The 44,337-nt window shown below is 54.5% G+C and carries 39 protein-coding genes, 1 other RNA gene and 4 pseudogenes; 32 read left to right on the top strand and 12 right to left on the bottom strand.

From position 1 onward, the window contains the following. Positions 1–111: 111 nt before the first annotated feature. The 5 genes from BRO54_RS11560 (at position 112) to thiE (ending at position 5,287) form a co-directional block, all read left to right on the top strand. Positions 112–1,791, top strand: a complete 1,680-nt coding sequence (locus BRO54_RS11560; RefSeq protein ID WP_074044018.1) for a DUF6044 family protein — start codon at positions 112–114, stop codon at positions 1,789–1,791. Between the two features lies 1 nt (position 1,792). Next, positions 1,793–2,815, top strand: a complete 1,023-nt coding sequence (locus tag BRO54_RS11555) for a glycosyltransferase family 2 protein (RefSeq protein ID WP_074044017.1) — start codon at positions 1,793–1,795, stop codon at positions 2,813–2,815. Between the two features lie 172 nt (positions 2,816–2,987). Beyond that, the gene (thiM, locus tag BRO54_RS11550; protein WP_074044023.1) at positions 2,988–3,797 is read left to right on the top strand and encodes a hydroxyethylthiazole kinase; all 810 of its coding nucleotides are present in this window, start codon (positions 2,988–2,990) and stop codon (positions 3,795–3,797) included. An 18-nt stretch (positions 3,798–3,815) separates the two neighbouring features. Further along, positions 3,816–4,616 carry a bifunctional hydroxymethylpyrimidine kinase/phosphomethylpyrimidine kinase gene (gene thiD / locus BRO54_RS11545; RefSeq protein ID WP_074044016.1) on the top strand — a complete coding sequence of 267 codons (801 nt, stop codon included), beginning with the start codon at positions 3,816–3,818 and terminating at the stop codon, positions 4,614–4,616. A gap of 5 nt (positions 4,617–4,621) precedes the next feature. Beyond that, entirely contained in the window at positions 4,622–5,287 is a 666-nt protein-coding gene (gene thiE / locus BRO54_RS11540; RefSeq protein ID WP_074044015.1) for a thiamine phosphate synthase, read from the top strand. Positions 5,288–5,376: 89 nt separating this feature from the next. Here the strand turns inward: thiE and BRO54_RS11535 are convergent. The 4 genes and pseudogenes from BRO54_RS11535 to BRO54_RS11520 form a co-directional block, all read right to left on the bottom strand. Then, a pseudogene (locus tag BRO54_RS11535) lies at positions 5,377–5,577 on the bottom strand (acyltransferase family protein); the annotation flags it as partial. A 161-nt stretch (positions 5,578–5,738) separates the two neighbouring features. Further along, positions 5,739–6,794: an RNA-guided endonuclease TnpB family protein gene (locus tag BRO54_RS11530; protein WP_074044014.1), complete on the bottom strand. Its 1,056-nt coding sequence runs from the start codon at positions 6,792–6,794 to the stop codon at positions 5,739–5,741. A gap of 4 nt (positions 6,795–6,798) precedes the next feature. After that, positions 6,799–7,197 (bottom strand): IS200/IS605 family transposase, encoded by a 399-nt coding sequence (gene tnpA / locus BRO54_RS11525; RefSeq protein ID WP_074044013.1) that lies wholly within the window; start codon positions 7,195–7,197, stop codon positions 6,799–6,801. A 144-nt stretch (positions 7,198–7,341) separates the two neighbouring features. Continuing rightward, a pseudogene (locus tag BRO54_RS11520) lies at positions 7,342–7,533 on the bottom strand (acyltransferase family protein); the annotation flags it as partial. A 140-nt stretch (positions 7,534–7,673) separates the two neighbouring features. Between BRO54_RS11520 and BRO54_RS11515 the strand changes: the two are divergent. Beyond that, positions 7,674–7,844 (top strand): twin-arginine translocase TatA/TatE family subunit, encoded by a 171-nt coding sequence (locus BRO54_RS11515; protein WP_020959661.1) that lies wholly within the window; start codon positions 7,674–7,676, stop codon positions 7,842–7,844. Between the two features lie 156 nt (positions 7,845–8,000). Then, positions 8,001–8,576, top strand: a complete 576-nt coding sequence (locus BRO54_RS11510) for a YitT family protein (RefSeq protein WP_074044012.1) — start codon at positions 8,001–8,003, stop codon at positions 8,574–8,576. A 227-nt stretch (positions 8,577–8,803) separates the two neighbouring features. On the opposite strand, the gene BRO54_RS11505 is transcribed toward BRO54_RS11510, so the two are convergent. The 3 genes from BRO54_RS11505 to BRO54_RS11495 all read right to left on the bottom strand — a co-directional run bounded on the left by BRO54_RS11505 (position 8,804) and on the right by BRO54_RS11495 (position 10,757). Further along, positions 8,804–10,165 carry a S8 family peptidase gene (locus tag BRO54_RS11505; protein ID WP_074044011.1) on the bottom strand — a complete coding sequence of 454 codons (1,362 nt, stop codon included), beginning with the start codon at positions 10,163–10,165 and terminating at the stop codon, positions 8,804–8,806. Between the two features lie 95 nt (positions 10,166–10,260). Next, the gene (locus BRO54_RS11500; protein ID WP_074044010.1) at positions 10,261–10,551 is read right to left on the bottom strand and encodes a spore coat protein; all 291 of its coding nucleotides are present in this window, start codon (positions 10,549–10,551) and stop codon (positions 10,261–10,263) included. Positions 10,552–10,571: 20 nt separating this feature from the next. Further along, positions 10,572–10,757 carry a DUF892 family protein gene (locus tag BRO54_RS11495; RefSeq protein ID WP_074044009.1) on the bottom strand — a complete coding sequence of 62 codons (186 nt, stop codon included), beginning with the start codon at positions 10,755–10,757 and terminating at the stop codon, positions 10,572–10,574. A gap of 195 nt (positions 10,758–10,952) precedes the next feature. On the opposite strand from BRO54_RS11495, the gene BRO54_RS11490 reads away from it, so the two are divergent. After that, entirely contained in the window at positions 10,953–12,890 is a 1,938-nt protein-coding gene (locus BRO54_RS11490) for an electron transport protein (RefSeq protein WP_074044008.1), read from the top strand. Positions 12,891–12,993: 103 nt separating this feature from the next. Then, positions 12,994–13,134, top strand: coding sequence for a hypothetical protein (locus BRO54_RS20070; RefSeq protein ID WP_020278855.1), 141 nt, complete (start codon positions 12,994–12,996; stop codon positions 13,132–13,134). Positions 13,135–13,208: 74 nt separating this feature from the next. On the opposite strand, the gene BRO54_RS11485 is transcribed toward BRO54_RS20070, so the two are convergent. Continuing rightward, positions 13,209–13,565: a hypothetical protein gene (locus BRO54_RS11485; RefSeq protein ID WP_074044007.1), complete on the bottom strand. Its 357-nt coding sequence runs from the start codon at positions 13,563–13,565 to the stop codon at positions 13,209–13,211. A gap of 44 nt (positions 13,566–13,609) precedes the next feature. Beyond that, positions 13,610–14,713: a sensor histidine kinase gene (locus tag BRO54_RS11480; protein ID WP_074044022.1), complete on the bottom strand. Its 1,104-nt coding sequence runs from the start codon at positions 14,711–14,713 to the stop codon at positions 13,610–13,612. Positions 14,714–14,937: 224 nt separating this feature from the next. Between BRO54_RS11480 and cysK the strand changes: the two genes are divergently transcribed. The 20 genes from cysK (at position 14,938) to BRO54_RS11365 (ending at position 40,272) form a co-directional block, all read left to right on the top strand. Beyond that, a complete protein-coding gene (cysK, locus tag BRO54_RS11470; protein ID WP_074044021.1) occupies positions 14,938–15,861 on the top strand; it encodes a cysteine synthase A in 924 nt (307 codons plus the stop codon). A 361-nt stretch (positions 15,862–16,222) separates the two neighbouring features. Then, positions 16,223–17,377, top strand: a complete 1,155-nt coding sequence (locus BRO54_RS11465) for an AbrB family transcriptional regulator (RefSeq protein ID WP_079936586.1) — start codon at positions 16,223–16,225, stop codon at positions 17,375–17,377. Between the two features lie 48 nt (positions 17,378–17,425). After that, positions 17,426–18,064 carry a Bax inhibitor-1/YccA family protein gene (locus tag BRO54_RS11460; protein WP_074044006.1) on the top strand — a complete coding sequence of 213 codons (639 nt, stop codon included), beginning with the start codon at positions 17,426–17,428 and terminating at the stop codon, positions 18,062–18,064. A 183-nt stretch (positions 18,065–18,247) separates the two neighbouring features. Further along, entirely contained in the window at positions 18,248–19,045 is a 798-nt protein-coding gene (gene hyi, locus BRO54_RS11455) for a hydroxypyruvate isomerase (protein WP_079936585.1), read from the top strand. Continuing rightward, positions 19,042–19,938, top strand: a complete 897-nt coding sequence (locus BRO54_RS11450) for an NAD(P)-dependent oxidoreductase (RefSeq protein WP_074044004.1) — start codon at positions 19,042–19,044, stop codon at positions 19,936–19,938. Before hyi ends, BRO54_RS11450 begins: the two co-directional genes overlap by 4 nt. Positions 19,939–20,117: 179 nt before the next feature. Further along, complete coding sequence (locus tag BRO54_RS11445) at positions 20,118–21,440, top strand: FAD-binding oxidoreductase (protein WP_074044003.1); 1,323 nt, start codon at positions 20,118–20,120, stop codon at positions 21,438–21,440. Then, the gene (locus BRO54_RS11440) at positions 21,440–22,801 is read left to right on the top strand and encodes a (Fe-S)-binding protein (RefSeq protein ID WP_139268064.1); all 1,362 of its coding nucleotides are present in this window, start codon (positions 21,440–21,442) and stop codon (positions 22,799–22,801) included. Before BRO54_RS11445 ends, BRO54_RS11440 begins: the two co-directional genes overlap by 1 nt. Further along, positions 22,798–24,246, top strand: coding sequence for an FAD-linked oxidase C-terminal domain-containing protein (locus BRO54_RS11435; RefSeq protein ID WP_074044001.1), 1,449 nt, complete (start codon positions 22,798–22,800; stop codon positions 24,244–24,246). Before BRO54_RS11440 ends, BRO54_RS11435 begins: the two co-directional genes overlap by 4 nt. Positions 24,247–24,353: 107 nt before the next feature. Next, positions 24,354–26,537 (top strand): malate synthase G, encoded by a 2,184-nt coding sequence (locus BRO54_RS11430; protein ID WP_074044000.1) that lies wholly within the window; start codon positions 24,354–24,356, stop codon positions 26,535–26,537. 187 nt (positions 26,538–26,724) lie between these two features. Next, the gene (locus BRO54_RS11425; protein ID WP_074043999.1) at positions 26,725–27,942 is read left to right on the top strand and encodes an NAD(P)-dependent malic enzyme; all 1,218 of its coding nucleotides are present in this window, start codon (positions 26,725–26,727) and stop codon (positions 27,940–27,942) included. 6 nt (positions 27,943–27,948) lie between these two features. Next, a complete protein-coding gene (locus tag BRO54_RS11420) occupies positions 27,949–28,737 on the top strand; it encodes a fumarylacetoacetate hydrolase family protein (protein ID WP_074043998.1) in 789 nt (262 codons plus the stop codon). Between the two features lie 177 nt (positions 28,738–28,914). After that, a complete protein-coding gene (locus BRO54_RS11415) occupies positions 28,915–29,700 on the top strand; it encodes an IclR family transcriptional regulator (protein WP_074044019.1) in 786 nt (261 codons plus the stop codon). Positions 29,701–29,945: 245 nt separating this feature from the next. Further along, positions 29,946–32,222: a DEAD/DEAH box helicase gene (locus tag BRO54_RS11410; protein WP_074043997.1), complete on the top strand. Its 2,277-nt coding sequence runs from the start codon at positions 29,946–29,948 to the stop codon at positions 32,220–32,222. A gap of 83 nt (positions 32,223–32,305) precedes the next feature. Next, complete coding sequence (locus BRO54_RS11405) at positions 32,306–33,571, top strand: ribonuclease H-like domain-containing protein (protein ID WP_074043996.1); 1,266 nt, start codon at positions 32,306–32,308, stop codon at positions 33,569–33,571. Between the two features lie 439 nt (positions 33,572–34,010). Beyond that, complete coding sequence (locus BRO54_RS11395; RefSeq protein WP_074043995.1) at positions 34,011–34,268, top strand: CotD family spore coat protein; 258 nt, start codon at positions 34,011–34,013, stop codon at positions 34,266–34,268. 235 nt (positions 34,269–34,503) lie between these two features. Continuing rightward, on the top strand, positions 34,504–34,800 hold the full coding sequence (gene gpsB, locus BRO54_RS11385; RefSeq protein WP_011231037.1) for a cell division regulator GpsB: 297 nt from the start codon (positions 34,504–34,506) through the stop codon (positions 34,798–34,800). A 101-nt stretch (positions 34,801–34,901) separates the two neighbouring features. Next, an RNA gene (gene rnpB, locus BRO54_RS11380) (RNase P RNA component class B) lies at positions 34,902–35,298 on the top strand. 147 nt (positions 35,299–35,445) lie between these two features. Then, positions 35,446–36,588, top strand: coding sequence for a THUMP domain-containing class I SAM-dependent RNA methyltransferase (locus BRO54_RS11375; protein WP_074043994.1), 1,143 nt, complete (start codon positions 35,446–35,448; stop codon positions 36,586–36,588). A 122-nt stretch (positions 36,589–36,710) separates the two neighbouring features. After that, positions 36,711–38,648: an ATP-dependent DNA helicase gene (locus BRO54_RS11370; protein ID WP_074043993.1), complete on the top strand. Its 1,938-nt coding sequence runs from the start codon at positions 36,711–36,713 to the stop codon at positions 38,646–38,648. Between the two features lie 121 nt (positions 38,649–38,769). Continuing rightward, complete coding sequence (locus BRO54_RS11365) at positions 38,770–40,272, top strand: carboxypeptidase M32 (RefSeq protein WP_074043992.1); 1,503 nt, start codon at positions 38,770–38,772, stop codon at positions 40,270–40,272. Between the two features lie 132 nt (positions 40,273–40,404). Here BRO54_RS11365 and BRO54_RS11360 read toward each other — a convergent pair whose 3' ends face one another. The 3 genes from BRO54_RS11360 to BRO54_RS11350 are packed head-to-tail and all read right to left on the bottom strand — an operon-like array spanning position 40,405 to position 42,694. Then, the gene (locus BRO54_RS11360) at positions 40,405–42,054 is read right to left on the bottom strand and encodes a b(o/a)3-type cytochrome-c oxidase subunit 1 (RefSeq protein WP_074043991.1); all 1,650 of its coding nucleotides are present in this window, start codon (positions 42,052–42,054) and stop codon (positions 40,405–40,407) included. Between the two features lies 1 nt (position 42,055). After that, positions 42,056–42,526, bottom strand: coding sequence for a cytochrome c oxidase subunit II (locus BRO54_RS11355; RefSeq protein WP_011231043.1), 471 nt, complete (start codon positions 42,524–42,526; stop codon positions 42,056–42,058). Positions 42,527–42,547: 21 nt separating this feature from the next. Continuing rightward, positions 42,548–42,694 (bottom strand): cytochrome c oxidase subunit 2A, encoded by a 147-nt coding sequence (locus tag BRO54_RS11350; protein WP_074043990.1) that lies wholly within the window; start codon positions 42,692–42,694, stop codon positions 42,548–42,550. Between the two features lie 297 nt (positions 42,695–42,991). Between BRO54_RS11350 and BRO54_RS11345 the strand changes: the two are divergent. The 3 genes and pseudogenes from BRO54_RS11345 to BRO54_RS11335 all read left to right on the top strand — a co-directional run. After that, a pseudogene (locus tag BRO54_RS11345) lies at positions 42,992–43,216 on the top strand (type I phosphoribosyltransferase); the annotation flags it as partial. Next, on the top strand, positions 43,213–43,938 hold the full coding sequence (locus BRO54_RS11340; protein ID WP_074043989.1) for a solute carrier family 23 protein: 726 nt from the start codon (positions 43,213–43,215) through the stop codon (positions 43,936–43,938). The pseudogene BRO54_RS11345 and the gene BRO54_RS11340, both read left to right, overlap by 4 nt. Before the next feature lie 154 nt (positions 43,939–44,092). Next, positions 44,093–44,337: pseudogene (locus BRO54_RS11335) on the top strand (hypothetical protein); the annotation flags it as partial.

Here is a 44,337-nt window from a genome sequence, read left to right as displayed (position 1 = left end):
CGGCGGTTTTTTGTTTGGACGGGGGTCCGTTTTTTTCCATTCCTATGAATAATTTTCCTGTTTGGTTGAACAATAAAGAAAGACAAGAGCCGAGCGAAAGGAGGAGAAAAGGTGCCGGCCATCGAAAAGCGACTCCTGATCTTCTCTTTCGTTGTCATCGCCTTGTACGTGTCGCCGTATTTTGTGCTTGGCGAGGATGCGCATATGCGTGTTCATGACAATTTGGATTCGAACATCGCCTGGTATAAGGTGCTCACCCGAAGCGGTGAGCTATTCGGACCGGTCGATGGCGTCATTCCGCAAATCATCAACGGCCTGCCGCGCAACGCGTTCGGCACGGAATTCAGCGGCATCGTTTGGCTCCATGCTTTGTTTCCATCTATTTACGCCTATGGGATCAGCCAAGCCGCAACCCGCGTATTGGCGTTCATCGGCATGTATTTGCTGCTGAGAAAACATGTGCTGCCGGATGACCGATGGCGCTGGATTCGTGTCGGTGCCGCCTTGACGTTTGCCTTGACGCCGTTTTGGCCATCGGGGATGTTAAGTACGCTCGGGATGCCGCTTGCGCTTTGGGCGTTTTTAAACATCCGCAACGGCGAGCGTTCATGGGTGAACTGGGCGGTGTTGACGCTCTTGCCGCTCTATTCGAGCTTCGTGCTTGGATTTTTCTTTTTCTTGAGCGCGCTTGGGATTTGGTGGCTCGTTGATGTCATCCGCGGCAAGGGTTGGAATTGGCGGTTTTTGGCGGCCATCGCCTATATGACGATGCTTTATTTGGCGGTCGATTACCGGCTTGTCCATTCGCTGTTGTTTTCCAATGAGCCGACAAGCCGCGACGAATATTTCCACGCGCGCCTGCCGCTTTGGCGCGTCATCCGGCTGACGTTCAAAAACTATGTGCTCGGCCACACCCACGTCATGACCGTGCATGGGCTCGTCATTTTACCGGTGACGCTTATTGCCCTGTATTTCGTCTGGAAGCGGAAGCGCTGGCGGCAGGAAAAACTGTTTTTGCTTTTGCACGGGTTGAACTTCGCGTTGTCGACATGGTATGCGTTTTGGTTTTACAAAGGGTGGCTGCCGCTCACCGAACGGTTCGATTTGCTCGATAAGTTCAATTTCGCCCGCTATCACTTTTTGCGGCCGATGGTCATTTACATATTGTTTGCGCTGGCGTTGAAAATTTTTTGGCAGGAAGGCCGAAGGTGGCGGGCGGTCGGTGCGGCGGCCATTGTCTTGCAGCTTGTCGTGCTTGCTTTATGCAATGAGGAAATCGTCTACCGCGACAAGCCGTCGTTTCGCGAGTTTTACGCGGAAAAGCAGTTTGCCGCCATTCGCCGCTATATCGGCCGTCCGGTTCATACATACCGCGTCGCCAGCATTGGCATCCATCCGGCGATCGCTCAATACAACGGCTTTTACACGCTTGATACGTACAACAACTTTTATCCGCTCGAATACAAGCATCGGTTTCGCCGCATCATCGCCAAGGAGCTCGCGAAAAACAAAAAACTGCGCGAGTATTTCGATGAATGGGGCGGGCGCTGCTATTTGTTCGTCGATGAGCTGGGCAAGCGGTATATGTTTCAGAAAAACTCGAAGCGTACGATTCGCAACTTGGAATTGAACACGAACGTGTTTTATGACATGGGCGGGCGCTACGTTTTTTCGGCGCTGCCGATTGAAAACGCCGGCGAAAACGCCTTGCGCCTTGAGCGGGTGTTCCGTTCCAAAGAGTCCGCGTGGACCATCTATTTATACAAAGTCGTGCCGGAGGGAGGAAGGTGACATGTTCGAACCGACGTTGGCCATTGTTGTGCCGTGTTACAACGAAGAAGAGGTGCTGCCGGAGACGATCCGCCGCTTGCGGGAGCTGCGCGAACAATTGATTGAAGAGCAGCTCATTTCATCCAACAGCGCGCTTTTGTTCGTCGACGACGGCAGCCGTGACGATACATGGAAGATCATATACAAAGCGAGTTTGCGCCACCCGGAAGTGAAAGGGCTGAAACTGGCGCATAACGCCGGGCATCAAAACGCGCTGCTTGCTGGGCTGTTCGCCGCGAAAAGGCATGCCGATTGCCTCATTTCGATCGACGCCGATTTGCAAGATGATGTAGCGGCGATTCGGGAATTTGTGCAAAAGTTTCGCGAAGGTTATGACATCGTCTACGGCGTGCGCCGGCGGCGCGATGCCGATACATGGTTCAAGCGCCATACGGCGCAAGGGTTTTATCGGTTGATGAAGGCGTTTGGCGTCGATCTCGTTTACAATCACGCCGACTATCGCCTTATGAGCCGGCGCGCTGTGGACGCGCTTGAACAGTTCGGGGAAGTGAACTTGTTTTTGCGCGGCATCGTCCCGCTTTTGGGCTTTCGGTCGGCGACGGTTTATTATGACCGAAAAGAGCGGCTGGCCGGGAAAACGAAATATCCGCTGAAAAAAATGATCGCCTTTGCGCTTGACGGCGTGACGTCGTTTAGCGTCACCCCGATCCGTTTCATTTCGCTCGTTGGGTTTCTCTCGTTTGTCGTCAGCTTGATGTTTGGCACCTATTTTCTTTTTCTCAAATGGGCCGGGCATACGGAAACGGGTTGGACGTCGCTCATCACTTCCATTTGGTTGTTAGGGGGCTTGCAGCTGATGGCGCTCGGGCTGATCGGTGAATATATTGGGAAAATTTACAAAGAAGCCAAACGGCGGCCGCGCTATATCGTCGATTTGGATTTATGGAATTGGACGCTGCCGCAGCGGCTGTCGCCGGCGGCGCCGTCCGAAGAGGGAGGGGCGGCCGAATGGACGCGTTCGTAATGGAACAAAAAGGGAGGTGCGCTTTGGCGGCCGCCTTTTTTCTTTGTCTTGCAATTCAAAAAAAGAAAGAGTAGACTGATGGATGGGGAGAATGGATCATTCCATTGGCCGAAAATACGGCGAAAGTCAGTGTATGGCCGGCGAAAAGGCTTGGAAAGGGGAGAAACCGGAAATGGCCAATTGGCATGAATGGGCGGAAATGCTCGAGCGGGTGAGAGAGGAGAATCCGCTCGTCCATAATATCACGAATGTCGTTGTGACGAATTTTACGGCAAATGGGCTGCTTGCGCTTGGCGCTTCGCCGGTGATGGCGTATGCGAAAGAGGAAGTGGGCGAGATGGCGAAGCTCGCTGGCGCGCTTGTCCTCAATATTGGGACGTTGAATGCCGAAGAGGTAGAAGCGATGCTTGTCGCCGGCCGGGCGGCCAATGAAGCCGGCGTGCCGGTCATTTTCGACCCGGTCGGGGCCGGGGCCACGCGCTACCGGACGGAGACGGCGCGCCGCATCGCGGAACAAGTCAAGCTCGCCGTGATCCGTGGCAATGCGGCGGAGATCGCCAATATGATCGGTGAGGCGTGGGCGATTAAAGGGGTGGACGCCGGCGGAGGAAGCGGCGATCGAGTGGCGTTGGCCAAACGGGCGGCGGAGCAGCTCGGCGCCGTTGTCGCGATTACCGGCAAAGAGGACGTCGTTGCGGACGGACAGACGACGTATCTTATTCAGAACGGCCATCCGTTGCTGACGAAAGTGACCGGGGCGGGCTGCTTGCTGACATCGGTTGTCGGAGCGTTTGCGGCCGTTGAGCGCGATGCGGTGAAGGCGGCGGTGGCCGCGCTTGTGTATTACGGCGTCGCAGCGGAGCAGGCGGCGGCCAAAGCCGGGGAGCGCGGACCGGGCAGCTTCCAGACGGCGTTTTTGGACGCGTTGGCGTATACAAGCGTCGATGATGTCAAACGGCATGGCCGGGTGGAACAACGGTAAAAGGGGAGGAGAAACACGATGGTGTACAAAGCGTTGACGATTGCCGGGTCGGACAGCGGCGGCGGCGCCGGCATCCAAGCCGATCTCAAAACGTTCCAGGAGCTCGGCGTCTTTGGCATGTCAGCGATCACGGCGGTGACGGCGCAAAACACACTTGGCGTGCAAGGCGTCTACCCGCTGTCGGCGGAAGCAGTCGCCGCCCAGATCGAATCGGTGGCCGGCGATTTAGGCGCGGATGCGGTGAAAACCGGCATGCTCTTTAGTGCCGAGATCATTCGTACGGTTGCTGAACAAGTGAAAAAACATAAATGGGAGCGGCTGGTCGTCGACCCGGTGATGATCGCCAAAGGCGGCGCTCCGCTGTTGCAAGAGGAAGCGGCGGCCGCGCTGAAAGAAGAGCTGCTGCCGATGGCGCTTGTCATTACACCGAACATTCCAGAAGCGGAAGCGTTGACGGGCGTTGTCATCCGCACGATGGATGACCGTCGCGAAGCCGCGCGCCTCCTCCACCGGATGGGCGCCCGCTATGTCGTCGTGAAAGGCGGCCATGACGATGATGGCGAAGAAACCGTCGACTTGCTGTATAACGGCAGCGAATTTTCCTATTTTAAAAGCAAACGAATTGACACGCGCCATACGCATGGAACCGGCTGTACGTTTGCGGCGGCGATCGCCGCTGAGCTGGCGAAAGGGCGGCATCCTGTCGACGCTGTCGCGACGGCGAAGGCGTTTGTGCAATCGGCGATTGCTCACCCCCTTGGCATCGGTCAAGGCCACGGCCCGACGAACCATTGGGCGTACCGCCAATACGGGGAGTGAGAGCGATGGCGCGCATCGCGAGCGGCGAAATGAAGGAGAGACTGGCTGTTTACTTCATTATGGGAAGCCGAAACAGCGAACGTCCGGCCGCCGATGTGCTGAAAGAAGCACTTGACGGCGGTGTGACGTTGTTTCAATTCCGCGAAAAAGGGCCAGGCGCTTTAAAAGAGGCGGACAAAGAGGCGCTCGCCCGGCAGCTGCAGCGCCTTTGCCGCGCTTATGGGGTGCCGTTTATCGTCAACGATGACGTCGAGCTGGCCCTCGCCATTGATGCCGACGGCGTCCATGTCGGTCAAGACGATGAGGATGCGCGGTGCGTGCGGGAAAAAATCGGCGATAAAATTTTGGGCGTCTCAGCGCACAACGTCGAAGAAGCGATGGCGGCCGTTGATGCGGGCGCCGATTACCTCGGCGTCGGTCCGATTTACCCGACCAGCTCGAAAGAGGATGCAAAGGAAGCGCAAGGACTGGATGTTCTCCGCCGCCTGCGCGAAGCCGGGATCACAATCCCAATCGTCGCCATCGGCGGCATTACGGCTGCGAACGCCAAAACCGTTGTGGAAGCCGGGGCGGATGGGGTGTCCGTCATCAGCGCCATCGCTTCGGCTCCGTCGCCAAAGGCGGCGGCCGCCGCCTTGGCGGAAGCGGTGCGGGCAGCCCGCACGCGCTGAATGAAAAAGTCGGTTTCCATTTGTGGGCAAAGCGCCCTAATGGAAAAAGGTGTCCCGTTGATATTTCGGGACACCTTCTTTTTTGACTGCTAGGTCGTTGTCTGCCGCCAGTTCGGCCATCGCCATTCCAACAGCGGCCGTAGGAGCCGGACGACCGGCTTGCTTCCAAGGATGAGCATCATGGCAACCGACAGTGCAAACAGAAGCGGATAGCCGTGCACATCCATAATAAAGTCAGGGAACGGCGTCTCGTGCAAATATTTTAAAATAAACCCGTGCAAGATATAGATTTGACACTCCACACGGCTAAAGCCGTGGGATTCTTGGGTCGTTTGCGCCCTCATCCCTTTCGGGTTCGGACAACGCCCAAGTTCGGGGCTGTGTCATCAGCCCATCCCATCAGGTTAGGATGTACCCCGATGGGCGGCGCACCTGTGACCAGTGCGCTAGGTTAGGCGGCAAAGCCCGAAATCGCTTTGGCGATGTTGATGGCGCCATTCAAGTCGGCGTGGAGGGTGTATCCGCATTTTTTACACTGAAAGTGGATGCCATTACGATTTTCCTTTTCCCGATGTCCACATTGACACGTTTGGCTCGTATAAGTCGGATTCACCCACTCCACCCGAATGCCCGACATTTCGGCTTTATAGGCAATCATCGTTTGTAGTTGGTGAAATGCCCAAGAATGAAGGCTTCGTCCTGCTTCTTTGGCCGATGCTGCCCGCTTTCGAATCCCCGTCAACTCTTCCATTCGAATCACGCCAACACCGTTGGCGAGCGCAAAACGGACGATTTGACGGCTGATTTTATGGTTCATATCTTTCATCCATCGGGACTCTTTATCACCGATTTTGCGAATCATATGGAGTTTCTTAGCTTTTCCTAATCTCCTTCGCAAAGCCGCATATCGTCGGCGTACAAAGGCGCATTGGCTCCCTTTAAAAAACAATGATTTCGTTCCAACGCTGGCAACGGCGATATAGCGAAGCCCAAGGTCAACCCCCATCACCTTTGTTTCGTGTCGCGGCTCCACTTCAAAGGTGATGGTGATCGAAAAGTACCATTTCTTTCTCTTTTTGTAGAGCTTGGCTGCCCCTTGTTTGGCGGTTCCATTGATAAGCCGATTCAGCCACGCTTCTTGATAGGAACGCGTGACGACAGGCACGCCAATTCGTTTCTCCAGTGTGGGGAATGAAACCGTGTAGAACTCTCCTTTCTTTTCCACCTTTACGTTTTGGTTGTTAAAGCAACACCATAATGTTCGGAACTTCTTTGTTTTCTGGTTTTTCTTTTGAGACTTCACTTCTCGAATCGTCTGATTCACGACGGCAGAAGGAAACCGCTGCGACGAAAATTCTTTAAACATTTTGCTCGTCGCTTGATTCAGCTCGGGATGATTCAACAGCCAATTCGCAAACGCTGTATTCACTTCTGTCATCCGTTCATACATGTCTTGTTTGACTTTCGTTGGGTTGTGCAGCTCCAGCCTTAGGGTGATGGTGGGCATGGATTCACCCCCTTTTCTTTTGAGATTCCACATAGCGTTTTATTGTTTCACTTGATACATTCTCTGCTGCGCTAACGAAGAAAGAGCGTGTCCAAAGACTTGGCAAATGAGACAAGTGTTTAAATTCCTGTCTTAATCGTCTGGAAGTCACTCCTTTCACTCTTGCCATAATATCTGATGGAGAATCAGAAGGGAGGCAATTCAAGAACAAATGGCAATGATCAGGCATCACTTCCATAGCAAGGATGACCCAATCATTCTCTTGGCAAATTTCTTCTACTAACTGCTTGAATCGCTCTTCCACTCTGCCTACTAACACCTTTCTTCGATAACGCGGACAGAAAACAAAATGATAGTTAATTAAAGATACAGTTGTTTTCGTTCTTCGATATTCTTGTTCCATATTATGAATTATATCAGTTTAATGGTTATACTGCAACACCTAAAGATAAAAATGGTTGCTCTAAGCAATCCCATTAAGGGATTACCAAGCAACGCCGTCTTTCATCCCACGATTGAAACCGTGGGCTTTCAGACGGCTTTTTCTGTAAAACGTGCGCGCCCCAAGCATGGAAAAGGAGAAGCGCCGGCTCGGGATGAGCGACAGGAAGCCGAACATCATGAGCAGGCTCGCCCCATAAATGGCAAGGCGGCTCGCAACGCCGGCTGGTTCCGAGACGCCGAGCGTATCGTACGATTTTGAGCCGTACAGCCAATCTTGCGGCAAATCCGGAAACCCAAGCAAGGAATGCGTACATGCCGATGGAGGGAAAACGGTTTACCGGCTTGGGAAAATGAAAGGTGAAAGACAGTGGCAACCCTCGTTGCCATATGGTATAATGATCGAAGAAAACAACGTTTACCATTGGAGTGACCAACATGAACATCGGCTTTGGAGAAATTGCGCTCATCGTCTTTTTCGCTTTGCTCATTTTCGGGCCGAAAAAGCTGCCGGAGTTAGGACAAGCGGCTGGAAAAACGCTGCGCGAATTCAAAAACGCGACAAAAGGCATCATCGATGACGACGAGGCGACAAAAGCGCAAAAATAAGGGGTTGGGTCTAGAGGCCTAGCCTCTTATTTTTTGCTTTGTCGGCCATGTTCCTCCGCCGCAAAAAAGAGACAAGCTCTGCCGAAAGGCGCCATATACATATATATGGAGGCATGTTGGCTCGTTGGGATAAGCCGGTGGCGGAGGGGTTTCGTGATGATCAAAAAAATGGCGGCGATCATAGGAGGCAGTCTGCTTCTTGGCGTTGGCATCAACGTCTTTTTAGTCCCTCACCATTTGCTTGATGGAGGGATGATCGGGCTCGGGCTGATCGCCAAATACGTGTGGCACGTTCAGGCTGGGTTGACGATGATCGTCTTAAGCGTTCCGCTTTATGTAGCCGCATGGTTTTACTACCGCCCGTTTTTTTACAACAGCTTGCATGGACTTTTATTTTCCTCATGGGTGATTGACGTATTGTCTGTTTTGCGCGGCGTGGTGGTGTTGGATCCGCTTTTGAGCGCGGTCATCGGTGGGGTGCTGGTCGGCGCGGGCATCGGCGTGATGCTGCGCGAGGAGACGAGCACGGGCGGGACCGACCTGCTCGCCCAGTTTATCGCTAGATGGACGAACTGGAACGTCGGGATCATCATTTTTGTCATTGACGCCTGCATTATTTCAGCTGGGAGCATGATCATCGACTCAGTGCCATTTGTTTACTCGCTTGTCGTTGTCACGGTCGTCGGGGCGGTGACGACGATGTTGACGCGCGAAAAAACGATGGGGGTATAGCCCGAATCCCCATCGTTTTTCGTTTCAGCAGATAGGCGCTCCTCTATGGGAATGCGGCACCGCTTGCCGGCGCGGGCCGCTCGTCACCGAAGGCGCCGTTTCCAGCTGTTTGCTGACTTGATGCTGTGGGGGAGTTTTAACGTCGTTCGCACAGGGGATGAGAATCTTGTCCGTTTGATCTTTCGCAGCGACGGGTTCCCCAATGCCATCGGCGGAAGGAGCATCGGTTATCGCTTAGCCAGCTCGAGCGCGCGATAGACATTGATGAGCCCGTAGCCATAATACGGATCTTTTCCTCTCTCTCCCAAATCGTCAGCGCTTTCGAGAATAATGTCGCGCACTTCATCGTTCGAAAGCCGCGGGTTGACGGAGCGGATCAAAGCGGCGAGCGCGGTGACGTGCGGCGCGGCCATCGACGTGCCGGAAAGGGCGGCGTACCGGTGGCCGGCAAACGTGCTGGCAATGTTCGTTCCGGGTGCGACGACATCCACATAGTCGCCGTAGTTGGAATAAAGCGCATAGGAAAGATCCGGGTTGACAGCCCCAACACTGATCACTTCTGGATAAGCGGCTGGGAAGCTCGCCTGCGACGTGCTGTCGTTGCCAGAAGCGGCGACAAGCACGACATCATGGGCGTCGGCGTAGCGGATCGCTTCTTCGAGCACCGAGGACGGTTGGTAGTTGCCAAGGCTTAAGTTGATGACTTTTGCCCCGTGGTCGACTGCCCAGCGGATTCCTTTCGCTACATCAATGCTCGTCCCATAGCCGTCCGCATTTAATGCTTTGACTGCCATGATCGGGTTGAACCATGTCATGCCGGCGACTCCTTCGCCGTTGTTCGGCTGTGAGGCGATGATGCCGGCGACATGGGTGCCATGGCCGTTTTCGTCATCTGGAGAGCGGTCGTCGGCCAACACGTTATATCCGGGACCAAGGCGGCGGGTTAAATCGGGATGAGTCAGGTCGACCCCGCTGTCGATGATGGCGACAGGCACATTCCGCTTGCCGCGCGACAGCGTCCAGCCGGCTTCGGTATGAATGGCCGGCAAGTTCCACTGGTAGCGGGCGTAAAACGAATCGTTCGGCATTAGTATCGGCTCATCACGCTCGTTTTGCATGTAAATGTAGTTCGGTTCGCAATAATCGACCATCGGAAGAGAGCGGAAATAGCGGCGCATCTCTTCATACGTTTGCCTGCGCGAACGGAATACAAACACGTGATCGACCTGCTTGATGAGCTGGCCGGCGATGGCTGCCTCCATTTGTTTCAAGCGGCTTTCGGACGGCAATGCCCGAAAGCGGACCACGATCTCATTGATGAAATAATGGCTTCGGTCACCGCGGCGGTTATGGCGAATTTCCCGAATGCGCGGGTGCTTGTTCAACTGCTGTTTCAGTTGCTCGCCTGCGCTTAAGCTGTCTAAGGCGACAACGGTTGGATGGGTGGGTGCGACCTCGGCGTCAAACGGCTTCAGCCGCGGTGGAGCCGGGGCGTTTTCTTCTGGAGCCGGTCGCCCCAAGGCGGCTGCGGCAACGAGTAGAGCAACAACCGCGCTGGCCGCGGCCCATATTCGGTATCGGCGTTTCACGCTGTTCACCTCCTTCGTTGTTAGGATGGGCGATTGACGGACAAATCATGAAAAATGGGATTCACCTTTTGCCACGGCGAATCCCATTTTCTTCTTCAGCGGCCGACCGATTGCAACACTTGCTGCGCTGCTTGCAGATCGAGGCGCAGTTGCTCCTGAACGTTCGTCGGATGGTAGTACCCTTTGTTGACCATATATTGGCTGATCTGCTCATGAAACACGATCGCGTCATTCAAATGTTGTTTCAACGTGTTGCGCACTTCTGGGGTGGACGCTTCGGCAATGGCCATCGCGCATCCTTTAATGGCGTTTTTCGCGCTGATCAGGCAATCAGCGGCGATCATTTGATCGTTCAATACGCCGGTCGGTGTCATCGTTGCCTGCATCGTTGTCCCTCCTTTTGTCCTTATGACAGCAAGTTTTGCAAGTCGCGGATGTGTTGCTGTGTCTTTTGCATGTCTTGTTGAATGAGCGATTTCAATTGCGGATCGCTTGCCATTTGCTGCATGGCTGCACTTTTGGCAAGACAGGTGTTTTTAAACATAAGCAGTTCATGCAATTCGAGCGTTTCATGTGTTCCTGTCGCGTTCATTCCTCTCACCACCTTCCGTGACATAGTATGTGCCCGGCTGTTTGCTGTATGGGTGGGGAATGATGGAAAAAGCGGGTCGTGGCGCTTTGAACGGTCGCGACAATCAGGAAAAGAAGGAGTCCGCGTACTCAAGTTTTGCCTAGAGCGGGGCATACTATGGGCGCAATCCGCTTTATGAAGGAGGTAGGGAAACGGGTGAGAAAAACATTCATTGTGCTAAGCATTGCTGTTCTCCTTCTTTTGGCTGCCGGGGCCGTTCTTCTTTTGCGCCGAGGCGAGTATGCGTTTGTGCCGGATGGGAGCGATATTGCGCCGTATGAAGCGAGCAAACAGACTGGAATCGATGTGTGGGGGCGATGGATCGCAGCGGATGACCGCCGCATCCAAGCGTTGTCGGCTAGAAACGGGCATTTGCAAAAAGAGGAAGGGGCGGTTGTCGTCGATGACCGGTTGCTTCGTCTCGGCAAGGAGGTGTTTTATAAGGAGACGTTTGGCAATGAAGTATTTTTGACCGACATCATGGGCATTGTCGACGGGCCGCTGACGCTTGTCAATATGGCCAAAGCCATTGTCGCATTAAAAGGAGAAGGGACGACGAATTTGCGCGTGCCGCTTGCCGAAGATGTGACGATCGGCGGCCGCACATATAAAAAAGGCGAGTTGATCGACACGGGCATCGACGTGCCCAAAGGGTCATACTTGCCGCTCGGGATGCCGATCGTCACCGACGGCGGCCGCGTGCGCGTCGGCATCAGCTGCGCCGCCTGCCATGCGACCGTCGATCCAGTGACGAAAAAAGTGGTGGAAGGGGCGCCGAACAACGATTTGAATGCCGGAATGCTCATGGCGTTGGCGACGAATTCGAGCGCCTATTTTACTCACGCCAATATTCACTCGCTAAAAAAATATATCCGCTCGTTCGATCGGACGATCATCGATTCGCACGGGCGCAAAGCGGCGCTGCCGGATCCGGAGTTGCTTGAGCGGGACGTGGACCGCATTTTTGCCAGCTGGCCGCGCGGCAATTTTGATTCGACGATCGATATGAAAGCGAATCCGGCGCAAATTCCGGATTCGTTTACGCGCGGCGACCATCCGTACGGGTGGAGCGGCTTTGCCGCCGCCGGCTCATTCCATGGCTTGGCCGCTTTCAGCAACAACGTGCACGCGCAAAACGCCGATTCGCTCGCGCAGGCGGAAATTAGCGAAGCGCTGTTTGGCATTGATAAGGAAGTGTATATTGGCACGATTTTGCAAAACGCCGCCCATCCGCGTTTTCGCTATCAGCCGACGACAAAGGAGAAACCGTCCGCCTTTTTCGCGAAAGTCGACCCGACGCCGAAAACGGTCGGCGTTAATCAGTTTGTCGCGCCGCCGCAGTTTCCGAAAGTATCGCTCGTCGCTCCAGATGGGTTGATCGTCAGCGAGCCGGGTTATCGGTTCAATGAGCAAAACAATGCCGTGGCCGCTTGGCAAAATACGCTCAATCCTCCGCCGCCAAATGAACGGATCAGCGAGGAGCGGGCGGCGAGAGGAAGAGAGGTGTTTGTCCGCGCCGGTTGCATCCGCTGCCATGCTGGGGCGTATTTGACGAACAACCGCGTCGTGGCGGCGAATGTCATCGGCACGGAACCGTCACGGGCGAAAGCGCTGAAAAAGACAGAAAAAGTGTTCGGAGAGGCCGTGTTGTACGCTCCGGATACGCCGGTCCCGATCCCAAAGGGAGCGAAAGTATTGAACGTGCCGACGGACCATTTAGATCCAGAACAAATCGGGCTTGCCTTCGCCCACGGTGATTCGCCGGGCGGGTATAAAGTGCCGAGCCTCATCGGCCTGGCGTGGAGCTCGCCGTATTTGCACGACGGCGGCGTGGCGGTCGGGCCGAACGGGGAACTCGGGTTGACGGGCACGGTCGGAAACGGCATTGCTCCTGATGCGCGCAACAGCCTGCGGGCGCTGATCGACCGGACATGGCGCGAGCGCGTCATCGCCGCCAACGCCAAGGACTCCGACTTGCGGACGGTGCATGTGACCGGCGCCGGGCACCGGTATTGGATCGACCGTCAAGCCGGATTTACGAAGGAAGAGCAAGAGGCGGTATTGGACTATTTGTTGTCGCTCACCTCGCGCTGACCGCATCGTGCGTCGTTTATTCTGCGCTCATGCCGATGGGAATAGTTCCCTTGCAACGGCCGTTATAAGACGGCCCACACTAATAGGCAAGGGAGGGAAAGTGATGAGCGAAACATGTTTTTACTGCCAGTGCGAGTGCGATGACAAGGTGCATTACGTGTCGTTCCATACGAATGGCGAAGAACGCGAAGAAACGCTTTGCCCGGAATGTTACCAAGAATGGCTGCAGGGCATGCAAGGTTGACCTTCCTTCCTGCTTTCGTTTCGCTTGGAAGTGGGGCTTCTTCGCTAAATTATGATGAAAAAACCGCACCGTGATCAAACTGGTGCGGTTTTTTCCGAAAGTGGAGGGGTGGCGACGATATCCGCCAAATCACCGTCTTCGTCATAGGCGCGGTAGACAGCCGCTTTCGTCCGCGGAGCGTGGAACGACAAAAACAAAATCCGCTCCTTGCCTTCGCGGGTGACTTTCGTTTCCATTTTCAATGTCGCCTCATTCATGACCAGCGAGTAGAATCGGTACGTCAAGCCGAGCCACGTGCGCTCAGAGCGGACGGTGTCCGGATGGCGGCGGATGAGTTCAGCGAGTTCGGCGAAGGAGTGAGTTTCCTGCTGCAGCCATTCATGGATGGCGGTTGCCGCTTGTTCAAACCAGCTTTTCCAAGACGGTTTCATCAGCATCACCTTTTTTCATCCATCATGCCCATTTCCGCTGTTCATTATGCAGGGAGGCGGATGGAAAACGTCGTCACGTTGTCATCGGAAAAACAGCAGATATCCCCGCCATGGTCCTCGATCACTTTTTTGCAAATGTACAGACCGATGCCGGTCCCGAGTTTTTTCGTCGTAAAAAACGGCTCGAAAATCGTTTCAACAATGTCGGCAGGAATCGCCGGACCGTTGTTGGCGATTTCGATGATGATGCTTCCGTCTTGGCAGCGGGCGGCGATGTTGATCCGACGCGGCTTTTCCCTCTCTTTCACCGCTTCGATCGAGTTGAGCAAAATGTTCACCAGCACCTGGCGCAGCTGGTCTTTATAGGCAAACATATGTATGGACTCATCGATCGCCACCGAAAGGTCGACGTCGCTGTCGACGATCGTGGCGTATAAAAACTCGATAATTTCCTCCAACAGCTGGCGCAGGGAAAACGTTTCTTTTTCGCTTTCAACAATCTCTTTGCGTGAGGCATGCAAAAATTGCGAAATGCGAAATTTCAGCTGCTGCAACTCATGGTCGATAATGTCTAAATAGGGAATATATGGATGCTCAAATTTCAATAATTGAATAAAACCGATAATAGCCGTAAGCGGGTTGCGAAACTCATGGACAAAACTCGATGACATTTGCCCGAGCAACGTCAGCCGGTCTTGATGCGATCTGGCAATGAGCGCGTTTTTTTCATGCAGTTCTTTTTCCTTTAACTCATTGTATTTTGTGACTGCATGAAACAAAAATTGGTCAAACAGCTCGTTCAAATGGTCGATGAGCGGAGCCAGCTCGTCGACCGACAGCGGCGCGGTCAACGCGTGGTTGATGACCAGCCGCCGCCCAAGGTTGACGTTGTAGACGAGAGCGCCGATGCCGGCGTTCATTTCCGCACGTTCTTTAGCGATTTTGTTGGCTAATCGTTCGACCGTCTCGCCAGATAGCGACCGCAACAGCGCTTCTTTGACCAGCTCAAACACTGCTAAGCCGTTTTGTTCGACATGATCGATGTATTTGTCATCGTCGGCAATTTTCATATGTTGACGCCAATAGGCGAGAAAGTTCGGCAAATGGGCTTCTAAATGGGTGACGAGCTGCTGTGCCGCAGATGCCAAAAAAGCCACCTCGCTTTCCATCGTTTATTTTTTATTATAAGGGGGAATATCGGACTAGAACAGGGGAAAAATCGCAATCGGTCCGGCCAAACGAACGTCCTTTTGCTAAAAACGATCGGAAAACGCCCGGTGCTGCGGGCGGGACAGACTGTTTGAACGAAAAAAGAAAAATCATTTATAATGAATGAGGCAAACAAATATTTTGCAAAAGGTTGGGGATGATCGTGAAATTGTATGACTCGATTTTAGATTTGATCGGCGGCACGCCGATTGTAAAGTTGCAGCGTCTTCCTGACCCGGACGGCGCGGATGTGTATATGAAGCTTGAATCGTTCAATCCGGGCGGCAGCGTCAAAGACCGGCCCGCTTGGGAAATGATCCGCCGTGCGGAGGCGGAAGGGAAAATTACGCCTGGAAAAAGCACGATCATCGAACCGACATCCGGCAACACCGGCATCGGCCTGGCCATGGTGTGCGCCGCCAGGGGTTATCGCTGTATCATTACGATGCCCGACAATGCGACGGTGGAGCGGGTGAAAATTTTAAAGGCGTACGGAGCCGAAGTCTATTTGACGCCGGCGGAGAAGCGAATGCAAGGGGCGATCGATGAGGCGAACCGGCTTGCTAGCGAAATCCCTGACAGCTTTATTCCGATGCAGTTTGAAAATCCGGCCAATCCGGACGCGCACCGGCATACAACAGCGGTGGAAATTTACGAAGCATTTGATGGGCAGCTCGATGCGTTCGTGTTAACCGCCGGCACCGGCGGAACGGTGACCGGAACAGGGGAGGAGCTGAAAAAGCGCATTCCGAATTTGCGCATTTACGTCGTTGAACCGTACGGCTCGCCTGTGTTGTCGGGCGGCAAGCCGGGGCCGCACAAAATTCCTGGCACGGGTCCGGGGTTTATCCCAAAAATTTTAAACCGCTCGATTTATGATGACATTTTTTTGATCAAAGATGAGGATGCCCAGCAGATGGCGCGCGAACTGGCGGCGAAGGAAGGCATTTTGGTCGGCGCCTCAGCGGCGGCGAGCGCTTATTACGCCATCAAAGTGGCGAAACAGCTCCCTAAAGGCGCCCGCGTCCTTTGCATGGCGCCTGATTCCGGAGAGCGGTATTTGTCATCCGATTTATTCGCTGATTAAGCGGACGGCCTACGGGCGAAAAAACGCGGCTGTTGGCCGTCCCGCCCGTTCTTTGTCGGGCGTACGAAGGCAAACATTCCTCAAGGGAGGGATGTTTTTGTTTTGGCGTTTTTCGGGTTGATAAAAACAGAGCCGGATTTCATCATGAACCATTTGGCATTCCTCCATTTTTGATGGCTTACTAAACAATATTGTAACGGATATGTTTTTGGTTTTTCTATTTTTTCTTCCTGTTCATACTGCCATCGCTGTGTGCATCGGCCATAGGTGGACGGATGCTTTCGTTATGTTCATGGGGGACAAAAGGCAGAAGGGATTGTTCAATGAAAGTAGTTCACTAAGGTGGAGAGGAAGTGTTCGCTTGGCTTTGGAAAGACAACAAGGGTGGAACAACATGACGCGCATCGCCTTGACGCTGGCGATTGCGTCGTTTGGGGGATGGATGTTTGCTTTGTTCGGCGTTCCGCTCCATTGGATGCTCGGTCCAGCAGCTGCGTTGCTTTTGGTTGGTCGTTTTTTGAAGGGAAAGTTGTATTGGCCGGTCGGCATTCGCAACGCTGCGCTCATTCCGATCGGCTATACGCTAGGGACATCGATGACGGCAGGAACGCTTATGGAGATGGGTCGGCAGCTGCCGGCGATGCTGTTGGCGACGGCGCTCATTTTGCTGTTTAGCTTTTTCGTTTCTTGCCTTGTGGCAAAATGGACCAGCATCCCGCTCCGTTCGATCATCACCGGCAGCATCCCCGGCGGATTGTCGCAAATGCTTGTGTTGGGCGAAGAGCTCGACGGTGTCGATGCAACGATTGTCACGTTTTTTCAAGTGATGCGCCTGATGGGCGTCGTTTTTCTCGTCCCGCTCATCGCCTTAAGCCCGTTCTTTTCCGGCGGCGCCGGGGCGGGGACGGGCGTGGGAAGCGGACAAGGGCCGGATTGGAGCGTCGGTCTTGTCTTGCTGTATTTGGTTGTCACTGTCGCCAGCGCGATCATCGGAAGGCGCATCAAACTGCCGACCGCCTATTTGCTTGGCCCGATCATCGGAACATCGGCTCTGGTCATTGCCGGGGCGCCGGCGCCGCATTTGCCAGCGCCTTTGTTGGATATCGCGCAAATCGCGATGGGGGCTTATCTAGGCTTAATGCTGAAACCGGCTCGCATCGCGGAAAAGGGAAGAGCCGTGCTGGCGGCTGCGGCAACCGGTCTTGCGCTCATTTTGTTTTCCATGGCTTCGGCATTTGTCTTAACGGCTCTGCATGGCGTGCCGTATTTGACAGCGTTCATCGCCTTGGCGCCGGGGGGCATGGATCAAATGGGAATTTTGGCGCGGGAAGCGCATGCCGACCTTGCCGTTGTGACAAGTTATCAAATGTTCCGCATTTTTTTCATTTTGCTTGTCGTCCCGCCGGTGCTGAAAAAACTGTTTGCCGCCCGCTGGTTTCGACGGATCGAACGGCGGCCCATCCGGCATGGTGGACGGTCCATGCAGCCAGCGGCAACCAAAAAGAAAGGGCTGTGACAAGAAACAGATATATGCTAAACTAGAAAGAAAAAGGAGGGGATTGCCATGAACCATTCGACCGTTTATCGTCCGCATAGCCCGGTGGCAAAGTTGGCGGTTTCCTTTTTAGCGGCGCTGGCTGTAGCGACCGCAGGGCTATACGCCGGGCAATGGGTGCCGGCTGGGATGTACTTGCCGCTGTATGGACTGGAACTCGTTTTGCTTTTGGTCATGATGTTCGCCCGCGTGAAAAAAGCCGTCGGCTATCCGCTGATGTTTGCGTTTATGTTTGTCTCAGGGGCGACGCTCTATCCGCTCATCGGCTATTACATTTCCATCATCGGCGCGGCGGCGGTGTTCAAAGCGTTTGCGCTGGCCGTTGTATCGTTTTCCGGCGTTGCCATTTACGCGGCGAGAACGAAAGAAGATTTTTCGTTCCTCGGCGGGTTTTTGATGCTCGGGGCGTTTGCGCTCCTTGGCTTGTTGATCATCCAATGGTTCATCCCATTCTCAAGCGTCGGGCAAATGGGCATCGCCGCTTTGGGAATTTTGATTTTCCTTGGCTTTACGATTTATGACATCAACCGTTTGGCCCGCTACGGTTTTACGGAAGCGGACATCCCGATGATTGTCGTCAATATTTACCTTGATTTCATCAACTTGTTTGTCTACATTTTGCGTTTTTTCGCCAGCGATGAGGATTGAGCGCCAAAAAGGGCTGCCCCCAAAGGAGCAGCCCTTTTTCAATGCCGGCGCCATCTGATCAAAGCGGCAAGTGAAATGGTGCGGCTGATTTTTTACGGCATTAAAGGTGAAACGCGGTGAGGCAGGAATCGGCCAAGGGTGGGGCGAATAAGAGAAAGAAATGGAGAAGAAAGGGGCCTCATGATGAAGTTTGCCGTCAATGTATCGACGATTTTCACGGAAGCGCCGTTTCTCGCCCGGTTTGCCAAGGCGAAGCAGCACGGGTTTTCGCACGTTGAATGCCAGTTTCCGTACGCGGTGGCGCCTGAGGCGATTGCTGATGAACTCGAACAACTTGAGCTGTCGCTTGTTTTGCTGAATTTGCCCGCTGGCGATTGGGAAAAGGGGGAGCGCGGGCTCGCCATTTTTTCTGACCGTCATGATGAATTCCGGCGTGCACTGGAGGAAGGAGTGCGTTATGCGCTCGCGCTCGGTGTACCGCATCTTCATTGCATGGCCGGGGTCGTGCCAAAGGACGTGCCGCGCGAGCGGGCGAAGGAGACGTATATGCATCGCCTTGATGAAGCAGCGGAGATGCTTGCCGTTCACGGCTTGACATTGATGATTGAGCCGATCAATCCGTTGGATATGCCGGGCTACTTTTTAACTGACATCGACGAAGCAGCGGCGATCATCCGCGAGCTCGGCCGGCCGAATGTGAAATTGCAATATGACGTCTACCATATGGCTCGGCTCAGACGCAATGTGACGGCGACGTTTGCCGACTACGCACCGCTCATCGCGCATGTGCAATTCGCTGATGCCCCCGGGCGGCATGAGCCGGGGACGGGAGAGCTTCCGTATCGCGAGATTTTCTCGTTTTTGCAAGAGCACGGCTACAATGGAGCGATTGGGCTTGAGTACATTCCATCAAGGGAAAGCAGCGAGAGTTTTGACTGGTATGATGAATACCGCGGGATGAAAGGGGGAGGCGGACGATGACTCGCGTCGGCTTTATCGGCTTGGGCGTGATGGGCTCGCGCATGGCCAGACGGCTGCTTGAAGCGGGATTCAATGTCACGGTGTACAACCGTACGACAGAAAAAGCGGTTCCGCTTGTCAGCCTTGGCGCCCGACAGGCGGCGACAGTGGCAGAGCTGGCGGGCGAGGCGGATGTCATTTGCACGTGTTTATCGATGCCGGATGACGTCATCGAAGTGTATACAGGCAAAGGCGGCGTCCTTAGCGCGGCCCGTCCGGGGACGATTTGCCTTGATTTTACAACCGTCGGTCCGAAAACAAGCCGGTTTGTCGCTCGGCGCGCCGACGAGCGCGGCGTCGCCTATTTGGACGCACCGGTAAGCGGCGGTCCGGAAGGGGCGGAGCAAGGGGAGCTGACGATCATGGTCGGCGGGGCGAAAGAAGCATGGGAGCGAGTGCGCCCGCTGCTTCGGGTGTTAGGAAAAACGGTTGAATATTTAGGGGAAAGCGGCGCCGGCAGTGCGGCAAAAGTGATCAACCAATATTTAGTTGCCGTCCATTCTGTCGCCGCGGCGGAAGCGATGGTCGCTGGCGTCGCCTACGGGCTGGATGCCGGGAAGCTGTATCGGCTGTTAAAAGAAAGCTATGGAGACAGCCGGATGTTGCGCCGCCATATGGAGCAGTTCGTTTTGCCGCGCCGATTTGCACCAGGCGGGGCGGTCAAATATGTGCATAAAGATGTGCGCTTGGCGAACGAGTTGATGGATGAAATCGGCCTCGGCCACCGTCTTGGCGTTCAGGCGGAAGAAGCGTTCGCTGAAGCGATCGCCGCAGGCCTTGCCGATTTGGATATGTCAGCGGTCATCCAGCCGCTCGAGCAGCGGGTCGGGGTAGTTGTGAAAGAGACGGAATGAACAAAATGGTTGATGAATTCGAAAAATTCGTTGAAAAAATGGATGAGCAATGGTTTAATAGAAGTAGCAGCGCCCTCGTTCAAGAGGGCGCCACCTGATGGAAACAGCCAAAGTGATTCGCTTTTTTTTGAAGATAAAAAGAAACATTGTTTCCTATTGCGGAACAAAGGAGGTCGCTCATGCTTTCAATGGCATGGATTGAGGAGCTGCAGGCGTTTTTGCATCCAGAACAAATCAAACGGAATGAATCGTTCCACCCCCTCGGCAATGATGGAGCGGTGACTGTCTATCCGCAAACGGAGGAAGAAATCGCTGCGGTGCTCCGCTATGCCGACCGTCATGGCAAAAAAGTCGTCATCGCTGGACGCGGCACAAAGCGGGGGTTTGGCGGGCAGCGGGAGCAGGCGGACATCTTGCTGTCATTGGAACACTATGCTGGCATTGTCGAACATGCAGCCGCCGATATGACCGTTACCGTCAAAGCGGGAACGGTGTTTGGCGATTTGCAGCGAGCGCTCGCTCCGTATCGGCAAAAGGTCGCCTTGGACCCGTTTTGGCCGGAGGAAGCGACGATCGGCGGGGTGATTGCGGCGAACGATAGCGGTCCGAAGCGGCTCGGCTACGGGTCGGCGCGCGATTCGGTCATCGGGCTGCGCGTCGTCTATCCGAACGGGACCGTCATCCGTTCTGGAGGCAAAGTGGTGAAAAATGTCGCCGGCTACGATATGAACAAGTTGTTCATTGGGGCGATGGGGACGCTCGGGGTGCTGAGCGAGATTACGCTCAAGCTTCGACCGCTTGCGAAATATGAAAGCGTTGTGTTGTTGTCGTTCCCAAGCGGCGATATTCATGACATTCGTTCGTTTTCCATTTCGTTCCTTGATACGATGATGGAGCCGGTTTGTTTTGAACTGCTCAATCCGGCGCTTTCCGAGCGGCTGACGGGACGGCCGGTTTATACGCTCGCGATCGGGTTTGAAGATGTGGAAAACGCCGTTCATTACCAAGAGCAATGGGTCGAACGACTGCGGCCGAAAGCGGCGGAAATGTCCATTTTAGCCGGCGAGGAGGCGGCGGCGTTTTGGCGGACGTTTTACACGATTGCACCGAACGGGCGTCTGGCGCGGGTGGAAAACGGTGTTGAAGCAGCGGTGAAAATCGGGGTCGTCAACTTGGATGTGCTCTCCATCTTGCGTGAAAGCGTTTTAATCGCTGACCGCTGTCATGTCCGCATCGAGGCGCACGGCGGGTTGGGTCATGGTCTTTGCCAGGCGTATATGCACGGCGGCGAAGAGGGGGTGTCGGCCGCGATCGAGGAGCTGCGCCAAACGGCGGTTCGCCTTGGCGGCTACGCGATTGTGAAGCATTTGCCGCTTTCGTTGCGCCAGCGCGTCGACGTCTGGGGCGGGAAGCCGTCGTACTTTTTCTTGCTTGAAGGCATTAAGCGGAAAATCGATCCGAACAAAACGGTCAACGATCAACGCTTTATTGGGGGGATTTAATGATGAGCACGATGGCCAATGAACGGGCGGACAGCCCGGCGTGTGCAACCGCGAGCCTTGGCAACTATCGGTTTGGCGATTTACCTGACCCGAGCAAGTGGGCCGATTGCGTCCATTGTGGCATGTGTTTGGAATCATGCCCGACGTACGAACAGACGGGTGAAGAACAGCACTCTCCGCGCGGCCGCGTTCATTTGATGAAGTCGGTCGGCGAAGGGAAGCTTGATTTAACGCCGGATTTGCTCGATCCGATTTTTACGTGCTTGGATTGCCGCGCCTGCACGACGGCTTGCCCGGCCGATGTCGATGTCGGCGGGCTCATTGAACAAGTGCGCGGCCAGCTCCGCCAGGCGGTGCCGCTTGCCGGTTGGAAGGCGCTTGTCAGCGGCTTGTTCTTAAAAGGCATTTTTCCGCATCCGTCGCGCCTCGATTGGCTCGGCCGCCTGCTGAAACTGTACCAAAAAAGCGGCTTGCAGACGGTGGCGCGCAAAACCGGATTGTTGCGGGTGATGCCCGATCACTTGGCTGAGATGGAGGCGATTTTGCCTTCGGTCGGCACGCCGGTGCGGAGAAAGTATAAGCATCAGCCGCTCATTAAGGCGAAAGGGGAAACGAAGCGGACAGTCGCGATTTTGACCGGCTGCGTCATGGATGTCATGTTTAGTGACATTAACGAAGCGACGATCCGTGTGTTGACCCATAACGGCAACGATGTCGTCATCGTCCCGAACCAGACGTGCTGCGGGGCGCTTCACGTTCACGCCGGCGACCGCGAAACCGGCCGGAAGCTCGCCAAGCAAAATATTGAGGCGTTTCAAGATGTCGACCATGTCATCGTTAACGCCGCCGGCTGCGGCTGCATGTTGAAAGAGTATCCGGAACTGTTCCGCAATGACCCGGAATGGCATGAAAAGGCGGAGCAATTTGCCGCCAAAGTTGAGGATGTGTCCAAATTTTTGCATGACACGGGCTTCAAACCGCCGAAAGCGGAATTGAACGTGCGCCTCACCTACCATGATGCGTGCCATTTGGCCCATGGCCAGGGCATCCGCCAAGAGCCGCGCGCTTTGATTGAAAGCATTCCGGGGGTGGAAATGGTCGCCATGCCAAACGCCGATCGTTGCTGCGGCAGCGCCGGCATTTACAACCTCACCCATCCGGACATGGCACAAGCGGTGCTTGAGAGCAAAATGCAACACGTGCCGCAAGATGTGGAGCTCATTTCGATGGGCAATCCAGGTTGCATGTTGCAAATGGCGCTTGGCGTCATGAAACATGGACGAAACCAAAAAATCGTCCATACGGTGCAGCTGTTGGATTGGGCGTACCAAAAAGAAGAAGGGAAGGACGTGCGCATATGAGAAAACGGCCGATTGCAACGAACGACCCGCACATTCAGGCGCTCGCCCGCATCGTCGGGGAACAGGCGATTTTATACCGGAAAGAAGATTTGATGGCGTATGACTGCGACGGCTTCACCGTCCATCGCCATTTGCCAAGGGCGGTTGTATTTCCAAACAGCACGGAGCAAGTGGCGACGATTGTAAAATACTGCCATGAGCATGACCTTCCGTTTCTCGCCCGCGGCGCCGGCACGGGGTTAAGCGGCGGGGCGATTCCGCTAAACGGCGAAGTCGTCATCAGCTTAACGCGGATGAAGCGGCTGCTGCACGTCGACCTCGAAAACCGACGCGCCGTCGTCGAGCCGGGGTTTGTCAACTTGAAGCTGACAAACTCGGTCGCCCACCGCGGCTATTACTATGCGCCCGACCCGTCAAGCCAATATTGCTGCACGATCGGCGGCAACGTCGCCGAAAACGCTGGCGGCGCCCACTGCTTAAAATACGGAGTGACGACGAACCATATTTTAGGGCTTGAAGTCGTCTTGCCGAACGGCGAAGTGATTGAAATCGGCGGAAACGGCGTTCCCGACCCGCCCGGCTACGATTTGCTCGGGCTGTTGACCGGGTCGGAAGGGACGCTTGGCATCGTGACAAAAATCACCGTCCGTTTGTTGAAAAATCCCGAGGCCAAACAGACGGTGCTCGCCTATTTTGACGAAGTGGAAGACGCGAGCCAGACCGTTTCCGACATCATTTCCGCTGGAATCGTGCCGGCGGCGCTCGAGATGATGGACCAAACGGCCATCGAGGCGGTCGAAGCGGCCGCGTTTCCGGTCGGGCATCCGAAAGACATCGCCGCGCTGTTGCTCATTGAAGTGGATGGCATTTCCGCCGGGATCGACGAACAAATCAACGATATTTTAACGATTTGCCGCCGCCATCATGTGCGCGAAGTGAAAGTCGCCCAGTCAGAGGAAGAACGGGCCCGCTGGTGGGCGAACCGGAAAACCGGCTTTGGCGCCATGGGGGCGATTTCGCCTGACTATCTAGTGCAAGATGGCGTTATTCCGCGCAGCCGTCTGCCGGAAGTGCTGCGGGAAATCGCCGATATCAGCCGCAAGTATGGACTGAGAATCGCAAACATTTTCCACGCCGGCGACGGCAATTTGCACCCGCTTGTGCTGTTTGATGCGAGCAAGCCTGGGGAGACGGAGCGGGCGCTTGCCGCCGGAAGCGAATGCCTCAAGGCGTGCGCGGCGGTCGGCGGATCGATTACAGGGGAACATGGCGTTGGCATTGAGAAAAAAGAAGAGATGCGCTTCATTTTCACTGACGAGGAAATTTTGGCGCAAACGGCAATCCGCGACGTGTTTAACCCGAAAAACTTGCTCAACGCCGGCAAGCTGTTCCCGACGCCGGGGCGGTGCGTCGAGACGAAACAAGCGTCGTCGACAGTTAAATGAAAATTTTGCAAAAACGATTGCCAGTCATTTCGTTTCATGGTATCATCTTTTTAGAGCAATTAAGAAACGATGTTTTGTAATAAGAAACAAGAAAGGAGAAGAGAACGATGGGCGAATACGTACAAAAAGGGAACATCCAAGTCGCCAAAGTGTTGTACGATTTTGTCAACGAGGAGCTTCTGCCGAACAGCGGGTTGGATCAAGACAAGTTTTGGCGCGATTTCGGCGCGCTCATTGCCGACTTGACGCCGCGCAACAAAGAATTGCTCGCCCGCCGCGACGAAATTCAAGAAAAATTGAATGAGTGGCATAAAGCGCATCGCGGCCGCTTTGATTTTAACGAATATAAAGCATTTTTGACAGACATCGGCTATTTGGAGCCGGAAGTCGAGGACTTTGAGATTACGACCGACAATGTCGACGATGAAATTGCCTTGCAAGCCGGGCCGCAGCTCGTCGTTCCGCTGACGAACGCCCGCTATGCATTAAACGCTGCCAACGCCCGTTGGGGCAGCCTGTACGACGCGCTGTACGGCACCGATGCCATCAGCGAGGAAGACGGCGCCGAGCGCGGTTCGTCGTACAACCCGGTGCGCGGGGCGAAAGTCATCGCCTACGGGCGGCAGTTTTTGGATGAAGCAGTGCCGCTTTCGGGACACTCTCACAAAGACGTCGTTCAATATGCGGTTGTTAATGGCCAGCTTGTCGTGACCATCGAAGGCGGGGCGACGACGGGGCTGAAAGAGCCAGAAAAATTTGTCGGTTTCCAAGGCGACCCGCAACATCCGACAGCGGTGTTGCTGAAAAACAACGGCCTTCACATTGAAATTCAAATCGACCGCGAGCATGCGGTCGGAAAAACGGATAAAGCCGGCATCAAAGACATCGTGTTGGAGGCGGCAGTCACGACGATCATGGACGGCGAAGATTCGGTGGCGGCCGTTGACGCCGAAGACAAAGTGCTCGTTTACCGCAACTTGTTTGGTCTCGTCAAAGGCGATTTGACAGCGACATTTGAGAAAAACGGCAAAATGATGACGCGCGCCCTGAACCCGGACCGCGTATACAAAACGCCGGATGGCGGGGAGCTCGTGCTGCCGGGCCGTTCGCTCATGTTCGTGCGCAACGTCGGGCACTTAATGACGAACAACGCGATCTTGCATGCGAATGGCGAGGAAGTGCATGAAGGGATCATGGACGCTGTCATTACAAGCTTGATTATGAAACATTCGCTCATCGGCAACACGCGCTACTTAAACTCGCGCAAAGGCTCTATTTACATCGTCAAGCCGAAAATGCACGGATCGGCCGAAGTGGCGTTTGCCAACGAGCTGTTTGACCGCGTGGAGGATATGCTCGGTCTCGAGCGGAATACGATTAAAATCGGCGTCATGGACGAGGAGCGCCGCACGTCGCTCAACTTGAAAAACTGCATCTACCAAGTGCGCGACCGCATCATTTTTATCAACACCGGCTTCCTCGACCGGACCGGAGATGAAATTCATACGTCGATGGAAGCGGGGCCGATGTTGCGCAAAAACGAGATGAAATCATCGACTTGGCTGCAGGCGTATGAAAAATCGAACGTCGCCGTTGGGCTTGCCGCCGGCTTCCGCGGCCGGGCGCAAATCGGCAAAGGAATGTGGGCGATGCCGGATTTGATGGCGGAAATGCTGAAGCAAAAAGGAGGCCAGCTCAAAGCCGGCGCCAATACGGCATGGGTGCCGTCGCCGACAGCGGCCACGCTCCATGCGCTTCATTACCATCAAGTGAACGTCGCCGCTGTGCAAAGCGAACTGGCGAACGATCGGAACGATTATCGCGACGACATGTTGCAAATTCCGGTCGTTGACCATCCGCAATGGACGGCCGAAGAGATTCAAGAAGAGCTCGACAACAACTGCCAAAGCATTTTAGGCTATGTCGTCCGCTGGATCGACCAAGGGATCGGCTGCTCGAAAGTGCCGGACATTCACAACGTCGGACTGATGGAAGACCGGGCGACGCTTCGCATCTCGAGCCAAATTCTCGCCAACTGGCTCCATCATGGCATTTGCACGAAAGAGCAAGTGCTTGAGACGCTCAAGCGGATGGCGAAAGTCGTCGACGAACAAAACGCCGGCGATCCGAACTATCGTCCGATGGCGCCGAATTACGATGATTCGGTGGCGTTCCAAGCGGCGTGCGATCTCATTTTCCACGGCTATGAACAGCCAAACGGCTATACGGAGCCGATTTTGCACCGCCGCCGTCAAGAAGCAAAAGCGAAATTTGCCGCCATTCAGCAATAAACGCCAAAAGCGGTATAAGGAACAAGGGATGGACGCCCTTGTTCCTTCCTATCTGCATTAATCAGAAAATTAAGAAAATAAAAAGAAGGGAGGCAGCTCCTAGTTACTACTGGCCGGTTGTCAAAGGCAAAGCAGCACAAAAGGCGGTACAAGGGGATGGGGTAAGGTTAGTAGCTAGGGATCAGTGATGGAACATTTGCGAGAACGAGCGTTGCTTGTCCATCGGCAGGCAAGAGGAAAGCTGTCAGTTGAAGTGAAAGTGCCGGTCGTGAATGCCAATGATTTAAGCCTCATTTATTCGCCGGGAGTGGCTGAACCGTGCAAAGAAATTTACGTCAACCAAGACGAAATGTACAACTATACAGTGAAGGGCAATTTTGTCGCCGTCGTCTCGAATGGCACGGCGGTGCTTGGGCTTGGCAACATTGGCGCGCGGGCGGCGCTTCCGGTCATGGAAGGGAAAGCCGCCTTGTTCAAAGCGTTCGCCGGGATCGATGCCGTGCCGCTTTGCCTCGATACCGAAGATCCGGAACAAATCATTCAAACGGTCAAGTTGCTGGAACCGGCGTTTGGCGGCATCAATTTGGAAGATATCGCCGCCCCTGCCTGCTTTGTCATTGAAGAGCGTCTCCGCCAAGAGATGGCGATTCCGGTGTTTCATGATGATCAGCATGGCACGGCGATTGTCGTGGCCGCTGGGCTGACGAACGCCTTAAAAGTGGTCGGCAAACAGCTTGCCGATTGCCGGGTCGTCATCAACGGCGCTGGCGCCGCCGGGGTGGCGATCGCCAAATTGCTGCTGTCGATCGGAGTCGGCGAACTGATCGTTTGCGACACAAAAGGAGCGATTTATGAAGGGCGCTCGCATGGGATGAACGCCATCAAGGAAGAAATTGCCCGGCAAACGAACCGCCGCCGTATCTCCGGGACGCTTGCGGACGTCATTCAAGGCGCGGATGTGTTTATCGGTGTCTCGGTCGCCGGGGCGTTGACGCCGGCGATGGTTCGGACGATGAACCGCGGGGCGGTCGTATTCGCCTTGGCCAATCCGGTGCCTGAGATCATGCCGGATGAGGCAAAAGCCGCCGGCGCCGCCGTGGTCGCGACCGGCCGGTCGGATTTGCCGAACCAAGTGAACAACGTGTTGGCGTTCCCTGGCATTTTCCGCGGCGCGCTCGATGTGCGGGCGACGCAAATTAATGAGGCGATGAAAATTGCCGCTGCCGAAGCCATCGCCGGGCTCATCCAGCCGGAAGAGCTGACGGAAGAGTATGTCATCCCGAACCCGTTTGACCGGCGCGTCGTCGAGGCCGTCGCTTCCGCCGTCGCCCGCGCCGCCATGGAGACCGGGGTGGCTCGAGTCAAGGAAAAAGTTGAGGAACAAAATCGTGTCAGAGAGGGGTAGCCATCGATGAAATTTGCCCGTTTTCTTGCCGATGGCGCGATTCGCGCCGGTGTGGTGAACGGTGAAGTGATCCGCGAAATCGAAGGAAATATGTTCACCGCTTGGGATTATACGGGAAACGTATTTCGCTATGATCGCGTTTCGCTCGTGGCGCCGCTTGCGCCGCGCCATGTGATCGGCATTGGCGCCAACTATGTGGCCTCAAGTGCACAGCTGCCGGTTGAACTTCCAGATATTCCTGTCTTTTTCTTTAAACCATCCTCATCGGTTGTGGGGCCGGAAGCGGAGGTGGTCATTCCGAGCGGGGTTGGTGAAGTGAAATTTGAATCCGAGCTGGCGGTTGTGATCGGCAAAGAGGCAAAGCAGGTGAGCGAAGAAGACGTGTGGTCGTATATTTTTGGCTATACGGTCGCCAACGATGTCACCGCGCCGCAGTTTTTCCACCCGGACGGCCATTGGACAATCGGAAAATCATTCGATACGTTTACACCGCTCGGCCCGGTCATTGAAACAGAGCTCGATCCTCGGGCTGTATCGGTGAAAGCGCGGGTCAATGGCGAAGAAAAGCAGAACAGCTCGACCGAGCTGATGATCATTTCCATCAGCAAAATGATTTCGTATTTGTCTCATGTCATGACGCTGCAACCGGGCGACGTCATTTTGACGGGAAGCCCGGTCGGCGCCGAGCTTGTCGGCCCGGGGACGGTCATTGAGTGCGAGGTGGACGGCATCGGCACGCTCCGCAATACGTTCATCGCCGCCAAAGCGCCGGTCGTTTCCATCCGACGTTCATAACGAACCTGCGGCATCTCTGGGCCAAACAAGGCATCAGGCGCGTCCTGACGGTGAATACGTTCCGTCCGTTAAGGCGGCGCTGCCGCCGCCATGCGCGCCTGCGCCGCTCTCCCGCCTGCAAAAGCCCGGCTGTTCGTGTATAATGGCGAGCGGAGAGAACAAATCGAGGTGAATGAGATGGAAAGAGAAAACACGGTCAAATCTGTCCGCCGGGCGCTGCAAATTATCGAAATCGTCAGCACGAAAAAGGACGGGCTGGGCGTTACGGAAATCGCGAAACAAATGGACATCAACAAAAGTTCGGTGTACCGCATTTTAACGACGCTTGCCCAATACGGCTATATCGAGCAACATCCGGAAACGGAGCGGTATAAGCTCGGCTACAAGTTTTTAGAGCTCAGCTCAAAGCTGCTTGATTCGATCGATTTGCGCCAAGAGGCGAAGCCCTATTTGCGCCAGCTCGAAAAAGAAACGAACGAGGTTATCCACCTCGTCGTCTATGACCAAGGGGAAGTCATTTATATTGAAAAATTGGAAGGAACGGAGACGCTGCGCATGCACTCCAAAGTCGGCAAGCGGGCTCCGATGCATTGCACGGCGGTCGGCAAGGCTATTTTAGCTCATTTGCCGCCAGCGGTGGCTTCGGAGATCATCGACCGGAAAGGACTGCCGAAGCATACCGATTGGACGATCACCGACCGCGAGGCATTTTTCCGCGAGCTTGAGACCGTCCGGCAAAACGGGTATGCGCTTGACTTGGAAGAAAACGAGTACGGCATCCGCTGTGTTGCCGTTCCGATTTTTGATTATACCGGCGGCGTCGTCGCGGCGATCAGCGTTTCCGGCCCGACGATCCGCATGACGGACGACCGCATCACAGCGCTCGCTGTGCGCATGCGCCAGATCGGCAAAGAACTGTCGGCAAGGCTCGGCTATCGTGGAGCCCATTCCGTCCAGCTGTAGCGGCTGGACGTTTTTTTGTGCGAAGAAGAATGACCCATGTGGACGCCGCCTTGGCGGGGAAGGTGAGAGGAAGGCATCCTTTTTCCAAAACCGTTCAGATACAATCGAAAGTTCTGTCGTTCGGTTGGCTCCGATATATCGGGTGTCTGCCAGTCTTAAACGGGAGAGGACTGCCTCTTGGTGGGCGTTTTTTGTAGTGCAAACAAACGGAATGCATGTAAAATAGAAACGAGGTGATATGCGACGTGAAAAAACAGACGCTTTCGGAATGGATCGAACAGCTTCGCCAAGATCCGAATGTCGTGTATTGGCATGAAATTGAACCGAAAGAAGCGAATTTCGTTCCGTTTCCAGACGAACTCGATCCGCGGTTGCGCGCGGCGCTCAAAGCGCGCGGCATCGCTTCGTTGTATACGCACCAGGCGGCCGCTTACGACGCGATCCAAAGCGGGCGGAACATTGTCGCCGTGACGCCGACCGCTTCAGGGAAAACGCTTTGCTACAATTTGCCGGTGCTTGATGCCATCGCCAAAGAGCCATCGAGCCGCGCCCTGTATATTTTTCCAACGAAGGCGCTCGCTCAAGATCAAAAAAACGAACTAAACGAGATCATCGCCGAGATGGGGGTATCGATTTACAGCCATACATACGACGGCGACACGGCGCCGGCGCTGCGGCAAAAAATCCGTCAAACGGGCCATATTGTCATCACCAACCCAGATATGCTCCATACGGCCATTTTGCCGCACCATACGAAATGGATTTCTCTTTTTGAACAGCTGCGCTACGTCGTCATCGATGAACTGCATACATACCGCGGCGTGTTCGGCAGCCATGTGGCGAACGTCATCCGCCGCTTAAAGCGCATTTGCGCCTTTTACGGAAGCCGACCAACGTTTATTTGCACCTCGGCGACGATCGCCAATCCGAAAGAGTTGGCGGAGCGGCTGATCGGTGAACCGGTGGCGCTTATTGACAACAATGGGGCGCCGCGCGGGCGGAAATATTTCGTGTTTTACAATCCGCCGGTTGTCGAGCGGACGATGAACATCCGCCAAAGCGCGACAAAAACGGCCGTTGAGCTCGCAAGACAGCTGCTTGTCAACCGCATTCCGACGATCGTTTTCGCCCGCAGCCGCGTCCGTGTCGAGTTGATTTTAAGCCATTTGCAGGCGGTGGTGAACGAACGAATCGGCGATACGACGATCCGCGGCTACCGCGGCGGCTACTTGCCGAGCGAGCGGCGCGCCATTGAAAAAGGGTTGCGCAGCGGGGAGATTATCGGTGTGGTGAGCACGAATGCGCTCGAGCTCGGTGTTGATATCGGCCAATTGCAAGCGTGCATCTTAACAGGGTATCCGGGAATGATCGCCAGCACGTGGCAGCAAGCCGGGCGCGCCGGCCGGCGCCAGGGCGATTCGCTCGTTGTGATGATCGCAAGCGCAAGCCCCCTCGATCAGTACATCATCTCCCATCCAGAATACTTTTTCGCCCGCTCGCCGGAGGCGGCGCGCATCAACCCGGACAATCTGCTCATTTTGGTCGATCATATCAAATGCGCCGCCTATGAGCTTCCGTTCCGGCGCGGCGAGACGTTCGGCGGCGTCGAGGTCGAAGAGGTGCTCGACTTTTTGGCCGAGCAAGGGGTGCTAAACGAACGCGCTGGGCGCTGGCACTGGATGAGCGACGCGTTTCCCGCGCATGATATCAGTTTGCGCTCCGCAGCTCAGGAAAACGTCGTCATCATCGATATTTCCGACACCGCCCGCCATCGCGTCATTGGCGAAATGGACCGCTTCAGCGCGATGACGCTGCTTCATGATGAAGCGATTTATTTGCACGAAGGAGCACAATACCAAGTCGAAAAGCTCGACTGGGAGGAGAAAAAGGCGTACGTCCGCCAAGTGGATGTGGAATATTTTACGGACGCCAATTTGGCTGTCCGGCTTGATGTGCTGTCGGAAGACCGGAGCGAAACGCGCGGACAAATGGCGGTGCGTTACGGTGATGTATCGGTCCGAGCGATGGCGACGATTTTTAAAAAGCTGAAGCTGTCGACGTTTGAAAACATCGGATCAGGGCCGATCCGGCTTCCCGAGGAAACGCTGCATACATCGGCGGCGTGGATCGAGTGGGAGGCGGTGCCGTCACGGTTTTCCCCGGCGCTGTTTGAACAACTCCTTGTCGGCATCGCCAATGTGCTTGGTCATCTCGTGCCGGTGTTTGTCATGTGCGACCGCTCCGATCTTCACGTCGTGCCGCAGCTTAAGGCGCCGCATTCCGGACGGCCGACGATTTTCCTTTATGATCGCTATCCAGGCGGAGTCGGCCTGTCGGAGGCGGTGTTTGAACGGTATGAAGAGATCATGAAACATGTGAAAGAATGGGTCGAACGTTGCCCGTGTGCGGACGGCTGCCCATCGTGCATCGGCATTTCAAGCGCTGACGGACCGTCGTTGAAGCGCGAACTTGTCCAGTTTTTGGACGAACAACTTGCCGTTTGGGCCGGTCCGTCCGTTTAAGCGTCGTCATGCGTGTTTTTGCCGAGTGTGGGAGAATCAACTTATAGAAGCAAGCCGACGTCAAGCAAGGAGGGGGTGAACGGATGAAGCCGAAGTTGGCGCAATGGAAAGAATTGCTTGCCGCCCGGCATAAAAAGGAGAACGATGAAGAAAAAGAAGAAGAGAAACCGGACGGACGACCTGTGACGGACGTGCCGTATGCCGACGTTTGGCGGGAGTACGGCGCCAAGCCGTATTGGTTTGCCGGCGATTACTGCCTCATTCGGGAAACGGTGTATCCGCTTGACTATCAGCACGGCCGCTATCGGCTCGGAGCGCTGTATGAAGTGCACGAAAGATGGCAGGAAGCGCCGTTTTCCCATCCGCTCTCCTGCCGCGGCTTTGCCGTTCGCGACTTATTCTTTTTTGACACGGAGACGATGGGACTTTCAAGCGGGGCGGGAAACATCATGTTCTTGCTTGGCCACGCCCGCATTCTTGGCGATTTCGTCACCATCCGCCAGCATCTTCTGCCATACCCAGGGGCGGAAGTGGCGCTCTATCAAAGTTTTTTGTCTGACGTCGATTATACGACGCTTGTTACCTATAATGGAAAAGCGTTCGACTGGCCGCGCCTGAAAACGCGCCATGCGCTTGTCCGCAACATGGTGCCAAAATTGCCAGCGTTCGGTCATTTTGATTTGTATCACGCCGCCCGCCGCTTATGGAAAGACAAATTGGATTCGCTGCGCCTTTCGGAAGTGGAGCGGCACATTCTCCATGTCGAGCGGGGCGATGATGTGCCGGGCTTTTTGGCGCCGATGATGTACAAGGAGTTTTTGCAAACGCCCCATCCAGACCGGCTCATGCCAGTATTGCGCCATAACGAGCGCGACGTGTTGTCGCTCATTGCTCTCTACATTCACCTATCCGTTCAGCTGCTTGAAGCGGACCGGCTCGCTGACCCCAAGGAGCAGTTGGCCGCCGCCCGTTGGTTCGAAGCGGTCGGGGAAACAGCGGCTGCAAGGGGGGTGTACGAGGAGGCGAGCGGCAAAGGGGCGAAGGAAGCGCAGGCGGCGAAATGGCAGCTTTCGCTTTTATACCGAAAAGAAAAACGATATGAAGAGGCTGCTCTCCTTTGGCGCGACTTGTTTATCCACGGAAATGGCTATTGGAAGGCGAAGGCCGGGCTTGAACTGGCGAAGGTGTATGAACATTATTTCCGGGATGCGGCCGAAGCGCACCGTTATGCCGTTATGGCATATGAAGCGTGGCGGTCGCTCGCTAGGATGAGCCGACAACATAGCGAGAAAGAAGAAGCGGAATGGCGCAGGCGGCTCGCGCGGCTTGAACGCAAGAAAAACGGGTGAGAACTCGTCCATTTCCCTGGCAAGCGCAAAATATGACAGAAAACAAAAATGTTTCGTCTTTTTGTTGTGAATCTTGTAGAAAAAAGAAAAAACGTGTACAATGGCATCGGAATGAACGAAAACGATGGCAGGGAGAAGAAGACGATGCGGAGCATGTACAAAAAAATTTTGTATCTTTTTTTTATTGTCGTCGGTTTGACGTTTGTCGTGTTCAATTATATCTATTAATGAACGTCAGAGCGGCCGGCGCCGCATAACGGATTCAAAAAGACGAATGACTATGCCAAAACGTCCGAAGCACCGGGGGCGAGAGAGCCGGTAGATTGTTGGCGCGAATGGCTCTTCAAAATGGGTGTTTATACTAGTACGAGTCCACTCCGTTCATCATAGGCTAGTATTGTCAAGCAACAGCCTAAATTGATGAAAGGAGAGGAATATTATGCATTGCCTGCCGAATGTAACGGCGCCGATCGTTCATCCGCCTCGTTGCAACGTTCAGCATCATTTCGAAGCAACGATTGTGCCGCATATCCATCCATCGCATACGACACATGTTTATCATCACCTGTATGAACATCAACATTATTTCCCGCATACGGAATCGGCGGTGGCTCAGGCTGCCAATCGCCATCTGTACTGTCCGGGTCCGGGACCAATGCCAGGATTTGGTCCGTTTCCGCCGTTTCCGCTGCGATAGTAAGGGCCAAAAACAGAAGCCGCTTTGTCGGCTTCTGTTTTTTTACGGATGGAAAACGCCGGCAGCCGGCGGCGTTTGGGCGGGAGGACGGCGTTTCGGCGCCGCCGGGAAGTCTGCGTGGGCGCCATGCGGCTTCCCGATCGATGCGGCAAGCCAACCGTCAATTGACAACCGGCTGAATTTCTGAAAAAATAAAGAGAAGATGATCGTTGAATGCGGATTGAGGTGAAAAGCCATGTCAGCCCATCAAGTGAAACTGACGCCGAAAGACATTTTAGAAAAGGAATTTAAGGTAAGCATACGGGGGTACAACCAAGACGAAGTGGATCAATTTTTGGATCTCATTATTAAAGATTATGAAGCATTTCAGCAAGAAATTGACGAGCTGCGCCAGGAAAACGCCCGGCTGAAGCGGCAAGTCGAGGAGCTTCAAAAACGGCCGGCGATGTCGGCGGGAACGACGAACTACGACATTTTGCAGCGCCTTTCCAACTTAGAAAAGCATGTGTTTGGCCGGAAACTGTATGAATAACCAGCCGGCAGGGCGAAGTTGATGCAGGTGATTTCTAATTTTTTTCTTCTTGATTCTCACACCAAGATCAGCTATACTGTAAGATGCTCGCAGCGTTAATCATGTTCGGGTAATCGCTGCGGCCGGTTTCGGCCGTAGAGGAAAGTCCATGCTCGCACGGTGCTGAGATGCCCGTAGTGTTCGTGCCTAGCGAATCCATAAGCTAGGGCAGTCTGGCTTCGGCTGGGCTGACGGCGGGGAAAGAACCTACGTCCGCATGCGGATATGGTTCGATTACCCTGAAAGTGCCACAGTGACGCAGCTCTAAGGGAAACCTTAGAGGTGGAACGCGGTAAACCCCACGAGCGAGAAACCCAAATGATGGTAGGGGCACCTTCCTGAAGGAAATGAACGGAGGGAAGGACAGGCGGCGTACGCTGCCTGTAGATAGATGATTACCGCCGGAGTACGAGGCGAAAGCCGCTTGCAGTACGAAGGTACAGAACATGGCTTACAGAACATGATTAACGCGGTGATTGGAATCGTGGGAAAGCCCTCCTGCAGGAAGGAGGGCTTTCTCTTTTGTGTGTTTTCCTTCCATATGACTATAATGGAAGTATAGGCCATGAATGAGGATACATACGCCTATCAGATAGGGGGAACAGGATGACTTCGTTTTCGCTGATTGCCACGGCCGCGATGGGGCTCGAATCGGTCGTCGCGGAAGAAGTGCGCCGGCTTGGCTATGAGTGCCAAGTGGAGAACGGCAAAGTGACGTTTGAAGGCGATGCGCTCGCCATTTGCCGGGCCAACCTTTGGCTGCGCGCCGCTGACCGCGTGAAGCTGAAAGTCGGTGAGTTTCGAGCGACGACGTTTGAGGAGTTGTTTGAACAAACGAAGGCGTTGCCGTGGGCCGATTACTTGCCGAAAGATGCCGAGTTTCCGGTGATCGGGAAGTCGGTCAAATCAACGCTGTTCAGCGTTTCCGACTGCCAAGCCATTGTGAAAAAGGCAGTCGTCGAAAGCTTAAAAGCGCGCTATCATTTGTCGTGGTTCCCGGAAACCGGGCCGTTGTATCGGATCGAGGTGGCGCTTCACAAAGATATCGCGACGTTGACGATCGATACAAGCGGCGCCGGGCTGCATAAACGCGGCTACCGTGCTCGCCAAGGGGAGGCGCCGCTAAGAGAGACGCTCGCGGCCGCCTTAGTGTTGCTCACCAATTGGACGCCCGAGCGCCCGTTCGTCGATCCGTTTTGCGGGTCGGGCACGATTGCCATTGAGGCGGCGCTGATCGGCCAAAACATCGCCCCAGGGTTTAACCGGGATTTCGTCTCGGAGCAATGGCCGTGGATCGGGGAATCGGTATGGGAAGAGGCGCGCCAAGAGGCGGAACAGATGGCGCGTTACGACCAACCGCTTGATATTTGCGGGATTGACCTTAACCCACACATGGTCGAGATCGCCAAGATGAATGCAGCCGAAGCGGGGCTGGCCGATCTCATTTCTTTTCGGGAGGGCCGCGCCGAGCAGTTTCGGACCGATGCACAATACGGGGTGATCGTCGGCAACCCGCCATACGGCGAACGGCTTGGCGAACAACGGGAGGTCGAAGCGCTCTATCGCGCCATCGGCCGCGCCTTCGCCGCCTTGGATACGTGGTCGGTGTACATTTTAACCGCCCACCGCGGTTTTGAAACGCATTACGGCCGCCCGGCGACGAAGCGGCGCAAACTGTTTAACGGCTTTATTGAAACGCATTACTACCAGTACTGGGGGCCGCGGCCGCCGCGCGAAGCTCGAAGTTGACTTCTCGGCGGCCATCGATCATAATATTGTTTTGTTACTAGGGATCGGGCGCGCAACAAACTTGTTGCGCGCTTATGCATGATATGCCGGGGGAGTTTATGCCAATTGGAGGGGTGGCGACGATGGGCCATGAGCGTTATCCGTTTGTTGTAGAAAAAAATGAAAACTTTTTTGATAAGTTGAGCCAGTGGATCGGCGATGTTTTTTATGACATTTTGCCGGAAGCCGGCTTTGAGCTGCGCGACGAGCAAATTTATATGGCGTTTCAGCTCGAGCGGGCGTTTCGCGAAAAAAAGGTGATCTTCGCCGAAGCGGGAGTTGGCACGGGGAAAACGATCGTGTATTTGCTGTATGCAGTCTGCTACGCCCGCTATACCGGCAAGCCGGCCATTATCGCCTGCGCCGATGAGACGCTCATTGAGCAGCTCGTCAAAAAGGAAGGCGATATTGCGAAGCTATCCAACGTGCTCGGGCTGGAAATCGACGTCCGGCTGGCGAAATCGCCGGATCAATATTTATGTTTAAATAAACTGGAAGAAGTGACGACGTATGACGATGACGACATCGAGCTGTATGAGCAAATTTACGATGAACTTCCGGCCTTCGTCCATGACAACAAACCGCTGCAGTCGTTCTACCGCTACGGCGACCGAAAAGAATACGCCCACCTGACTGATGAGCAGTGGAAAAAAATCGCTTGGGATCCGTTTCAAGACTGTTTCACGTGCGAAAAGCGGCATCGCTGCGGACAGACGCTTTGGCGCGACTATTACCGGAAGGCGGCGGATTTGATCGTCTGCTCGCACGATTTTTATATGGAACATGTTTGGACGTATGAAGCGCGCAAGCGGGAAGGACAGCTGCCGCTGTTGCCGGAAGCGAGCTGTGTCGTGTTTGACGAAGGGCATTTATTGGAGTTCGCTGCGCAAAAGGCGTTGACATATCGAATGAAAGAGACGACGCTTGAGACGTTGCTGACACGGCTTCTTGAAAACGACATCCGTGAAGAGCTCGCCTATTTAATTGAGGAGACGCTGGAGACGAGCACGCGCTTTTTTGATGAGCTGAAAGCGTGCGCGAAAGACGTTCCGGGTTCGAACCGGAAAGAAATTTTGCCGTCGCCGCGTCTTGAACAATGGGCGAAGCGGCTCCGCGGCCAAATGGTCGAAATCGGCAACGAGCTAGTGTTTGAAAGCGAGACGTATACGATCGATCATTACCAGCTGAACATTGTGGATGAGTATTTGGATCAGATTCAGTATTCACTCGATTTGTTTTTGAAAAACGCCGACGCCATTACGTGGCTTGAGTCGTCGCGTCAAGAGGCGACGTTTGTCGTCATGCCGCGCACCGTTCAGGAAGTGTTGCGCGAAAAAGTGTTCAGCAAACGCATGCCGTTTGTCTTTTCATCGGCAACACTATCAAACGGAAAATCATTCCAATATATAGCGCAAAGCTTAGGCATTGATGACTATTTATCGTTCAGCGTGCCGTCGCCGTTTGATTACGACGAACAGATGACGATTTTTATGCCGACGTTCCGCGCGGATGAGACGCTGTTTGCCAAAAAATACGCATATGCGCTTGAAAAATTGCGCGAAACCGGAGGCCGGGCGCTCATCTTGTTCCCGACGCGCGAGGAGCTTCTTCAGTTTAAAGAAGCGGCAGCCGGCGAACCATTTTCGTTTTTGTTTGAAGGCGACCGTGAAATCAGCGATTTGGTCGCCGAGTTTCAGCGTAACGAGGAAACGGTGCTTTGTTCCGAACATTTATGGGAAGGGCTTGACATCCCGGGGCCGTCGCTTTCGAATGTCATTATTTGGTCGCTGCCGTATCCGCCGAATGATCCGGTGTTTCAGGCGAAGCGAAAAGCGTATAGCAACCCGTTTTGGGACGTCGATGTGCCGTATATGCTTCTTCGTCTTCGCCAAGGAGTCGGACGACTCATCCGCACACGCGACGACTGCGGCATCGTTTCCATTTTCGTCACCGACCGGGAAGATGAACGGGTCATTGCGGCGATCAAAGACGTGTTGCCGACAGCGGTGAGGGGAGAATAAGATTCTTCCCTCCTTTTCATTTTGGGCCGAACACAACATTTCACCATTTGCAAGCAGGAAAAAGGCGGTTCATGATGGAAATGATGATATGCCGACGAAATACATAGGGGGACTGAGCGCAATGAAGCAGATCGAAAAGCAGTTTTTGCAATATGTCAAAAAAATGACGGGCTACCGCGAAGCGATTGGCCTCATGTATTGGGATTTGCGGACTGGCGCCCCGAAAAAAGGGGTCGAGCAGCGATCAGAAGTGATCGGCATGCTGTCAGAAGAAGTGTTTCGCATGTCGACATCCGAGGAGATGGCAGCATTTATCGCCAAGCTGTCGCCCAAAGCCGTCTACGAGCAGCTGGATGACGTGACAAAGAAAACGCTTGATGAATGCAAAAAAGAATACGAGCGCAATAAAAAAATTCCAGCGGATGAATACAAAGAGTTTGTCGTGCTTTGTTCCAAAGCGGAAAGCGTTTGGGAAGAAGCGAAAGCGGCTGCTGATTTCGCCCGGTTTCGCCCGTATTTGGAGCAAATCATCGAGTTTCAGCGCCGCTTTATCAGTTATTGGGGGTATGAAGGACACCCGTACAATACGCTGCTCGATCAATACGAGCCGGGCATGACCGTCGATTTGCTTGACGAACTGTTCAGCCGCCTGCGCGAACGCATCGTCCCGCTTGTGCACGCCATTTCCGCCGCGTCCGACAAGCCGGACACATCGTTTTTGTTCGCGCCGTTTCCGAAAGAAAAGCAGCGCGCTTTTTTGCTTGAGTTGCTTAAAGAGCTCGGCTATGATTTTGGCAAGGGGCGGCTTGATGAGACGGTCCATCCATTTGCGATCGGGCTCAACCCAAACGATGTGCGCATTACGACGCGCTACGACGAGCGCGACTTCCGCACCGCGGTGTTTGGCACGATCCATGAATGCGGCCATGCGCTGTATGAACAGCACATTTCCGAGGCGCTTGTCGGCACTCCGCTTGCGAGCGGGGCGTCGATGGGCATTCATGAATCGCAGTCGCTCTTTTTTGAAAATATGATCGGACGCCACTACGCGTTTTGGAAGCGGCATTATCCGCGCCTGCAGCAATACGCGCCCACGCAGTTCGCCGACGTTTCGCTTGATGCGTTTTACCGGGCGATCAATGAAGCGAAGCCGTCGCTCATTCGTATTGAAGCGGACGAACTGACGTATCCGCTCCATATTATCATCCGCTATGAAATCGAAAAGCAGCTGTTTGCTGGGGAGCTGGAAGCGATCGACTTGCCGGATGTATGGAATGAGAAATATGAACAATACCTTGGCATCCGCCCGCACAACGATGCGGTCGGCGTGTTGCAGGACGTCCATTGGTCCGGCGGCAGCTTCGGCTATTTCCCATCGTATGCGCTCGGCTATATGTATGCGGCGCAATTCAAGCAAGCGATGGAAAAAGAGTTGGATGTAGCTGGGCTGCTTGAAGAGGGGAACATCGCACCGATCCGTGAATGGCTGACCGTTCATATCCACCAGTTTGGAAAAATGAAAAAGCCGCTCGAACTTGTGCTCGATGCGACCGGCGAAACGCTGAAAGCCGATTATCTTATTCAATATTTAGAAGAAAAATATAAGGCGCTTTATCGATTATAGAACAGGCGCGTCAGTGCAAACATCGTTCTTACGCTGTTCGTTTAGTTTTTCTGTCGACAAAGTCCTATTGTGTCTCGGTTTTATGCACATAAAGAGGAAGGTGTCCCGATCGCTTAGGGACACCTTCTTGTTTCACCATAATTTGTATCCTTTCGACCCCGGAGGAGCGTTTTGAATGATGTCGATGATCGGCACCGTATAGGCGATCAAAATGAGCGCAACGACGAGGCCGATCCAAAGCTTCCAGTTTTCAAGCGCCAGCGCAGCCCGTTCATACGGAGCAGCTGCCTCCGCGACCGGAAATTCCGTTTCGCCTTTCGGGGCGAAAAAGGCCAAGTTGATCACGATGACGAGAATCAAAATAATGCCGATGAACAAAATGGTGCCGCCGACCGCTTGCGCGATTTGGTACGGAATCCATTCAAGCGCTTGCGGCGAATTGCCGTACGTGGAGAACGCCGAGCGTCGCGGTGCGCCGAGCAAACCGGCGAAATGCATCGAGCCGGACATGAACGTCATCCCAACCGCCCAAACGATCGTTTGAATGATGGCGAGCCGGTTCATCGCTTTCGTCATCACCCGACCGGTCAAATGCGGAATGAGCCAGTATGACGCACCAAAAAATGTTAGGACGACAGTCGTTGCCACCGTTAAATGGAAGTGGCCGGTCACCCAAATCGTATTATGGACGACTTGGTTGAGTTGGTGCGAGGCGTTAATAATCCCGCCGGTGCCGGCCGGAATGAAAAACAGCATTCCGACAAACGGAGCGAAAAAGCGGGCGTCGCTCCACGGGAGTTTCCGCAGCCAGCCGAACAAGCCGGTCGCTCCCTGCGAGCGGCCGTACGATTCAAACGTCGCAAACATGGCGAACGCGGTCATGAGCGACGGAATGATGACCATGAACGTCAAGACGACTTGCACGTATTTCCAAAACGGCGAAATCCCCGGCTCAAGCAATTGGTGATGGAAGCCGACCGGAATCGAAAACAGCAAAAACAAGATAAACGCCAGCCGCGCGAGTGAATCGGAGAACATTTTGCCGCCGATCACTTTCGGAATGACGGCGTACCAAACCATATACGCCGGCAATAGCCAGAAGTAGACGAGCGGATGCCCGAAATACCAAAACAGCGTCCGGCTCAAGAGCACGTTCACCCGATCCGTGAGCCCAAGCGACCACGGAATAAGCTGGAAGACGACGGTGGCGGCGACGCCAAGCGTGCAGACGAGCCATAGCACCATATTCGTCACTGACATGAACGCCAACAGCGGGCTCACTTGACCGCGGTGCGTTTTCCGCCAGCGGGCATAATGAGCGAACATCGCAAAGCCGCTCACCCAGCTGCCGACGACGACAAGCGCCAAGCCGATGTAAAAGCCGGCGTGCGCTTGCAGCGGCGCGTAAAACGTATATAAGACAGACGCCTTGCCGGTTAAGATGAAAAACGCACTCATGGCTGTTCCGATTGTCATCAGCCAAAAACCGACCCAACCGGTCCGGCGCGAACCGTCTGAGAGCGCCCCGGTTGTGCGGCTGACCGCGGCGAACTGAAAGCCGATAATGAAAAACGTCGTCAGCACGAGTCCAAGCAAGACGCCGTGCGTCGTCAAAATCGTGTAATAGCTGATCCCAGCCGGGAGCTCAAACTTGCCTGAACGGACTAATGTTTGCAATAGGCCGGCGAACCCCCCGAGCGCGAGGGCGGTAAAGGCGACGAACAAATGGGCAAGCGCCAGTTTCGCATCGCGGCGATCGACTTTTTCCAACGGTTGTGCCATGTTACTCCACCACCTTTATGCGCGCCGTCATCATATGGTGGCCGGCGCCGCAATATTCGTTGCAAAGAATCGTATATTCGCCCGGCTTGTCAAACGTGGTTGTTAAGCTGTTCACATAACCGGGTTCGACCATCATGTTCACGTTCGTTCCCGGGATTTCAAATCCGTGGATGACGTCTTTCGAAGTGACGTTGATCGTCACTTTCGCTCCTTTTGGAATTTCGATCGCATTCGGTGTAAAAGAAAACGCGGCGACGACGATGTTCAACTCGTATTCCTTGTCTCCTTTTTTGACGAGCCCCGGATGATCAAACGGCGGGGTCGAATCGACTTTTTCTGGATCGATCGTTGTCAGGCAGCTCGGCGGCTGCTGTCCGGCGGCGAATGCACTTACGCCGACGACCGTCAAAAAGACGATCAAACAGCCGATGCCAAACGCAAGCCAAATTTTTTCATACTTATGGATGTGCATACCGATTCCCTCCCTTGCCGCTTACAGGCGGTGCAAAAATAAAAAGTAGACGCTGACCCAAGAAAAAATGATGAAAAAGCCGAGCAGAAACACAGAGGCCAGCGTGCCTTTGAGCGCCGGCTCTTTTTCCTTTTTCGTTTGCCGGGCCGCTTCAGCTGCTTTTGCCATGTTTGATCCCCCCTTACTTTGTTGGATTCATCCCCCATAACAGCAATTCGGCAGGTGCGCCAAACGGCCAATTTCCCTGCTTTGACACTATCATAACTGTACAAAACTGGGGCAACAGTGACTTTTCTCACAAAAACGATGCTGGAAGTGTGAACAAATGGTGACGTTTGTGAAAAAATGATGAAGACGTCATTTTCTCTCACGGCAGCAGAGCCCGCCAATGTCCTTTTCGCTGGCATGTAAAACGCCGGCGATTGAACAGGCAATGCGATGCAACAAAGGAGATTAAGCCTATCGATCGTTGATGATTTTTTAGCCAACGGCCAAGCGGCGCTCGGAATGGTGGAGATCATCGAGCAGGCGGGGGCTGATATGGTCGGCATCGGCATTGTCATTGAAAAAGCGTTTCAAGACGGCGGCCGGCTGCTTCGTTCGCGCGGCTTCCGCGTTGTGTCGCTCGCCCGCATCGCATCGCTTGATGGTGGCGCCATTCAATTTGCTGACGAGGTGATGAGTCGATGAAGATGAAATGGTGGCAAGTCGGATCGCTCGGCATCCAACATGTATTGGCCATGTACGCCGGGGCGATCGTCGTTCCGCTCATCGTCGGCGGGGCGCTGCATTTAACGAGCGAGCAGCTGACGTATTTAGTGGCCATTGACTTATTGACGTGCGGCATTGCGACGTTTTTGCAAGCGTGGAAAAACAAGTGGTTTGGCATCGGCTTGCCGGTTATGCTTGGTTGCACGTTTACGGCGGTCGGGCCGATGATCGCTATTGGCGGACAGTACGGGATGCCGGCGGTGTATGGGGCGATCCTCTGCGCCGGAGCGGTTGTGGTGCTCATCAGTCCGTATTTCGGCAAGTTGCGGGCGTTGTTTCCGCCAGTTGTCACCGGTTCGGTCGTGACAGTGATCGGATTGACGCTCATTCCGGCGGCGGTCTTAGGCGGAGCGATGATCGCCATGTTTGGCACGGTTGTCGCCTACGGTGTGAAAATGTTAAGCCAAGTCGATTTGACTTCGCAAGAAAACTTGTTGATCATCGCCTGCTCGGTCGGCGTGGGGCTTGGGGTGACGGTGGTGCCGAACTTGTTTGCCGAGCTGCCGGCCGGCTTGCGCATTTTAACCGACAGCGGCATCGTTGTCGGCAGCATGACCGCCATCATCTTAAACGCCGTCTTCCATTTCGGTAAGGCAAGAAAATCGGCTGCACTGCCGCTGCAGGAACAAAAAATCTCATAATTCTGGTCATGGACTTGGTAGTCATCTTCATTTTCCGGGTGTCGCTCGGGAAATGGGGATGACTTTTTCTTGTTTGCGCCTCGATTGACGGGAAGAATGCTAGAAGATGGTGAAAGGCTGATGGTATAATGGAGAGGAAAAAGGAGGTGAAACAATGGACGAATGGGTGGAGCGCCTTTTCGATGAATTGCGGCAAATGCGGACTCAGATGGCGACCAAAGAGGATGTTGCGCGGTTAAACGGGCGCATCGAGCGACTTGAACAGACCGTGACGGCGACGAGAGAAGACGTCGCACGGACGAATGAGCGCATCGGGCAGCTTGAACAGACCGTGACGGCGACGAGAGAGGATGTCGTACGGGCGAATGAGCGCATCGGGCAGCTTGAACAGACCGTGAT

Source organism: Geobacillus proteiniphilus, from assembly GCF_001908025.1.
Classification (GTDB): domain Bacteria; phylum Bacillota; class Bacilli; order Bacillales; family Anoxybacillaceae; genus Geobacillus; species Geobacillus proteiniphilus.
This window is presented reverse-complemented; position numbering and strand designations above follow the sequence as displayed.

Excerpts from the sequence above, each read along its gene's own strand:
- thiE (WP_074044015.1), top strand. The coding sequence starts at position 4,622 with ATGGCGCGCATCGCGAGCGGCGAAATGAAGGAGAGACTGGCTGTTTAC.
- BRO54_RS11430 (WP_074044000.1), top strand. The coding sequence starts at position 24,354 with ATGGGCGAATACGTACAAAAAGGGAACATCCAAGTCGCCAAAGTGTTG.
- BRO54_RS11340 (WP_074043989.1), top strand. The coding sequence starts at position 43,213 with ATGAAGATGAAATGGTGGCAAGTCGGATCGCTCGGCATCCAACATGTA.
- BRO54_RS11350 (WP_074043990.1), bottom strand. The coding sequence starts at position 42,694 with ATGGCAAAAGCAGCTGAAGCGGCCCGGCAAACGAAAAAGGAAAAAGAG.
- BRO54_RS11395 (WP_074043995.1), top strand. The coding sequence starts at position 34,011 with ATGCATTGCCTGCCGAATGTAACGGCGCCGATCGTTCATCCGCCTCGT.
- BRO54_RS11370 (WP_074043993.1), top strand. The coding sequence starts at position 36,711 with ATGGGCCATGAGCGTTATCCGTTTGTTGTAGAAAAAAATGAAAACTTT.
- thiD (WP_074044016.1), top strand. The coding sequence starts at position 3,816 with ATGGTGTACAAAGCGTTGACGATTGCCGGGTCGGACAGCGGCGGCGGC.
- BRO54_RS11495 (WP_074044009.1), bottom strand. The coding sequence starts at position 10,757 with ATGAACGCGACAGGAACACATGAAACGCTCGAATTGCATGAACTGCTT.
- BRO54_RS11485 (WP_074044007.1), bottom strand. The coding sequence starts at position 13,565 with ATGAAACCGTCTTGGAAAAGCTGGTTTGAACAAGCGGCAACCGCCATC.
- BRO54_RS11375 (WP_074043994.1), top strand. The coding sequence starts at position 35,446 with ATGACTTCGTTTTCGCTGATTGCCACGGCCGCGATGGGGCTCGAATCG.
- thiM (WP_074044023.1), top strand. The coding sequence starts at position 2,988 with ATGGCCAATTGGCATGAATGGGCGGAAATGCTCGAGCGGGTGAGAGAG.
- BRO54_RS11360 (WP_074043991.1), bottom strand. The coding sequence starts at position 42,054 with ATGGCACAACCGTTGGAAAAAGTCGATCGCCGCGATGCGAAACTGGCG.
- BRO54_RS20070 (WP_020278855.1), top strand. The coding sequence starts at position 12,994 with ATGAGCGAAACATGTTTTTACTGCCAGTGCGAGTGCGATGACAAGGTG.
- tnpA (WP_074044013.1), bottom strand. The coding sequence starts at position 7,197 with ATGGAACAAGAATATCGAAGAACGAAAACAACTGTATCTTTAATTAAC.
- BRO54_RS11365 (WP_074043992.1), top strand. The coding sequence starts at position 38,770 with ATGAAGCAGATCGAAAAGCAGTTTTTGCAATATGTCAAAAAAATGACG.
- BRO54_RS11500 (WP_074044010.1), bottom strand. The coding sequence starts at position 10,551 with ATGCAGGCAACGATGACACCGACCGGCGTATTGAACGATCAAATGATC.
- BRO54_RS11530 (WP_074044014.1), bottom strand. The coding sequence starts at position 6,794 with ATGCCCACCATCACCCTAAGGCTGGAGCTGCACAACCCAACGAAAGTC.
- BRO54_RS11425 (WP_074043999.1), top strand. The coding sequence starts at position 26,725 with ATGGAACATTTGCGAGAACGAGCGTTGCTTGTCCATCGGCAGGCAAGA.
- BRO54_RS11510 (WP_074044012.1), top strand. The coding sequence starts at position 8,001 with ATGATCAAAAAAATGGCGGCGATCATAGGAGGCAGTCTGCTTCTTGGC.
- gpsB (WP_011231037.1), top strand. The coding sequence starts at position 34,504 with ATGTCAGCCCATCAAGTGAAACTGACGCCGAAAGACATTTTAGAAAAG.
- BRO54_RS11440 (WP_139268064.1), top strand. The coding sequence starts at position 21,440 with ATGATGAGCACGATGGCCAATGAACGGGCGGACAGCCCGGCGTGTGCA.
- BRO54_RS11405 (WP_074043996.1), top strand. The coding sequence starts at position 32,306 with ATGAAGCCGAAGTTGGCGCAATGGAAAGAATTGCTTGCCGCCCGGCAT.
- BRO54_RS11355 (WP_011231043.1), bottom strand. The coding sequence starts at position 42,526 with ATGCACATCCATAAGTATGAAAAAATTTGGCTTGCGTTTGGCATCGGC.
- hyi (WP_079936585.1), top strand. The coding sequence starts at position 18,248 with ATGAAGTTTGCCGTCAATGTATCGACGATTTTCACGGAAGCGCCGTTT.
- BRO54_RS11555 (WP_074044017.1), top strand. The coding sequence starts at position 1,793 with ATGTTCGAACCGACGTTGGCCATTGTTGTGCCGTGTTACAACGAAGAA.
- BRO54_RS11515 (WP_020959661.1), top strand. The coding sequence starts at position 7,674 with ATGAACATCGGCTTTGGAGAAATTGCGCTCATCGTCTTTTTCGCTTTG.
- BRO54_RS11450 (WP_074044004.1), top strand. The coding sequence starts at position 19,042 with ATGACTCGCGTCGGCTTTATCGGCTTGGGCGTGATGGGCTCGCGCATG.
- BRO54_RS11435 (WP_074044001.1), top strand. The coding sequence starts at position 22,798 with ATGAGAAAACGGCCGATTGCAACGAACGACCCGCACATTCAGGCGCTC.
- BRO54_RS11420 (WP_074043998.1), top strand. The coding sequence starts at position 27,949 with ATGAAATTTGCCCGTTTTCTTGCCGATGGCGCGATTCGCGCCGGTGTG.
- BRO54_RS11415 (WP_074044019.1), top strand. The coding sequence starts at position 28,915 with ATGGAAAGAGAAAACACGGTCAAATCTGTCCGCCGGGCGCTGCAAATT.
- BRO54_RS11460 (WP_074044006.1), top strand. The coding sequence starts at position 17,426 with ATGAACCATTCGACCGTTTATCGTCCGCATAGCCCGGTGGCAAAGTTG.
- BRO54_RS11445 (WP_074044003.1), top strand. The coding sequence starts at position 20,118 with ATGCTTTCAATGGCATGGATTGAGGAGCTGCAGGCGTTTTTGCATCCA.